This is a genomic window from Actinomadura sp. NBRC 104425 (assembly GCF_030269545.1).
In the GTDB taxonomy this organism is placed as follows: domain Bacteria; phylum Actinomycetota; class Actinomycetes; order Streptosporangiales; family Streptosporangiaceae; genus Spirillospora; species Spirillospora keratinilytica.
This window is the reverse complement of sequence record NZ_BSTN01000038.1, coordinates 1-41,834: the sequence shown is the minus strand read 5'-3', so window position 1 is coordinate 41,834 and position 41,834 is coordinate 1. Positions and strand designations below refer to the sequence as shown.

38 protein-coding genes, 2 pseudogenes and 3 CRISPR repeat arrays are annotated in these 41,834 nt (G+C 71.8%); of the genes and pseudogenes, 20 read left to right on the top strand and 20 right to left on the bottom strand.

Features of this window, described 5'->3' with window-relative positions; translation table 11 throughout:
• Positions 1–1,321: 1,321 nt before the first annotated feature.
• Positions 1,322–1,639 carry a hypothetical protein gene (locus QSK22_RS31415; RefSeq protein ID WP_285498108.1) on the bottom strand — a complete coding sequence of 106 codons (318 nt, stop codon included), beginning with the start codon at positions 1,637–1,639 and terminating at the stop codon, positions 1,322–1,324.
• Positions 1,640–2,018: 379 nt separating this feature from the next.
• On the opposite strand from QSK22_RS31415, the gene QSK22_RS31410 reads away from it, so the two are divergent.
• The 8 genes from QSK22_RS31410 (at position 2,019) to QSK22_RS31375 (ending at position 10,169) form a co-directional block, all read left to right on the top strand.
• Positions 2,019–2,345, top strand: a complete 327-nt coding sequence (locus tag QSK22_RS31410) for a hypothetical protein (protein ID WP_285498107.1) — start codon at positions 2,019–2,021, stop codon at positions 2,343–2,345.
• Positions 2,342–4,585: a relaxase/mobilization nuclease domain-containing protein gene (locus QSK22_RS31405; protein ID WP_285498106.1), complete on the top strand. Its 2,244-nt coding sequence runs from the start codon at positions 2,342–2,344 to the stop codon at positions 4,583–4,585. Before QSK22_RS31410 ends, QSK22_RS31405 begins: the two co-directional genes overlap by 4 nt.
• A 65-nt stretch (positions 4,586–4,650) precedes the next feature.
• Positions 4,651–5,715: a CRISPR direct-repeat array (repeat unit 28 nt; unit sequence GGAACATCCCCGCGTGCGCGGGGCCGAC).
• Between the two features lie 826 nt (positions 5,716–6,541).
• Positions 6,542–7,876, top strand: a complete 1,335-nt coding sequence (locus tag QSK22_RS31400) for a helix-turn-helix domain-containing protein (protein WP_352231506.1) — start codon at positions 6,542–6,544, stop codon at positions 7,874–7,876.
• A gap of 61 nt (positions 7,877–7,937) precedes the next feature.
• Positions 7,938–8,189, top strand: coding sequence for a hypothetical protein (locus QSK22_RS31395; protein ID WP_285498104.1), 252 nt, complete (start codon positions 7,938–7,940; stop codon positions 8,187–8,189).
• A 392-nt stretch (positions 8,190–8,581) separates the two neighbouring features.
• The gene (locus tag QSK22_RS31390) at positions 8,582–8,860 is read left to right on the top strand and encodes a hypothetical protein (protein WP_285498103.1); all 279 of its coding nucleotides are present in this window, start codon (positions 8,582–8,584) and stop codon (positions 8,858–8,860) included.
• Complete coding sequence (locus QSK22_RS31385) at positions 8,857–9,228, top strand: hypothetical protein (protein WP_285498102.1); 372 nt, start codon at positions 8,857–8,859, stop codon at positions 9,226–9,228. Before QSK22_RS31390 ends, QSK22_RS31385 begins: the two co-directional genes overlap by 4 nt.
• Positions 9,222–9,377, top strand: coding sequence for a hypothetical protein (locus QSK22_RS31380; RefSeq protein WP_285498100.1), 156 nt, complete (start codon positions 9,222–9,224; stop codon positions 9,375–9,377). The genes QSK22_RS31385 and QSK22_RS31380 overlap by 7 nt, the downstream gene beginning before the upstream one ends.
• Before the next feature lie 297 nt (positions 9,378–9,674).
• Positions 9,675–10,169: a hypothetical protein gene (locus tag QSK22_RS31375; protein ID WP_285498099.1), complete on the top strand. Its 495-nt coding sequence runs from the start codon at positions 9,675–9,677 to the stop codon at positions 10,167–10,169.
• Positions 10,170–10,452: 283 nt separating this feature from the next.
• A CRISPR array of direct repeats spans positions 10,453–10,847; the repeat unit is 28 nt; unit sequence GGAACATCCCCGCGTGCGCGGGGCCGAC.
• 3 nt (positions 10,848–10,850) lie between these two features.
• Here QSK22_RS31375 and QSK22_RS31370 read toward each other — a convergent pair.
• From QSK22_RS31370 to QSK22_RS31330, 9 genes and pseudogenes are all read right to left on the bottom strand, one after another.
• A pseudogene (locus QSK22_RS31370) lies at positions 10,851–11,768 on the bottom strand (IS256 family transposase); the annotation flags it as partial.
• A 136-nt stretch (positions 11,769–11,904) separates the two neighbouring features.
• A CRISPR array of direct repeats spans positions 11,905–12,177; the repeat unit is 28 nt; unit sequence GGAACATCCCCGCGTGCGCGGGGCCGAC.
• Between the two features lie 525 nt (positions 12,178–12,702).
• Entirely contained in the window at positions 12,703–13,287 is a 585-nt protein-coding gene (locus QSK22_RS31365) for a DUF4913 domain-containing protein (RefSeq protein ID WP_285498098.1), read from the bottom strand.
• Entirely contained in the window at positions 13,284–15,086 is a 1,803-nt protein-coding gene (locus QSK22_RS31360) for a type IV secretory system conjugative DNA transfer family protein (RefSeq protein ID WP_285498097.1), read from the bottom strand. The genes QSK22_RS31365 and QSK22_RS31360 overlap by 4 nt, the downstream gene beginning before the upstream one ends.
• Complete coding sequence (locus QSK22_RS31355; protein WP_285498096.1) at positions 15,083–16,525, bottom strand: putative type IV secretion/conjugal transfer ATPase; 1,443 nt, start codon at positions 16,523–16,525, stop codon at positions 15,083–15,085. The genes QSK22_RS31360 and QSK22_RS31355 overlap by 4 nt, the downstream gene beginning before the upstream one ends.
• 190 nt (positions 16,526–16,715) lie before the next feature.
• Positions 16,716–18,155 carry an SCO6880 family protein gene (locus QSK22_RS31350; protein ID WP_285498095.1) on the bottom strand — a complete coding sequence of 480 codons (1,440 nt, stop codon included), beginning with the start codon at positions 18,153–18,155 and terminating at the stop codon, positions 16,716–16,718.
• The gene (locus QSK22_RS31345) at positions 18,152–20,047 is read right to left on the bottom strand and encodes a TrbL/VirB6 family protein (protein WP_285498094.1); all 1,896 of its coding nucleotides are present in this window, start codon (positions 20,045–20,047) and stop codon (positions 18,152–18,154) included. Before QSK22_RS31345 ends, QSK22_RS31350 begins: the two co-directional genes overlap by 4 nt.
• A gap of 104 nt (positions 20,048–20,151) precedes the next feature.
• The gene (locus QSK22_RS31340) at positions 20,152–20,889 is read right to left on the bottom strand and encodes a hypothetical protein (protein WP_285498093.1); all 738 of its coding nucleotides are present in this window, start codon (positions 20,887–20,889) and stop codon (positions 20,152–20,154) included.
• 13 nt (positions 20,890–20,902) lie between these two features.
• On the bottom strand, positions 20,903–21,232 hold the full coding sequence (locus QSK22_RS31335; RefSeq protein WP_285498092.1) for a hypothetical protein: 330 nt from the start codon (positions 21,230–21,232) through the stop codon (positions 20,903–20,905).
• Positions 21,233–21,243: 11 nt separating this feature from the next.
• Complete coding sequence (locus tag QSK22_RS31330) at positions 21,244–21,678, bottom strand: hypothetical protein (RefSeq protein ID WP_285498091.1); 435 nt, start codon at positions 21,676–21,678, stop codon at positions 21,244–21,246.
• A 340-nt stretch (positions 21,679–22,018) separates the two neighbouring features.
• Here QSK22_RS31330 and QSK22_RS31325 point away from each other — a divergent pair, with 340 nt between their 5' ends.
• Positions 22,019–23,050, top strand: coding sequence for a lytic transglycosylase domain-containing protein (locus QSK22_RS31325; protein ID WP_285498090.1), 1,032 nt, complete (start codon positions 22,019–22,021; stop codon positions 23,048–23,050).
• Between the two features lie 722 nt (positions 23,051–23,772).
• On the opposite strand, the gene cas6e is transcribed toward QSK22_RS31325, so the two are convergent.
• Genes cas6e through cas3 form a run of 6 tightly spaced genes read right to left on the bottom strand, consistent with a single transcriptional unit; the run spans position 23,773 to position 31,454 of the window.
• Complete coding sequence (cas6e, locus tag QSK22_RS31320; RefSeq protein ID WP_285498088.1) at positions 23,773–24,453, bottom strand: type I-E CRISPR-associated protein Cas6/Cse3/CasE; 681 nt, start codon at positions 24,451–24,453, stop codon at positions 23,773–23,775.
• Positions 24,454–24,460: 7 nt separating this feature from the next.
• Positions 24,461–25,198: a type I-E CRISPR-associated protein Cas5/CasD gene (cas5e, locus tag QSK22_RS31315; protein WP_285498087.1), complete on the bottom strand. Its 738-nt coding sequence runs from the start codon at positions 25,196–25,198 to the stop codon at positions 24,461–24,463.
• Positions 25,195–26,349 (bottom strand): type I-E CRISPR-associated protein Cas7/Cse4/CasC, encoded by a 1,155-nt coding sequence (gene cas7e / locus QSK22_RS31310; RefSeq protein WP_285498086.1) that lies wholly within the window; start codon positions 26,347–26,349, stop codon positions 25,195–25,197. The genes cas5e and cas7e overlap by 4 nt, the downstream gene beginning before the upstream one ends.
• Positions 26,346–26,987 carry a type I-E CRISPR-associated protein Cse2/CasB gene (gene casB, locus QSK22_RS31305; RefSeq protein ID WP_285498085.1) on the bottom strand — a complete coding sequence of 214 codons (642 nt, stop codon included), beginning with the start codon at positions 26,985–26,987 and terminating at the stop codon, positions 26,346–26,348. The genes cas7e and casB overlap by 4 nt, the downstream gene beginning before the upstream one ends.
• Positions 26,984–28,645 carry a type I-E CRISPR-associated protein Cse1/CasA gene (casA, locus tag QSK22_RS31300; protein WP_285498084.1) on the bottom strand — a complete coding sequence of 554 codons (1,662 nt, stop codon included), beginning with the start codon at positions 28,643–28,645 and terminating at the stop codon, positions 26,984–26,986. The genes casB and casA overlap by 4 nt, the downstream gene beginning before the upstream one ends.
• Positions 28,638–31,454: a CRISPR-associated helicase Cas3' gene (gene cas3 / locus QSK22_RS31295; protein WP_285498083.1), complete on the bottom strand. Its 2,817-nt coding sequence runs from the start codon at positions 31,452–31,454 to the stop codon at positions 28,638–28,640. The genes casA and cas3 overlap by 8 nt, the downstream gene beginning before the upstream one ends.
• 348 nt (positions 31,455–31,802) lie before the next feature.
• Between cas3 and QSK22_RS31290 the strand changes: the two genes are divergently transcribed.
• Positions 31,803–31,931, top strand: a complete 129-nt coding sequence (locus QSK22_RS31290) for a hypothetical protein (RefSeq protein WP_285498082.1) — start codon at positions 31,803–31,805, stop codon at positions 31,929–31,931.
• Between the two features lie 307 nt (positions 31,932–32,238).
• On the opposite strand, the gene QSK22_RS31285 is transcribed toward QSK22_RS31290, so the two are convergent.
• Complete coding sequence (locus QSK22_RS31285) at positions 32,239–32,538, bottom strand: hypothetical protein (protein WP_285498081.1); 300 nt, start codon at positions 32,536–32,538, stop codon at positions 32,239–32,241.
• Positions 32,539–33,350: 812 nt separating this feature from the next.
• Between QSK22_RS31285 and QSK22_RS31280 the strand changes: the two genes are divergently transcribed.
• The gene (locus QSK22_RS31280) at positions 33,351–34,343 is read left to right on the top strand and encodes a nucleoside hydrolase (RefSeq protein ID WP_285498080.1); all 993 of its coding nucleotides are present in this window, start codon (positions 33,351–33,353) and stop codon (positions 34,341–34,343) included.
• Positions 34,344–34,974: 631 nt separating this feature from the next.
• The gene (locus QSK22_RS31275) at positions 34,975–35,409 is read left to right on the top strand and encodes a DUF3592 domain-containing protein (protein ID WP_285498078.1); all 435 of its coding nucleotides are present in this window, start codon (positions 34,975–34,977) and stop codon (positions 35,407–35,409) included.
• A 346-nt stretch (positions 35,410–35,755) separates the two neighbouring features.
• On the opposite strand, the gene QSK22_RS31270 is transcribed toward QSK22_RS31275, so the two are convergent.
• Genes QSK22_RS31270 through QSK22_RS31260 form a run of 3 tightly spaced genes read right to left on the bottom strand, consistent with a single transcriptional unit; the run spans position 35,756 to position 38,201 of the window.
• Complete coding sequence (locus tag QSK22_RS31270) at positions 35,756–36,916, bottom strand: methyltransferase domain-containing protein (protein ID WP_285498076.1); 1,161 nt, start codon at positions 36,914–36,916, stop codon at positions 35,756–35,758.
• A complete protein-coding gene (tgmB, locus tag QSK22_RS31265) occupies positions 36,913–37,914 on the bottom strand; it encodes an ATP-grasp ribosomal peptide maturase (RefSeq protein WP_285498075.1) in 1,002 nt (333 codons plus the stop codon). Before tgmB ends, QSK22_RS31270 begins: the two co-directional genes overlap by 4 nt.
• On the bottom strand, positions 37,911–38,201 hold the full coding sequence (locus QSK22_RS31260; RefSeq protein ID WP_285498074.1) for a hypothetical protein: 291 nt from the start codon (positions 38,199–38,201) through the stop codon (positions 37,911–37,913). Before QSK22_RS31260 ends, tgmB begins: the two co-directional genes overlap by 4 nt.
• 110 nt (positions 38,202–38,311) lie before the next feature.
• On the opposite strand from QSK22_RS31260, the gene QSK22_RS31255 reads away from it, so the two are divergent.
• The 8 genes and pseudogenes from QSK22_RS31255 to QSK22_RS31220 form a co-directional block, all read left to right on the top strand.
• On the top strand, positions 38,312–38,632 hold the full coding sequence (locus tag QSK22_RS31255) for a hypothetical protein (RefSeq protein ID WP_285498073.1): 321 nt from the start codon (positions 38,312–38,314) through the stop codon (positions 38,630–38,632).
• Between the two features lie 88 nt (positions 38,633–38,720).
• Positions 38,721–38,945, top strand: a complete 225-nt coding sequence (locus QSK22_RS31250; RefSeq protein WP_285498072.1) for a hypothetical protein — start codon at positions 38,721–38,723, stop codon at positions 38,943–38,945.
• Positions 38,926–39,444, top strand: a complete 519-nt coding sequence (locus tag QSK22_RS31245; RefSeq protein ID WP_285498071.1) for a DUF6879 family protein — start codon at positions 38,926–38,928, stop codon at positions 39,442–39,444. Before QSK22_RS31250 ends, QSK22_RS31245 begins: the two co-directional genes overlap by 20 nt.
• 7 nt (positions 39,445–39,451) lie before the next feature.
• Positions 39,452–40,303 carry a DUF5753 domain-containing protein gene (locus QSK22_RS31240; RefSeq protein ID WP_285498070.1) on the top strand — a complete coding sequence of 284 codons (852 nt, stop codon included), beginning with the start codon at positions 39,452–39,454 and terminating at the stop codon, positions 40,301–40,303.
• A gap of 147 nt (positions 40,304–40,450) precedes the next feature.
• The gene (locus tag QSK22_RS31235; protein ID WP_285498069.1) at positions 40,451–40,726 is read left to right on the top strand and encodes a hypothetical protein; all 276 of its coding nucleotides are present in this window, start codon (positions 40,451–40,453) and stop codon (positions 40,724–40,726) included.
• Complete coding sequence (locus QSK22_RS31230; protein WP_285498068.1) at positions 40,723–41,076, top strand: hypothetical protein; 354 nt, start codon at positions 40,723–40,725, stop codon at positions 41,074–41,076. Before QSK22_RS31235 ends, QSK22_RS31230 begins: the two co-directional genes overlap by 4 nt.
• A 434-nt stretch (positions 41,077–41,510) precedes the next feature.
• On the top strand, positions 41,511–41,654 hold the full coding sequence (locus QSK22_RS31225) for a hypothetical protein (protein ID WP_285498067.1): 144 nt from the start codon (positions 41,511–41,513) through the stop codon (positions 41,652–41,654).
• A pseudogene (locus QSK22_RS31220) lies at positions 41,651–41,834 on the top strand (methyltransferase domain-containing protein); the annotation flags it as partial. The gene QSK22_RS31225 and the pseudogene QSK22_RS31220, both read left to right, overlap by 4 nt.

Here is a 41,834-nt window from a genome sequence, read left to right as displayed (position 1 = left end):
CCAGACTGCGCGTCATCGACGGCACCGCACAAGACCCCGAGGACGACAACCGAGAACTCACCGCTTAACCTGCAGCAACAGGATCACGCGGAGGCCGACTCATACACCACTCCGCTGGACGTGACCCCTGCATGCCGTGTCAGACGGCTCGGACAGAGGGACCGGGAGCCGGTGCAGCCCCCATCCCCGCTCACTCGAAATACCGGCTTCCGGAAGCGCGCCGCCTCCCAACGGATGCACGCGGCGCATATCTGTCCGCGCGCGACCTCATGCCGACCACGAGGTCGGGTCTTCAAGGCCCCGCAGCGAAACACGCGCTGGGGCGTGCGGGGTTCGCTGACGCGAGGCGCATCGCTGGGTCCTTCCACCGGCGGCTCGAGGGCGTCGCGTGGTGTTCCGCCGCTTTTGGTCAGCAGCTCCGGCCAGGGACCGCAACCGCAGCCGCGCACGCCGCGACCGGTGACGGCCGACCGTGGGAGCGGACCGCGAAGATCTTTTCTCCCTCCTGGTCGGCGTTCGCCGACCGGATCCAGCGGACCAGGGGAGAAAACATCTTCGCGGTCCTCGCCTGGAAGGTTGCGGTGCCTGGCCTCCGCCGCTTGACCCGTCGCGTCGGAACACCCCGCGGGCCCCGGGCCCGCTTGGCGGAAGGAGCCGGCGATGCGCCTCGACGTCAAGCTCGCCCCTCACGACCTCACCGCGTGCTTCCGCTGTGGGGCCTTGAAGACCCTCGCCGAGCTGGAAAAAGGTACAGCTCCCTCACGGCGCGGGTTCGCGGACGGGGCTGGTGTGCACCGCGTGCATCCGCCGGGAGGTGGCGCGCATCCGGGCGGCCGTCCGGTGATCCGGGCAGGGGCGGGGCAGCACCCGGCCCCCGCCCCGGGAGTCCGAGCCGTTCGGCTCGCATGAGGGAACTGATGCATCCCGCCGCCACTACACCGCACGACGACGACCACGCGACCCGCCTCGTCTTCGCCAGCCGTCCCCACGTACGGGTTCTGCGGCAGTTCCATCGCGCAGATGGGCGGGGCGGAATGCTGCCCCTGACGGTGCAGCCCCAGGGCTGATGCCCGCCGATGCGGCCATGGCTCGACGATTCGTCGGCGAGGTGACGGCAGGCTGGGCCTGCTCCCAAGACCATCGGGAGCAGGCCCAGCCTGGTCGTCTGTGATCGGCATGCCCTTTTCCTCGGCCCTGCGCCTACCGGAGTCGTCGCGCCGCCCGGCGATGGCGGGCAGCACCAGGGGACCTCCCCGGGAAGGCGGGATCGAAGGGCGGAGGAAGGGATGGTGAGGAGGGAGGAAGGAGGGGGCGCCGACGACTACGCCGTCGCAGATGCGTCCTCAGTCGGCGGCCCGCCGGTCTTGACGGACGCCTGGCGCGTCTTGCCGCGAGGACGGCCTCGTGGACGCCGGGTCGGTTCGGGGAATCCGAGCTTGCCCAGCTGCTCGGACGTCCATCCCACGCGCAACGCAGCGGCGTGCTCGGCGCCGTACTGGCGTTCGACCTCCTGTAGTTCGCTCAGCAACTCCTGCCGGCGCTGATGGAGTGCGGTGAGGGCGCGAACGGCCTTGATCTTGCCCTCGACGTCGAGCACGGCCAACGCGGCTGCCTCGATTGCTTCCAAATCACCGGTCATAGACGGTGACCCTAGAATGATCTTGCTTGTGAAGGAAGTCGGCTTGTTCTCGCCTCGGAACTGCGACATGCCGTGCTTGGTGGATGGGCCGCAAGAGAGACCCGCCTACTGCGGCACATCTGCATGCTCCATGGCTCGCCGACGGCGGGGTCCATCAGCCAACCACGATCTATTTCACGATCGCACATAGGTTGATCTTGATGGAGCAAGAGATATGAGAAGTCAGACTTGTCTTCCCGTCGAGGTCGCTTTCGGTGCGAGGCCATGATCTGCGCCGCGCATGCCGCCGGTGCCGGGAGGTGATTTTCCGGACGTGACGTCGGCAGTTTCAAGGCGTCGACGGCACGACGCCGTGAAGCGGCCGCACCGTGTCGGACCGGTGCGTTTCAGCGACCAGGAGATGGCCGCGGTCACCGCGGCGGCGAGCCGCGCGGGTGTGGCGCCGGCCGCCTACGTCGCCGAAAAAGCGGTGGCGGTGGCCCGCGGCGAACTCGCGCCGCTGCCCGCCGACGAGCGAGAGCGGCTGCGAGTCCTCCTCGTCACCCGCGAGCAGCTGCAGCAGATCGGCGCCACCCTGGATCGGATCGCAGCGACCTCGTCCTCCCCCTCCAGCGCGACGGAGAACTTGGCGGCAACGCTCGAGCAGACGGTGCGGCGCCTGGACGAGACCGTCGCCGAGCTTTTGCGGCGGCAGGAGGGCCGGTGATCGGGAAGGTGATCCGAGGCGACAAGGCCGACGGACTACTGCGGTACCTGTACGGGCCTGGCGCCCACGAAGAGCACCGCGATCCGCACCTGGTCGCCTCTTGGAGCGGCCGTGAGGACGACCCCGCCCGTGTCGGTGAGACGGGCCTGCGGCGGCTGGCCGTCCTCCTGGAACAGCCCGTGCGCGTGCTGGAGCACGAACTGGGCCGCCGGGTGAACGATCCGGTGTGGCATTACCCGGTGCGGGCGGCACCGACCGACCGGCTGCTGTCCGATGGGCAATGGGCCGACATCGCCCGCCGGATCGTCGCCGCCGCAGGAATCGCCCCACCCGGCGACATCGGAGCGTGCCGGTGGATCGCCGTACGGCACGCCGAAGACCACATCCACATCGTGGCGACCCTGGCCCGCGTGGACGGAGCGCCGCTCGACCACCACAACGACGCGCTGCGCGCGCGGGCGGAGATATTGCGGATCGAACGCGAGTACGGACTGCGTCCCACCGCACCGGCCGACCGCACCGCGCGGCGTACCCCATCCCGCAAGGAACTCGGCAAGGCCAGACGACTCGGTATGGACATCCCAGTACGTGAGGCACTGCAACGCCATGTGCGGGACGCGGCGATCGCGGCCCGCAGCGAACGCGAGTTTTTCGCCCTCCTGGAGGCCAAGGGCCTGCGCGTCCGGCAGAACCTCAACTCGACCGGGGACGTCTTCGGGTACGCCGTGGCGATGCCCGGCGACCGCAACGCCAAAGGCGAGCCGATCTGGTACTCGGGGGCCAAACTGGCTCCCGATCTGTCACTGCCGCGCGTCCGGGCCCGGATACGTGAGCACGCCGAGGCCGTCGCCGCACGAGAACCGTCCGGACACGCTGGGACGGCGGCCTCACCGGAACAAGGTGCGCAGGCGTGGGAACGGGCCGCCGCCGCGGTCCACCAGGCGGCGCGCGTGCTGCCCGGTGCCGACGACGCCGACGGGGCCGCAATATTGGCCGCGATGACCGACGTGCTGTCGGCTGCCGCCGAACGCGCTCCGGTCACCGTCCGCCCGCAACTGCAGGCGGCGGCGCGCGCCTTCGAACGCGCCGGCCAGGCACCGAAAATCGAACGGCACGCCCGCCAGGCCGCAGCCGACCTCCGCATCGCGGCCCAAGGACTCACCGCCGCGGGACGGGCTCTGGCCAGTGGCCGCGACGCCGCTGCGGTGTTCTTGTTCATCGCCTCCGCCATCGCCGCGACCGTGGCCGCCTATCACTGGTACCGGGCGCGGGGATGGAACCTCCAGGCCGAGGCTGCCCAACTCGCCAACGCCCATCTGCGAGCCGCGCTCGGGCTGAAAACCGTCAACGACTCCCCCTCGGCGCCCTATGACTCCGAGGCCGCGCAACGACCGCAATTGCGCGACGCGGTACGCGCGGCGCTCGGCGACCGCGCCGAAGAAGTGCTGAACGATCCGGCCTGGCCCGCGCTGGCAGCGGTCCTCCGGCAGGCCGAACAAGCCGGACACTCAGCCGCCACCGTCCTCGCCGAAGTCACAGCGGAACGCTCGCTGAGCGACGCCGACTCGGTAGCGGCAGTGTTGACATGGCGGGTGCAACGCTGGCTGACGCGCACCGCCTCTTCAGCTTCGACCACCGAAACGGCGGCAAATCAGCAGATCGTCCGGCCGCGCGCGGAGGAGGGGCAGCCAACTGCCGGCGACCAACACAGCGCTGCTGCCCAGCCGCCAGAAAACGCACCTGAGCGACATGGCAAACCCAACGAGTCGGCTGTGCAGCGAGACGAGCGGAGCGACGACCCGGCTGCCAGACCTGAGCGTCTAATTCACGCCGCGGTCCGCTACGCCCAGGCCGTCCGCGCTGTGGCGGGCCGAGACGCGGATGCGGTACTCAACGACCCTGCGTGGACGGTGCTGATCGGTGTGCTCCAGGACGCTGAGGCGGCCGGGTACACAGCGGAGCATGTCCTGTCCCAGGTCACTCGAGCAGCGCGGGGACATCAAGAAGGCCAGCAGAGCAAACAGCCATCAGGACAAGGAGAAGAGGGCCAAAAGCAGGCGCAAGTAGGTGGTATTCCGCAGTCAGCGGCCACCGTGCTGGCCTGGCGCGTGCGGCAGTACCTGACAAGTGCGCAACAGCAGCGTCCGACACCACCACCCCCGACACCGCCATCGGCTCAAGGACACCGGCGCAGCGCAGCGCGTTCCCTGAGCCGAGGCCCCAGCCGACGCGGCCGCTGACTGCACTGCCTGCAGGTCGGTCGTCCGGCCCCTTAGCAGTAGCGCTGACGCGAACAGCAGGACCCGAACCACCCCCGCGTGCGCGGGGCCGACGCCGTGTACGGCTACGCCAGCGTGGACGCGCATGGAACATCCCCGCGTGCGCGAGGCCGACACATCGTCCAGCGACAGTCTTGGGTGTGCATGCGGAACATCCCCGCGTGCGCGGGGCCGACGATCCCCGGATCAGTGGTCTGGCCAAAGCCGTGGGAACATCCCTGCGTGCGCGGGGCCGACGCCCATACCGGAGTATGGACAAGGGCCAGCGCTGGAACATCCCCGCGTGCGCGGGGCCGACTCCGACATGCGCCGCGGCCGCGGCCAGGACGAGGGAACATCCCCGCGTGCGCGGGGCCGACCGCGCGTGCGGGCGCACCAAACCCATCGGCCGGGGAACATCCCCGCGTGCGCGGGGCCGACGTCACGGTCGAGGTAGCGGATCTCTTCGCCGGCGGAACATCCCCGCGTGCGCGGGGCCGACCACGATGGCACCGTCAGTACCTATGACTGGGTGGGAACATCCCCGCGTGCGCGGGGCCGACACCTCCAGCGTCCAGGTCCCGACCGTGTTCCACGGAACATCCCCGCGTGCGCGGGGCCGGCGCGGGCGGGGCCTGCTGGGCGCGGATCTTGGGGGGAACATCCCCGCGTGCGCGGGGCCGACCTCGATAACCTCGATGGTCACGGCCCTTGCTCCGGAACATCCCCGCGTGCGCGGGGCCGACCGAGTCGGACGGCGCCGAGGATCAGCCCGTGCTGGAACATCCCCGCGTGCGCGGGGCCGACAAGCGGTGGGTGTCGATCCACTCGTCGTCGCGGGGAACATCCCCGCGTGCGCGGGGCCGACGCCTCCAGCGCGTCGTGCGTCGGGTGGTACAGCGGAACATCCCCGCGTGCGCGGGGCCGACAGGCTGACCTGCACGAGGTCTACGGCATCGACGGGAACATCCCCGCGTGCGCGGGGCCGACTGGACGGCCGTGTCGGGGTCGTCGCACAGCCGGGGAACATCCCCGCGTGCGCGGGGCCGACGTGCCTCGATGGAAAGTCCCTGGTCGTTGCGGGGGAACATCCCCGCGTGCGCGGGGCCGACACTTGCTGACCTGCGATTCTATAGCGGAGAAACCCAGTTTTCATTTAGTTGGATTCGCAAACGGACCAGGGGTGGCCCAACAGGCAGGCGGGGGGTTGGCTGTTGCGCTGCGTTGGCCCACATTGGCGACCGTTGTGGCACCTTCCTTCCGCATGCTGACGACTGGTAGCCGCTGCGCCCACGCGTGGTTGACGCGGCCGCTGAGCGCACCGTCTGCAGGTCGGCCGTCCGGTCCCTTGGCCGTAGCGCTGACGTGAACAGCAAGACCCGAACCACCCCCGCGTGCGCGGGGCCGACGGCGGCGATCCGCACGAGCGGCATATCCACCGGCGGAACATCCCCGCGTGCGCGGGGCCGACCTGCTAGGGAAGTCGTAGTACTCCTCGCTGCGCTTCTCCGACCTGTCAAGATACCGCCACATCGCTCCTCACCTGCCAAAACAGCGTTTGACAATGATGAGCAATGTTTGGCGATGGGAGGGCGGTGTGCCCTCGATGTGTCCTGGCCCCGACCCGGCATGGGCCGCCCAGCGCGACCGCGTAGCGGCAGCGGTGCAGCGCGCCCACGACCGCCACCTGACCCGCCGGGCCGTCTGGCGTGAGGCCGGCGGCGACCGCGCCCGGTTCACCGAGATCATGCGCGCGCGCCTCGCCCAGCGGCCCGAGCGCACGGACCGGGAGATCTGGCGCGACTTCCTACACCGCGCCATCCTGCTCGTCATCGTCCACTGCATGGCGGCCGCGATGATCTGCCGTGGGACGCGTGACCAGCGCTCGCCACGCTGCCGTACGTCCTGGGCATCGCCGAGTAGCTCGAAGCCGCCGATATGGCCGGACATCGCACGCTGCTGGGGCGGCCGCTCGGCCGACGGCCGACCGCGTTACGCGATTCGGCCCCGCGCCGTACCCTGAGGTTGTCGAGACATCAGGAAGGTGCGAGGCCGATGCATGACGAGACTACCATCGGGGCCCGACTCCGAGCGCTTCGCCGCTGGCGGGGCATGAGCCTGGACGAGCTGGCTGGCCTGGCCGGACTGTCGAAGGGTTTCCTGTCCATGGCCGAGCGTGGCCAGCGTGCACTGGACCGCCGCTCCCACATCGCCGCCCTCGCCAATGCACTGCGCGTCTCGGAGACCGATCTGACCGGCGGCCCGCACCTCGGCCCCGACCCTGTCCAGTCCGAGCCGCACGCCTACGTCTCGCCGCTGCGTGTCGCCCTGGAGTCGAACTCCTTCCACGCCGACCCGGTCGTCGAGCGCGCTCGGCCGCTGCCCGAGCTGGTCGCCCTGATGACGGGGCATGTCGAGAAGCACCGCCGCGCCTACGACTACATCACGGTGGGTCAAGACCTGCCCGACCTCATCGACGAGCTGCACTGGCATGTCGCCCAGCCTGCCGACGAAGCTGCGCAGCGCCTCGCCCTGGAGACCCTTGTCGAGGCGTACATGTGCGCCGCCGGCATGGCCAGGTCGCTCCGCCACCCCGATCTCGGCCAGTTCGCCGCGACGCGCGCCGACGAGGCCGCCGTCCTGCTCGACGACCCCATCGCACGCGGCAAGGCGGCGTTCTCCGTGATTCGCCCCAACGCGGCGAACTGGCACCGCGTCCAGACCCTCGCAGAACGCGCCGCCGACCGTCTCCAGCCGCACATACGCGACGACCGTGACGTGCCCGTGCTGGGCATGCTCACCCTGAACGCCGCGCTGGCAGCGGCCGCCAGCCGCAACCGAGATGCCGCCGAGCACTGGCTCAACGAGGCCGCCGACCTGGCCCGCCGCGTCCCCGACGACCTCAAAAACAACTGGCAGGCATTCAGCAAAACCAACGTGGCAATCTGGCGCGTCACCGTCGGCGTCGAACTCGGGAAAGGCGGTGGCGAGGTGGCCGAGCTGGCGAAGGGCGTCACCGAGGCCAAGCTCGATATACACCCCGGCCGCAAGACGTGTTTCCTGGCAGATGTGGGCCGCGGCCTAGCGCGCGACCCCAAGTGGCGCAACGACGCTATCCGGTGGTTGCGGCGCAGCGAGGAGACGGCGCCGCAGCGGTTCCGCAACGACCCGAAGGTGGCCGAGACGATCGCGGTGATGCTGGAGCAAGCGCGCGTCGCCGCGCAGGGGCGGGAGCTGCGCGGGATGGCGGCGCGGATGGGCATCCCCCACTAATCAACAACACGGTTCACACTCGTGAACCCCGTGGGTCATCGCGTCCCTACCGTACGTGGGCATGGACGCCACGGCCTCCCTTGAGGTGCTGCGGGACGAGCTGACCAGCCGCGGCTGGACGGCCGACCTCCGCCGCACCCGCAGCGGCCCCGTGCTGCACGTACAGCACCCCGCGCACCCGCGCATGAACGACGACGTCGTCAGCGACGGTGCCGCGTTCCGCTGGGCGTGGGGGCAGGGCATCGGTCCGGTCGCCGAGGTGTCCGCCGCCGCCGACCGCATCCAGTACGTGCTGCGCGAGGTCGGCGCATGAACGCCGCGGCCTGGGCCTGCTCTCGCGGCATGCGGGTGCGGGCCGCGGTCCCGGAGGGGGGACACCTCGCGGCTGGCACACCACCGCCCCATGTGCCGGCCGTGGGCTCCGATGACGTCGCACGGCCGCCCGTCCTCTGGATGGTCCTAGGCAGCACCACGGCGGGGGTCGTGCGACCTGAGTGTCCGGGTGGTGGCCCGGACCTGCCGCGCCCCCCGCACCAGCGCGGCCTGGAGCGGGGTGTCTCGCCATGTGATGCGCTGCCCGCTCCCGCACGGCCCGGCCCGATGGGCCCGGGCCGGGCCGTGCCCCCACACACAAGAAGACGACCCCGGGCCGCTGGTGGGCAGCGGGGACTCCCGGGGCCTCGCCGGACGAAAGGGGTCCGACTGATGTACGAGTATGACCCATTGGCCGCGCTCGGCCGGAAGCTGGCCTTGCACGGTCTGACGGTCGCCGCCCACACGCTGCGCGTCGCGGACGCGGCCGGTGTCTGGTTGACGATCACCTGTCGGCCGCGCGAGGAGGACGGCGGCCGCCTGTGGTTCTTCACCGGGGACGGTGAGCCGATCTCCGAGACCGGTGGCGGGCACGAGCGGGACGCGGTCTTGTACATCCTCGGCCGCCTCGCCCGACGCGCCGAGCGCCGCGCCGAAGAGGCGGCGCGGTGACCGCGCCATCGGTGCACGCGGGGCCGGTGCGCTGGGACACCGCCGCCATTACCGCCCGCTTGCAGCGGCGGTACCGGGTGCCGGTGTGGTGGGACGACCGCAACGCGGCGTGGATGGCGATGGTGCTGCGGCCGACCGGTCACCCGGCCGGGGACCAGGTGGTCGCCGCGGTCACGCCCGCCGGGCTGGAGCGGTGCTTGGCCGCCGCGGGGGTGCGGCCCGTCTCCCAGCCCCGGCAGGCCCCCGGGCCCAGGCCCGTGCCGGTGCGTGTGCGGCGTGCGGTGCACGGGCGACACGAAGCACCCCGCTCGCCCTTGTGGCGGCGCCTTGTCGGCGTGTTCGTCCAGCTCGACGACGACGAATGGTGACCGGCGACCTGTCCGAGGACGTCGGTCGGCGCATCTGCGTGCGGATCGGCGGCCGGTCGGTCCTCATCCGCCGGTGCTACCCCGACGTCTGGAACGCCTTCGACGACGACACCGGCGGACGGCCGGCGATCGCCGTAGACCGTCGGTGACGGCTGGTGGCTGGCCGTGCGGATCGGCGATGAGTGCCGGCACATGCACGTCCCCCGACGGGGTCGCCGAGGTCACCCGGCGGCTGCTGACGTCGTAGACCCCGCGGTCCCGGGCGGCCGGCGGCACATCCACGCCCCGGGCCGCGGTTCCAGACCGCCGCGCCCCCGTGTGCGTAGGGGTACCTCCCGGGGCGCGGCACCAGACGGGCGGGGCGGGTCTCCATGGCGCGGTGGCCCGCCCCGCCCCCGCCGCCGGTAGCGTGGCCCCGCTGACATGGCATGACGGAGGGAGACGATATGAGGCTGGCCCGATGGGAGCCGTGGGTGCGTGACGTGCTGGCGGCGTCCCCCGCGGTCGCCGAGGTCGCGCCGTTCGCCGAGGCAGGCATCGATCACAAGCCGTGCGGCACGACGATCCGGTTCGCTACCGGTGCGCAGGTGTACGTGCAGTGGGTCCGCGCCAGCGGCGCCGGCGACGACCACAGTGTGCCCGAGGAGCCCGTCACCGGGACGCCGCCCGAGCCGGTCACGGTGCCGGACCTGCCGACCTCGGGTCGGCTCCCGATGCGGCAGGTCGAGCAGCACCTGGCCGCGTTGATCAATAACGCTGGCAGCCCGGAGATCAAGAGCGTCACCGGCAAAGCAGCGGCGGGAGAGGACGGGCCGCGTCCGTACGGGCTGGAGGTCCAATTCCACTCGGGCCACACGAACTACGGCCTGTTCCTGCACACGCTGCCCGCCGGTGCGAAGCCCACCCAGGAAGGAGAGTTCCAGCAGCGGAAGGAGATCTGATGGCGAAATGCCCGGTGTGCGGGTCGCGCACCTCGGCCAAGAAGGGCGACCCGACCCCCGACCACCAGCCGCCCGGCGACCGCAAGAAGTGCGACGGATCCGGCCAGCCCGCAGTGTAGTTGAGCGGGCATGACGAAGCCGCCCCCGCCCTCCGTGTGGAGGGTGGGGGCGGCCGCATGCGGGGCGACTGGTAATGCGGCGAGGTCGCGGGCGAGCAGGGCGAGCGGAGAAAGAGCATGCGCGGGGCCGGCCGCGAACCTGGCCCCCGGATACCGCAAGGCCAGGGACATCCCCGCGTGCGCGGGGCCGACTGGGCGCGCATCACGGATGCCGACCCGTGCCCAGGAACATCCCCGCGTGCGCGGGGCCGACTATCGCGTGACCAATTCCCGCGCGGCGGTGTCCGGAACATCCCCGCGTGCGCGGGGCCGACCAAGCTAACGTTCCCGGACGGTTCTACATGGAGTGGAACATCCCCGCGTGCGCGGGGCCGACGGCGGAGGCTGAATCGACAGCGGGCCATCGTATGGAACATCCCCGCGTGCGCGGGGCCGACAAGAACCTCGAACGACTCCCAGCGCCGGGTCGCGGAACATCCCCGCGTGCGCGGGGCCGACCTGGACAAGGCTCTGACCGGCAGCTCGACGGAGGGAACATCCCCGCGTGCGCGGGGCCGACCGATGGCGTCGACGGTGCCAGCGAGGCGACGACCCGGGCGTGCTGGGCGTGGACCTCTTCGGCGGCGGGCTGGTCGAAGATGGTGCGCACCAGCGTCGCCACCCACGGCTGGGCCGACTTGGGGACTCTGGTGAGCAGGTTGCGCAGGTAGTGGGTGCGGCACCGCTGCCAGGACGCCCCCGGCAGCGTCGATGCGACCGCCTCGACCAGCCCGGCGTGGGCGTCGGAGACGACCAGCTGGACGCCGGACAGGCCGCGGGCGACCAGCCCGCGCAGAAAGGCGAGCCATCCGGCGCCGTCCTCGGCCGAGGCCACCTCGACCCCGAGGATCTCGCGGTGCCCGTCGGCGTTGACGCCGGTGGTCACCAGCACGTGCACGTTCACGGTGCGGCCGCCCTCACGCACCTTCTGGGTGAGGGCGTCCAGCCACACGAACGCATACGGCCCGGCCTCCAACGGCCGGTTGCGGAACGCGGCCACCTGTTCGTCCAGCACCTTCGACATCTCCGACACCTGGCTTTTCGAAATGCCCTGGATGCCCATCTGCTCGACCAGTCTGTCCACCCGCCGCGTGGACACCCCCAGCAGATACGAGGTGGCCATCACGCTCACCAGGGCCTGCTCGGCCCGGCGGCGGCGCTCCAACAACCACCCGGGGAAGTACGACCCGCTGCGCAGCTTCGGGATCGCCAGCTCCACGGTGCCGGCGCGGGTGTCCCAGTCCCGCTGCCGGTAGCCGTTGCGGCGGTTGACCCGCTCGCTGCTGCGCTCGCCGTAGCCGGCGCCGCACATCGCGTCGGCCTCCGCGCTCATCAGCGCCTCGGCCATCGTCTTGACCATCGATCGCAGCAGATCCGGCTCACACGCCCCGATCTGCTCGGCAAACCAGCCCGCAGGGTCCACACTGGTGTCATCGGCCATCGCGTCCTCTCCTTCGATCTTGGTTTTCGGCTTCTCGAAGGATCACGCGATGGCCGTCTCATTTCACGACGCCACGCCCTCTGACCTGCATCAACTCGTACACCACCTCCGTGGACGCAACCCGGGGTCGACCGCCAGGAACATCCCCGCGTGCGCGGGGCCGACTGGGTCGACCACCCGCGGATGACGTTCACCGAGGGAACATCCCCGCGTGCGCGGGGCCGACACCTCCAGCGGGCCGGGCGTGGTCCGCAGAATCGGAACATCCCCGCGTGCGCGGGGCCGACGCTGATGCTGGCCGGGCGGACCCGTGAGGCCACGGAACATCCCCGCGTGCGCGGGGCCGACGGCTGTCCCTGCCGTGGCGGTCCGCCCGGACGCGGAACATCCCCGCGTGCGCGGGGCCGACACTTGCTGACCTGCGATTCTATAGCGGAGAAACCCAGTTTTCATTTAGTTGGATTCGCAAACGGACCAGGGGTGGCCCAACAAGCAGGCGGGGGGTTGGCTGTTGCGCTGCGTTGGCCCACATTGGCGAGGCCGTTGTGGAACCTTCCTTGCGCATGCTGACGACTGGTAGCCGCTGCGCCCACGCGTGGCTGACGCGGCCGCTGAGCGCTCCGTCTGTAGGTCGGCCGTCCGGTCCCTTGGCCGTAGCGCTGACGTGAACAGCAAGACCCGAACCACCCCCGCGTGCGCAGGGCCGACGACAGCGTCGGGAGCGCTCCCGATGGACGGCTCCGGGACCATCCCCGCGTGTGCGGGGCTGATGCCACGCCGTGTCGACGGGCACGGTCGGCACGAGGACCATCCCCGCGTGTGCGGGGCTGATACTTGTTGACCTGCGAGTCTATGACGGCGGGGGTGGGTTCTCATTTGGTTGGATTCGCGGGTGCCTGCCCTCAGCGCGAGCCATGGCGAGGGAGCCGGAGGCTCAGTCGGTGTTGGTGGGGAGCTGATCGACGCGGGCGAGAGGGAAGGCCTGCGGGGCGTTGTGCTTCGGGTAGTCGGGGTCGGTGGTGCAGCGGATGAAGGGGCCGGTGGGTGAGCGCAGCTGCTCCAGCGTGGGGTCGACGTAGTCGGTGATCCACCTGGCGTGCCCGCTCTGCGTGGCCTTGGGTGAGGTGACCAGTTCCTCGAAGGCGCGATGCAGCGCCTCCAGACGGGTGAGTGCCTCGGGGTGGCGCCACCACTCGGGGCACCATGGGCTGGTCGGTTTGATCGGACGGCCCGCCACGAAGGCCGGGATGAAGTAGTCGTCCACCCAGGTCGCCAGCTTCTCCAGCGCCCGCGTGAAGGCCTCGCCGTCCAGCGACAGGATGTGCGGTTCTGCGGAGCCGGCTTCGGCAGGAGGCGGGGCCGCCGTCGCCTCTGGGGGCCTGAGAGGCACGGCCGGGCCGCTGGCGATCAGCTGCTCCAGTTGCTCCTGCAGCTCCCGCACCTTCGTGGCGAGCCCTTTGACCTGGGCCTTGAGGTCCGCGATGTCCTCGGCGTACCGGCGGTCGTTGCTGTTCGTCATGTCTGTCGGTGTGAGTCGGCGGTGGACGTGGCGCGTTCGGCGCGGGCCTTGAGCAGGTCGCGCTGGCGGGTGAGGTCGGCTCGCAGCCGGTCGGCGCCTGGTTCGCCGAACCAGGGCCGGAGTTTGAGCAGGGTCACGGGGTGGCCGGTGGCGAACAGGAACGCGTGGCCGCGGCGCAGGGAGCGGACCTTGTCGGGCGGGACGATGCGGCGCAGCTGCGGGGTGGTGCTGGTGGAGCGGCCCTGCTGGCCGCCGTAGGAGACGCTGCGGACGGGGACGTCGTGTTCGCCGATGAGCTTGGAGACGTCCTCGGCCAGGCGGGGGTCGTCGACGCCGGCGCCGATGAGTTTGACGGTGGAGGCGTTCCACAGCGCCGCCATGCCCGTCCTGCCCCAGGCGGCCTGCCCCTGCGGGTAGTTCTGGATGATGGTGATCAGGATGACGCCCTTGCCGCCCATGTAGGAGTACATGTCGGGCAGGTCGGCAATGCGGCAGACGTTGGCGGCCTCGTCGAGGATGACCGTCAGGGGCGGGTCGAGCCGTCCGGCCGAGCGGTCGGCGCGGCGTTCGGCGGCGCGCAGGACGGCGTCGGTGAGGGCGGCGACGATCCCGGCGGCCGAGGCGGTGCCCTTCTTCGACAGCAGGTACAGGGTGTCGCGGCCGGCGACGAACGCGTCGGGGTCGAACCGGCGCACCTTGGCGGTGTCGGTGGGGGCCGGCGGGGTGACCCAGGCGAGGATGTCGGGGTCGAGCAGGCAGGAGACCGCTTCGCGGGCGGTCTGGTAGATGCCGTCGCGGGTCTCGACGGCGGCGTCCATGCGGCTGCGCAGGTCGGCGCCGACCGGGTGGCCCCGCAGGGCGTCCAGGGGTTCGGTGTCGGCGGGATTGCCCAGCCAGCGCAGCACCTGGGAGATGGGGCGGCCTGCGCGGGACGCGGACAGGAACATGCCGGTCAGCAGGGCGCGGGCGGCCGACAGCCAGAAGTCGGAGTTGAGGCGGTCGCTGTCGCCGAGCAGGGAGATGAAGTGCCCGCCCAGCCGCCAGGCGCCCTCGAAGGTGCGGGCCTCGGCCAGGATGTCGAACCACCAGTCGCGGGGCAGGAACGCGATGTGCTGCGGGTCCAGTGCCCACAGCTGCGCGGGCCGGCCGTCCTCGGGGTCGGTGCGCCGGGCCTGCGCGGTGGCGGTGAGGGTGTAGACGTCCTCGCGGACCGAGGTGACCACGACCGGTCCGGGGGCGCGCAGGATGGTGGGGACGGCGACGGCGCTGGTCTTGCCCGAACGCGGGCCCATCAGCGCCAGCAGGGTGTCCTCCCAGGACGCGTACAGGGCAGGGCCGCGCGGCTCCATGTCGCCCAGGCGGATCCCCACCTCGCGGGCGTCGATCTCGTCGGCCCCGGCGAGGGAGGGCCGCAGCAGCCGGGCGCGGTCGGCCATGCCGGGCCGGGTCAGGTCGGCCAGCTGCGCGACGGCGGCCAGCCCGCCGCGGGACCGGCGGCGCCCCAGCCACCGCGCGGCCGGGACGAGCGGGGCGGCCAGGGCGGCGGTGGCGGCGAGCATGCCGGCGATCGGCCCGGCGGTGGGAGCGTTCGGCCACAGCGCGGCGGGGCCGCCGCGCAGGAAGGCCGCCAGGGTGGCCAGGGAGAAGGACGGCGGGTGCCAGCCGCCGCCGGTCACAGCGGCTCCCAGGGTGCCGCCCGTCCACACGACGGCCAGCAGCGTCAGCCCGGCCGCCATCACCCCCAGGATGAGCCACGGGGCGAGGTCGCCGCCGCGCGGTGACGGCCGGTCCCCGGTCATCGGGCCCCTCCCCCGGCCTCCTCGGCGAGCCGGCGGCGGATGGCCTGGTCGGTGTCGTACAGCCGGGCCTCGGCTGCGGTGAGCTGCAGCCGGACGGGGATGCCGACCCGGTGGCCGAGCTTGATGAGGAACTTGCCGCGGCCGGGATGGATCTGGCCGGTGCCGTCCACGCCGGTGGCGGTCGGCGCCGCCCAGGACGCCACGAGCGTGCGCTCGCGGTCGGTGAGCGGTTTCTGCTCGGCGAAGCGCGCCAGTTCGGAGGCGGGCATGGCGGCCAGGACGGCGGTGTCGCACCGCTCCATCAACCCCAGCGCCTTGGCCCGGTCCTCCTCGGACGGCAGCGCCTGCAGGTCGCCCAGCGAATGGGTGACCATCATGGAGACCTCGCCCTTGGACCTGTTGAGCCGGGTGATGCCGTCCATCGCCTCCACCATCCCCGGCCCTGCCCGCAGCGCCCGCCACAGCTCGTCCAGGACCAGCACGATGGGACGGCCGGCGAACCCGAACGCGCGGGAGGTGTCGACGGCCGAGTAGGAGTAGGCCCAGCACGCCAGCAGCCCGGCGGCGACCACGTTGTCGCCCGCGGTCAGGATCGCCGACAGGTCCACGCTGACGGCCGGGGCGTCCAGGTCCAGCGGCGTGGTGGTGGGCGCGTCGAACAGGCCCGCCAGCGGCCCGTCGCACAGGTTCTCCAGCGCCGCCACCAGTTCCCGGGTGAGGGCGATGTACTCGTCCCGGCCGCGCACCATCAGCTTGTCCATCAGCTCCTGCGGCGGGTTCCGCAGCGTGCCGATCACGTCCGGCAGGGTCGGGTCGGCGCCGGGCGCGGCCAGCACGGTGGCGCGGATCGCGGTGTTGAGCGCGGTGGACTCGGCGGCCCGGGGGCGGCGGCCCAGGCCGTGCGCGGTGGCCAGCAGCGCGTGCACCAGTTCGCTGCGGCGGCCGTTGACCTCGGCCAGCAGCCGTTCCCGCTCGTCGGCGGGCAGCGCCGCGAGCCTGCGGCCCAGCGGGCCGGAGTCCAGCGGGTTGATGCGGTCCAGGCCGCGGCCGATCCGCACCACCTGCCCGCCGAGCGCGGTCACCAGGTCGCGGTACTCCCCCTTGACGTCGCCCGGTATCAGCAGCTGGTAGCCGTATCCGACCAGGCCCAGTCCCATGCGCTTGGCGATCGCCGACTTGCCGACTCCCGGCTGGCCCTGGACCCACACCCCCGGGTTGGAGGTGAGGCGGCCGACCCATCCGGCCGGGTCCAGGCAGACCATCTCGCCGCTGAACAGGTCCGGGCCGATCGGCACGCCCTCGGCGGGCAGGCCGGAGGCCTGCAGGAACGGGAACAGCCCGGCGACTTCGGTGGTGGTGCCCAGGTACACCGCCCCGGCCTCGACGTGCGCGGCGCGTCCGTTGGCCGGGCCGGGCCACCCGCGGCGAGGGGCGATCACGCGCCGGTTCAGCGCGGCCGGGCGGCCCTGCCCCCGGCCGTCGGGCCCGTCTGCGCCGGGGCCCGGCGCGTCGCCGGCATGCCGCTGCCCGCTCCGGCCGCCGAGCCTGTCGGGGGCCGGGCGTCTGAGGTTCCTGCGCAACCTGCGTCCCTGTCTCATCGCTGTCGGTTCCAGCGGGGGTGACGGCCGGTCAGGCGTCCGGTGGGAAGACGCCGACCGGCAGTCCGGCGGCGAAGGCGGCGGCCTGCCCGCCGCGCGCCACCCGCAGCTTCAGCCGCGAGTCGCCGGCGGCTCGTTCGACCTCGCTCTTGGCCTCCTCAAGGTCGGCCGGGTCGGTCACGGTGGTGGTGACGTGCAGGGTGAACTGCACCAGTCCGGCGCCGCGGGCCTCCTGGCGGGCGGCGCGGATCGCGCGGGCCCGGTCGGCGGCCTCCCGCGCGGTGGGGTCGCGGCGCGACTTGCGGCGGGCGATCTCGCGGGCGGCCGCGACGTTGGCCTCGCGTTCCAGGACGGCGCCGGCCTCCTCGCGCGACAGCGTCCGGTACATGATCGTCACGCGGCGGGGGAACCGGCCCGGCCGGAGCAGGGGGAACAGCACGTCGTGCGCCACCCGCTGGCGGGGCGCGGCCAGCAGCACCCACGAGATCGAGTGCGCGCCGTCGTGTTCGTAGTGGTCCAGGTGCTCCTCGGCGGTGAGGGGGCCGGAGTCCGACCAGTCCAGCTTCCAGGCGCTCTCGGGCGCGGCCTCGGCGGCGGGGTCGAACGCGGTCCGCACGATGCGGACCAGGTCGGCGGGGGTGGCGCGGCGCAGCACGTCGGCGCCGGCCGCGCTGATCGACAGCCCGCCCAGGGCGCGGACCGCCTCGGCGGCCGCGTCGGCGGCCGAGCGGGGCCTGCGGCCGCCGCGCGCCGGATCCACCGTCAGGGTCAGCCGGGCGCGCACCTGGGACGCGCCGCGGGGCGCGGCGGCCACCAGCTGGTCGAGGACGTCCTTGGCCAGCCGGGGCGCGTCGGGCGCGACCCGGGCGGCCACGTGGTCGGCCAGGCGGGTGCCGGCCTCGGGCACCAGCTCGATGGTGACGGCGGCGTGGCAGACGGACTCGTCGTCGGCCAGGGAGGCCAGCAGGTTCCCCCAGGAGGCGACCTGGGTGTTGATGGTGGACAGGTCGTTGAGCAGCGCCCCGGCCGGGGACAGCAGCACCGTGGCGGACATGCGGCCGGTGGCCTGGTTCCAGACCACGCCGACCGGGCCGCGGCCGGGGTCGTCGACCTGCAGCAGCCGCAGCGGCGCCAGGAGGCCGGGCAGGTCCCAGGCTCTGGGCAGCTCGGTGAGCACGTGTCCGCGGTAGGCGGTCTCGGCCCGCCAGTGCGCCCGCTGCCAGCGCAGCCGGGCGATGGCCAGGTCCAGGACGAGCACGCCGCCGCGGCGGGTGACCGCCAGCAGCAGCACCGCCGCGGCGGGAACGGCGGCGGTCAGGCCGGGCGCCGGGCCGGCGAACGCGAAGGCGAACAGCGGGACGAGGACGGAGGAGACCACCATCACGGTCTGGCGGGTGTCCATGCCGCCCAGGCCGATCGACCGGCTCTGCCGCCAGTCCCCGTAGCTCCGGGTGGGGCCGGTTCCGGTCACCGCGGCTCGTCCTCCGGTTCCCCGTCTCGCATCCGCCGGTCGGCCTGCTGCACGTCGATCTCGCGCGGCCGGGTCACGGGCGGGTCCTCGGCGGCCGGCTCCGGATCGGGACGAGCGAAGTCGTCGGTTCCGGCCGGCGGATCGGCGACGTCGGCCGGGTGCGGCGCCGGGCGGCCGACGCGCGGTTCCTGCACCGGCGGAGCGACGGCCGGCTCGCCGTCGGCCGGGGCCGGGCCGGGCGGCGCGGTCCGCGCGGCGCCGTCGCCTCCGATGAAGGCGTCCGCGCCCTGGGCGACCTTCTCGTCGACCCGGCGGGCGGCCGCGGTCGCGACCGCCGCGGCGAGCCCGGCTCCCCCGGCCGCCGCGCCCGTGACGCCGCCCGCGCCGGCGAGGGCGCCCACGCGCTCGTAGGACTGCGGATCGGAGGGAAGGACCTTGGCGTCGGCGTCCCCGCCGGAGGCGCCGCCGTGGCTTTTGATCAGCGAGCCCAGCAGGGAGCCTCCCTCGGAGGCGCCGCCGACGATCGAGGCCAGCGTCACGTTGTGCGCGCCGATGCTGACCGCCTGCCCCACGATCGGGGTGAAGATCTTCATCAGCGTCGGCAGCGCCAGGATCGCCAGGACCAGGGTGGTCAGACCGCGGACGATGTCCCAGAACCCGCGGCCTTCACCGGTCTCCAGGAACCCCACCGCGAAGATCAGCGCGGCCAGGGGCTTGTAGGCCACGATCGCCAGCAGCGACGTCCACAGCCGGACCAGCCACTGGCGGGAGATGTGCCCGCCGACCTGCCCGGCCGCGGCCACCGGCATCAGCATCGCCAGCACCGGGATCGCGGCCTGCCGGATGAACAGCATGACCAGCTGCACCACCGCGATGGCGAACACCACGACCCCGAACAGGATCACCGGCACCGGACCGAAGGCCGCCACGGACAGCCCGAGCATCGCCGACACCCGCTCGCCGAGGTCCCGGCTGAGCGAGCTGTCGAGGATCTGCTCGGTCAGCGCGTCCGATGCGATCAGCAGGCCGTCGAGCAGCGTCAGACCGATGGCGGTCATCACCGCCATGACCAGCAGGCCCTGCAGCGCCTCCATCACGTGGTGGCCTTTGCGGGTGAACGCCGTGCGCATCGCGGCGAAGATCAGCAACAGGGTCGCGACGATCGTGCCGACGCCGACCATGACGCCCTGGAGTTTGGCGCTGGAGAACTGGCTGACCGCCCTGCTCGGCCCGCACCCGGTCCCCTGCGCGGAGTCCGAGCCCGTGTCGGCCGCCGACCCGGTGCCGCTGGGCCGGCTGACGCCGGTCGCGTCCGGCGCCGGGCCGAGCGTGGCGTTGGGGATCGGTTGCAGGCAGCCGCCCTGGGGCAGCTTGGTGCCGGTGCGGTACCTGTCGGGCTGGACGAAGACGCCCGAGTCGGTGATGCGGATCGACGGCAGCTGCAACCAGCCCGTCACCGTGATCAGGACCAGCTCGTTGGTGGTCTTGGCGATGCCCTCCGCGAAGGGTTTGAGCAGCGCCTCCCCCGCCGAGCTCGCCACGTCGCCGGGTGAGGGCGGTGCGGGCACCTGCTGGGCGCCCTTCTGCAGGCACTCGACGAGCTTGTCGACCTTCTGCTCCGGCTTGGTCCACGGAGCCAGGTTCTTCAGGCACTCCTTCAGCCCGACGTCCGACCGGTCCGACTGCCGCGGATCCGGTGAGGACGTGGCCGAAGGCGTCGAAACGGGAGCCGTCGCAGTCGGCGTGGCGGTGGCCTGGCCGTCCGGGGCCGGCGGTGCGGCGGCGGCGGGCGGGGCCGTCGCCGGCACCGCGGCGAGGACGGCCACGGTGAGCAGCAGCGCGCGCCAGGTACGCGCCGGCCGTGTCCGCAGCGGCCTGCTCCTGCGCGTCATGGTCGGTCTCACAACAGAGTCAGGGACGAAGGTGGAACTCGCGTTCGTCGGCGCCGGGGGACGATCCGGCATGCCGGCCGCGGGGTGACGCAGATCAGGCGGCGTCAGGAGGCGACCGGCAGCCAGCCCAGGCTGGTGAACCTCTGGGTGCCCGGGTCGGCGATCTGCGGGACGAACTCGCTGACGTCGTCCAGGGTCCACACCCAGTCGCCGCCGCGCACGGAGGGGTCCCACACCCAGTCCGATCCCAGCGCCACCACCTGCGACTGCGGCGTGGCCTGCGCGCTGGCGGCGGCGGTGACGTTGACCATCATCGCGACACGGATCTGGTCGGGCGTGATCACCTTCCAGCGGACGCCGATCGGGGTGACCCGCACGTACGCCTCGTTGGGCAGCGGCCCGTCGGGAGGCAGGCCGATGTGTTCGCGCATGCCCCTGGCCGACGGGACGGCCGCCTCCCGCGCCCGTTCGCGGATCTGCGGCTGGGCGTAGATGTCGGCGGCCCGCAGGTTGTGGTCGGCGTCCAGCGTCCAGCTGGCGTTGAGCATCGCCGCCATCGCCGCCGCGGCCCCCTGCGGGGTGTGCGGGAACCGCACCGGGAAGCGCTCGTCGAGGAGCTCGGCCGCACCCGGCAGCGTCACCGCGCCCTGCGGCGAGATGGAGCCGCTCCGCCCGTCCGAGGAGGGAGCCGGCCCGCCGTGCGCATCGCCGTCACCGCCCGAACCGCTCATCAACGACGACACCACGAGCACAGCCGCCAGCGCCGCGACGACGCCCACCAGCAGCCGGGCGCGCCGCCGGCGTCGCCGGGCGGCCTCGCGGATCTGCTGAGTCGAGGTCATCGCACCACCCGGCTCAGCTGGTGGCGTTCATGATCTGGGCGGCGATCGGCACGGCCAGGGCCGCCAGCGACAGCCCCGCCACCGTCCATGGGATCCCGGCCGCACCCTCGGCGGCCAGGTACGAGCGGTTGCGGCGGCCCACCGCCATCATGCCCGCGCAGATCAGCAGGCCGAGCGCGCCGGCGACCAGGCACCCCCACTTGGCCCAGGAGATCCACTGCTCCGCCACTTCCTCCAGCCCGGCGGGAGCCTCGGGCGCGGGGTTGTTCAGCTGGGTCCCGCCCCCGCCGGAACCGGGCGGGGCGGCCAGCGCGACCAGGGCGTTGTCGACACGAACAGCCAAGGACAACATCGTTAGCCTCCAGACACCGATGCCGAAAGCTGATCGAGTTGACGACGCACCCGCTCGACGGCGGCGGCGACCTTGCGCTGCCGCAGCGCCTGGGCGGGATCGTCCAGATGACGCAGCGGATACAGGTACGGCACATCGATCACGGCGGTCACCCGGGAGGCCAGGGCACGCTGCCGGTAACGCACCAAGGGCGGGACGCGGAACGGCACGTCGGCCACCACCATCAGCGCAGGGCGGCGCAGATCCGGCCGCCAGCGCGTGACCCAGACGGCGGCGGCCGCCAGCCCGGCGGCGGTGGAACGTGCCACCAGGACCGGAACGCGGGCGGCGTCGACCGGCATGCCGTACCGCCACTCGACGACCCTCCCCGAGTACCCGGGGTCCAGCAGCCGCACCAGCGTGGACGTGCCCGCTCCCCCGTGCACGCCGAACAGCACCAGCCCCGGCTTCGCGGGCAGGACCTGGGCGTTTCTTCCGGTCGGGGCAATCGCCGGCGCGTGCGGCCGGGGCGCGCACACCGGAGTCGTCGCAGGTCGAGGCCCCGGAACGGCCGCAATGGCCGTGCCCTTCATACCTCCCCCACATGATCGTCGATCACGATGCGGAAGATCAGACAGTGATGTAATTACTCAGAAGTGACCAATATTGACAACCCGAGTTTGCCGTCGAAGGGTGCTCCGCCCGCCGTCGGTGCCGCGGGGGCGTCAGCACCTGCTCGTGGTCCATACGGGGAGGACGATGCCGCCGCAGACGGCCGCATGGAGAACCGGGCTCGTGATGTCGGCCGGATTCGTGCTGGTCATGCTGGTCGTCGGGGTGGGAGCGGTGGTGCTGGCCGGTTTCGGCCTCGGCAGCTGCCGGGTGCAGGCGTCATCGGCGGCGCAACCCGACACCTCCGATGACGCCCGCGAGATCCCCGCCGACTACCTGGCGCTCTACCAGAAGACCGGCCGCGAGTACCGGATCCCCTGGAACGTCCTGGCGGCCATCGGCAAGGTCGAGTCCGACCACGGCCGCTACCCCGGGCCGGGCATCCGCTCCGGCGCCAACTACGCCGGAGCGGCCGGGCCGATGCAGATCGGCATCGGCGGCGCCGCCGGCGACTCCTGGAGCCGCTACGCCGTCGACGGCGACGGCGACGGGCGAAGGAGCGTCTACGACCCGGCCGACGCCATCGCCACCGCCGCCCGCATCCTCATCGAGGACAAGGGCTACCGCCGCGACCCGCGCACCGCGGTGCGCCGCTACAACGGCTCCGGACCGGCGGCCGAGGCCTACGCCGACCGCGTCATGAACCTGGCCCGACGCTACGCCCAGGGCGACTTCGACATCGGCGCCTCCAACGCCACCGCCCCCGACCTCGCCGGAGTCGCCTGCGCCGACAGCGGCGGATTCATCAACCCCGCGCCGCAGAGCGTCAACGCCCGGCAGTGCCGCTCACAGCCCATGGGTGCGGAGAACATCACCGCATGCATGCGGCAGGTCCGCGACCTGATCCGCGCTCGGTTCGGCCCCCTGAAGACCATCGGCTGCTACCGCACCACCGGCGACCCGCAGGACCACGCCCGCGGCCGCGCCTGCGACTTCATGGTCAGCATCGGCACCATGCCCAGCGCCGAGCAGACGCAGGTCGGCTACGACATCGCCAACTGGGCCGCGGCCAACGCCGGGAAGCTGGGCATCCGCTACGTCATCTGGCGCCAGCGCATCTGGAACATCGAACGCGCCCGCGAGGGCTGGCGAACGATGGAGAACCGCGGCGGCATCACCGCCAACCACTACGACCACGTCCACATCTCGGTGTACTGACCTGCGGCAGCATCACCCCACATGCCGGAGCCGACCCGTCCCGCCGTGCTTCGCGAAACCCCTGAGGGGCCCATCCCCGCCTGCGCGGGGCCGACACTTGCTGACCTGCAAGTCTATGACGGTGAAGCCAAGTTTTCGTTCGGTTGGATTCGCGAACGGACTATGCGTGGCCTAACCGGCAGGCGGGGCTCTGACTGTTGCGGTTGCGTCGGCGCTCGCGTCGACGAGGTCACCGTGGAGCCGTCCTTGTGTACGCTGCCCCGACCGGTAGCCGCCTCGCCCGCGTGCCGACGTGGCCGCTGACCACACCGCCTGCAGGGTTGACTGTCCTTCGAGCCATAGCGCCGACGTGAACAGGCATGACCCGAACCACCCCCGCATGCGCAGCCGACGCGGCGATCACGTCCGCCTACCTCCACAAACCGTCCCCGCGTGCGCGGGGCCGACTCGGCCAGCCACGCGATGCGCTCCGGGATGATCGGATCATCCCCGCGTGCGCGGGGCCGACTCCAGCGTCGAGGTGACGACATGGCCGCGCCGCGGACCATCCCCGCGTGCGCGGGGCCGACCGGCCCGCCGTCCGTGGACGTGTTCGGACGTGGGGACCATCCCCGCGTGTGCGGGGCTGACTGTGCGCCTCGGCCTTCGGCTGGAGCTGGGCGCCCTTGGTGGTGCGGGGCGTGGTCGGTGTGGGTGCTTCGCCGGCGGGTGGGGTGTGGCCGTCATGGGCGGGCGAGGGTGAGCAGGCCGCAGCCGTAGGCGCGGGCTCGTCCGATGCCTTGGGTGAGCGCGGCGCGGAGGGCGTGTTCGTCGGTGACCTCTAGGAGTCCTTGGTAGGTGACCTGGTACAGGGTGACCTGCCGGCCTTCGCCTTTGGTGAACTTGATGCGTTGCCGGTCGACGAGGCGGAGGTTCAGCGCGGCTTCCTCGGAGCCTGGAAGTGGGCTGGAGCCGGGCAGTACTCGGAAGCCGGCCTTGGCGGATTGCTTGAGGAGCCAGTTGGTCTGGTGCTCGACGGTGGTGTGGGGGCGGCGTCTTCCTCGCTGGTTCCCGCTGACGAATTCGACGTAGGTGGGGTTGGCGGTCAGGCGGAAGGCGTACCGCTGGCCTGGCTTGAGCCGGTCGAGCAGGGACGTGTAGGGCTTGGTGGCCCAGGAGGGCACGTCGGATCTGGGCCAGCCGACCTGCTCGACCAGGTGGGTGAGGTCCGGTCGGTGGGCCGAGACGATGTAGAGGGAGACCTTGTGCGTGCTGTCGGCGTCCAGGCGCCACAGCACGCGGTCGTCTTCGGACAGGACGGGCGGGAATCCGGCCAGGACCGCGGCGTGCATGCGTTGGGGGCTGCCCAGCAGGCGGACGGCGCCGTGGCGCCGGGGGTTGATGAAGGCGCGTGTCAGGAACAACAGGACCTCACTCCAGCAAATCCATGGGGTCGTGCGGCTCTGCTGCCGTGGGGGGCAGGTCGATGGAGTACTGCCTGACGAGGCGTTCGCCGAACCGGCGGGCGTAGGCCGCGGCGGGGAGCGGGACGTCGGTGACGGGGTCGCCTCCGCTGTCGGAGTCGAGGACGACGGGGCAGGTGACGCGGGTCTCGTCCTTGCGGCGGCGCCGCTCGGCGGGGCCGGCCTGCCACTCGGCCTCGGCCAGGGCCGTCTCGAGTGTGCTGGACCGCACAAGGTCCATGAACACCGGCCGGGACGGCGGGCAGGAGCGTCGGCCGAGGTAGAGCGGGTGACGCGGGCTGCGCAGGGCGTCGGCGAGTGCGGCCAGGTCGTCGCCGCCTTCGAGGGCGGCGACGAAGACCGCGTCGGCCAGGTAGTGGCGCCGGGTCACCTTCGTCGAGTCGCGGGGCCGGAGGCTCGCACCGGCGGCCGTGGGCAGCCTCTGCTCGGAGGGGACGGCGCTGCGGGAGGCCGCCGAGACGGTGTGGTAGTCGATGAGCAGCCGCCCGGGCTGGTCGACGCGGACGCCGAACCGCAGCGCCGCCAGGTCGGACAGGTCGGCGCCGCGGGGGCGTCCCTGCGCGGCGGCGAGCAGGCCGATCACGCCGGACTTGGTCGGCGTGGTCAGGGTGCTGCGGGTCATGTGGCGGCTGGCCGTGCCCCAGGACTGCAGCGGCCCGGCGAGCCGTAGGAGCAGAACGTTCATGCGCCGAGCTGCTGGGCCAGGCAGGCGCGGACCGACGCCAGCGCCGCGTCGAGGGTGACGGCGTCGGGCAGGTCGGTGCGCTTGTCGTTGCGGACGCGTTCGGCCAGCCAGGCCGGGTAGACCATGGCGCTCATCACAGGGGCCGTGCCGTACATGTCGTCCTGCTGCTTGTGGTAGGTGGCCAGGGCCGCGACCGAGGCGGGGACGATGCCGCCCTCGGGGGCCTTGACGGGCTCCTCGAAGGCGCCGATCAGGCTGACGGGCTGGTCCTTGCGGACGCTGAGCATGATGAAGTCGGGCCTGGTGTGGGCGGCGAAGCTGTTCTGCTTGCCGGTCGGCATGCTGGTGGCGAACGTGCGCGCGAACGCGGTGGCCAGGTGCAGGGCGCGGTCGGTCTCGCCGTCCAGGTTGCGCTTCAGGTCGCGCAGGGAGACCGTGGCGAACCTGTAGAGCGTGGCGGAGTTGAACTCGACGCTGCCGATCATGCCGGCGCCGGACTCGTCCGCGCGGGACTCGTCGTCGACGGCGGTGAAGTAGTCGAACTGGTCGGCGGTGATCTGGTGGGTGGACAGGGCGTGGGCGACCTGGCAGGCGGCGTCCACGTTCAGCTCCGGCGCGTCGGCGATCATCCGGCCGAACAGCGCCACGGCCCCCGCGTGCCCCTTGACCCCGAGCTCGTCGAGCTTGAGAGCGGCGATGCGCTCCTGCAGCGCCTTCTCGTCGCCGGCGACCGTTTCCAGATCTTCGCCCTCCAGCTTGTCGACGACCCGTTCGATCTGCTCCTGTCCCAGGAACAGCAGGTATTCGGTGACCTTGCGGTCGTCGCGCTTGCCGCTGGTGAGCTTCACCTTCTTGAACAGCGCGGAGGTCGCGGCCGCGCCGATGGCGTGGGCGTGCTCGCCGAGGTCGGGGCGGCGGGCGGTGAGTGCGTCCGCGATGACCTGCGGGAGCTGCTTGGTGCGGATGCCGCCGTCCTTGGCCAGCTCGGGGTCGTCCAGGAACGCGGTCCGCACGGCGCGCTTCCACGCCTGGGAGGACACCCGGGCCCGCAGGACACCGCCGTAGGTGGCGGTTTTCGGGCTGCCCGATTCGTCCCTATTGAGGTTGGCCGGCGGGACCGACTGGATGACATGGACGTCCAGGAAGGTCATGAATTCTCCTTGTCGGCGGTGGGGGCGGCGTCGGTGGAGGGGGACCAGTGGTAGTCCAGCCCCCACCGGCGGCGGATCTTTGTGCGCAGCTCGGGGTTCGGCCAGGCCGCCAGGTCGGCGGCCAGCCGGACGTAGTCCAGCGGGACGTCGTGTTCGCGCAGCTGCGGGACGAACGCGCGCAGGTGACCGACGACCTCTTCCACAGAGTCGGCGGTGGCGGCGGCGTAGAAGCGCCGGTCCACGCCGTCGGTCGCGATGTCCTTCTTCACCAGGACGTTGCGCAGCCTGGCTCCCGCCAGGCCGAGCGTGTTGGCCCGGTGCTCCTCGCCTCGCTGGTGCATGGGCCGTTGGCGGGACTGCTGGTGGAAGGCGTGCAAGGCGAGGGCGTAGTGGGTGGCGGCCTCCACCCGTTGGACGGCCCGGGCGCCCCATTCGGGGGGGACGGCCAGGCAGACCGGTGCGATGTACTTCCACATGGCCGGTTCGTCCATCGGCCTCTTGCGCAGTCCTCGGCGGCATGCGGCGAGTCCGCCGAGGTCGCAGGTGATGGCGCCGTCGGCGGCGGTGACGAGTCTGCCGAGCACCGCGGCCAGCTCGGTCTGCCACCGCGGCGGGGATTTTCCGTTCTGCTCTGTCACCCGTGCATCTCCTCGGGGGCGTCGGACGGTAGTTCCTTTTTGAGGGCGGCCCTGAACCAGATCTCGGCCAGCGCCGAGGTCAGCCGTACGGTCTTCTTGGGCGAGATCTCGACGTTCCGGCCGCGCACGGCTTGCGGGGAAGCCCGGCCGATCAGCTCGTCGGCGATCTGCCAGGCGCTCTCGCGGACGGTGCCGCGCCATTCGCCGCGGGCGGCGCGGGGCGTCAGGTCGTCGATCCGGGCGAGCCAGTGCCGGAACGGGTGGTCCAGGTCGGCGTACAGCCGGGTGCGGGCCTGGTCGCGACGGGCGTTGAGAAGGTCGTCATCGTCGCAGCCCGCGGCTTTGGCGAGGTTGGCCGCCAGCGCCGCCAGGTGCCTGGCCGCCGCCTCGGCGGCGCGGACCGCGTCCAGCACCACCGGCTCCCACACCGACTCCTGCGCGCCGAGCAGGGCGACGGGCAGGGGCAGGACGTCGGCGTACGTTTCGTCGATGACGGCGCTCTGGCTGCCGTAGGTCATGCCGATCCCGCGCAGCCGCAGCGGCACCCCGGCCAGCTCCTCGATGGTGTCGGCGTGGTCGGCCAGCTGCTCCAGCATGGCGGGGACCTTGGAGTCGGGGCCGATGATGCCGGTCAGGGTCTCCCGCGCCAGGATCGGCCCCAGGCCGCGCCACAGCTGCCGGCCCGGCCGGTGGGTGACGGGCATGTACACCACGGCCCGGCCGAGCTTCTTCTCCTGGGGGCGGCTGCGCCGCCACGCGCAGTGCGGCTCGATGCCGTACAGCTCGTGCAGGCGGAGCCGGTCGCCCGCGCACAGCACGACCTGGCGGACCCGCACCCCGTCGTCTGCGGGTTCGGGGATGAGCCGGATCCGGCGGGACGGCCAGGTGTACAGGTCGAGCAGCCCGGCGGGGGTCCGCTCCCGCCACTGCGGGCCGAGCGGCGCGCGCTCCCACAGCGGGGCGTCTCCCGAGCCGCTGATCTGCGAGGTGAGGATCCGCAGGTTGCACAGCAGCGTGTGCCGCAGCGTCGGACCGGTGGGGATGAGGACCCCCAGCTGCCCCAGGGGCCCGGTGGGGTTGCCGGTGGTCTTGCCGTACTTGACCTGCGGGTCGCCTTCGGCGCCGGTCTTGATGGCCGCCGTGTCCCAGGCGTGCGCGTGGACCAGCCAGCGCGCCGCCTCGGCCGGCGACAGCGGCGGCGGGTCGGCGTCCCTGGCCGCCGAGAACAGCGGCACGTTGTTGCCCGCCGCCACGTAGGGGATCAGCAGCCCGATCGTCTTGGTCTCGCCGCTGCGGGCGCGCAGCCCCGCGGCCTGGGCGAAGGGCGCCTCGTCGTGGAACAGGTCGAACCGGTCGCGGACCCGGTCGAGATAGCGGGTGATCCTGTCGGCGGGCAGCCGATCCATATCCCAGAGCGCCCGCCATTCCTCCTCGGTCCGCGGCCCGGGATGGTCGTCGGTGCCCACGGCCCGGTGCACGACCGCCAGGATCAGCCGCAGCAGCGGCGGGTACTGCGTGGGGCTGTCGGGCACCAGGTCCTGGATCTGGTGCGCCTGCAGCAGCAGGTCCCGCAGCGACAGCGTGACCAGCGCGCCGTCCGCGCGAAGGCAGGGCAGCCACGGCTCGTCGGCGAGGTTGAAGGTGTAGGACTCAGGCACGGGTGTCCTCCAGACCCAGAGCCGGACCGTAGGTGACCAGACGGCCGCCCAACCGGAGGGGGCCGTCCGCCGGCAGCAGCAGCACCCGGGCGTCCGACAACCAGGGCGTCCGCCGCCACGCGGGGGGTGTGTAAGCCGTCTGCGACGCCGCTTCGGTGAGCTGCTGCGGCAGCCGGATCGCCTGGTCGAGGATCACGTCGATCAGCTTCCGCGGCGGAGCCTCGTCCAGCGGAATCTCCTGCCGTTCGTCGCCGGAGACGGGGCGGGCGCGGCCCGGCCGCCCGCTGTCGCGCAGCAGGACCACCTCGATGGTGCGGGCGCCGAGTCGGACCGTGGCCTGGACCTGCGCGTCCGACTCCTCGTGGCCCTCGCCGATGTCCCCGATCCGCGCGAGGCTCGGGCAGTCGGGCTCGGGCAGGAGGATCTGCCGCGCCGCCAGCTCCATCGACTCCCGCCGCGCACGCTCGTCGTCCGCGGCGCGCAGCAGGTCGCGCTGCCAGCTGTCGGGCCCGATCCGCTCCGTCCCGTAGACGGCCTCGATGAGCTTTGGGATGGCGCGCGGCAGTTCGATCTCGGCCTTCCCGTCCAGGGCGGCCGCCGTGCGCCACAGCAGGTGCTCCCCGTAGACCAGGACGCTGCCGGCCGGCAGCCGCGGCGGCCCGTCGGGCAGTCGGCGGCAGCCCGCGACCACCAGCTGCGGACGCCGCAGACGCTCCGGTCGGGCGCGGTCTTCGTGGCGGTGCACCCGGCCCAGCCGCTGCAGCAGCAGGTCCACCGGCGCCAGGTCGCTGACCAGCACGTCGAAGTCCACATCCAGCGACTGCTCGGCCACCTGGGTCGCCACGACCACGTGCGGGCTCGGACGCGCCTTCTGCTCGGGGCCGAACTGATCGACGAGCGACTGCTCGCGTGCCCTCCGGTCCGCCATGGTGAACCGGGCGTGGGCCAAGGTGACCGCGTCGGATCCGAACGCCGCGGCCAGGGCGTCGTAGGTGCGCTGGGCGCGGCCGACGGTGTTGCGGATGACCAGTGCGCAGCCGCCTTCCGACAGCAGCTCCCGGACGAGCGGAACGATTCCGGCGGGGTCCTCCGACTCGTCGTGGAACCGCACCGACGCGACGTCGGCCTTGCTCGCCTTGGCCTCGGCGGCCTGTGCGGACCGCTGCCCCGCGCCGATCCACGTCACCTGCGGGTATTCGGCGTCGTCCGGAACCGGCACCTCCCGCCGGGCGTAGGCGGACACCAGCTCCGCCCGCGACCGGGACGGCAGCGTGGCCGACAGCAGGATCACCGGCACGCCCAGCGCGCCCAGCCATGCCAGCACCCGCCGCAGGATCGTTGACATGTACGCGTCGTAGGCGTGCACCTCGTCGATCACCAGCACCTTGCCGGTCAGGCCCAGATGCCGCAGCGCCACATGGCGGACGGCGACCCCGGCCAGCAGCACCTGGTCGATGGTGCCCACGACCACCGGCGCCAGCAGCCGCTTCTTGCCGCCCGACAGCCAGCGCGACGCCGTGATCCCGCCGTCGCACTCGTCCACCCCGACGCTCCGCAACAGCAACGTGCGGTAGTCGTCCTGGCGATCGGCCTTCCCATGGGCCAGCACGACCGTGGTCCTGCCGCCCTGCGCCTTCAGCCAGTCCGAGACCCGACCGAACATCTGGTTGGCGGTCGCCTGCGTCGGCAGGGCGACGAGGATGCCGTCCGCGCCCGTCTTGGCCGCCAGGACCTCCGCCGCCGCCAGCGCCGCCTCGGTCTTGCCGTCGCCCATCGGCGCCTCGACGATCATCAACCCGGGGCCGTCGGCGCCCTGCGCCGTCTCCAGCACCCGCCGCTGCACGTCCCGCGGGTCGTTGATCCTCCTGGGCCAGCGGGTCGGGTAGAACTCGGACGGCGCCTTGGAGGCCAGCTCGGCGTCCGGACGCCACACGTCGCGCAACCCCATCACCTCGCGGACGCCGTGCACCCGCGCCGCCGACCGCTGCGGATAGTCGTCGGGGAAGGCGCCTTCATAGGCGTACAGGGACTCCGTGCTGGCCAGCCAGTCCGCCAGGATGACCGCGCCGGCCACGGCGCACGCCACCGGCACCGGCAGGTTCACCTGCCGCCACTCCCGCACGTCGACGCCGAGATGCCCGGTGACGGCCTGGAAGATCTCGCGCCGCACCTTCGCCCACCCCGGATGCTCGTACACCAGGGCCCGCTTGGCGGTCGCCCGCCAGCGCGGACCGGGGAAGACGCCGTGATGGCCGCCGATCACCAGGCTCGGCCACTCCGCCGACCAGCCCGCCTCGCTCAGCAGCCCGTGCAACGCGTACGCCGAGACCAGGGAGTGCGGGGTCTTTGTCCGCTCGGCGAACGGCAATCCGGCCTCGCGCCCCCGCCTGGCATGAAACGGACTTTTCGACTGAAAGTCAGACGCCTTTCCAAGATCATGAAGTGCGGCGAGCCAAGACATCAGCCGCCTGCCGTCCTCGGCCCCACCCGGCAGATGGGCCGCCACCTGATCCTTCAACGGCTTCGGCAACCAGTGGTCCCACAACCATGCCGCGACATTCGCTGCATCGACCAGGTGCGCGACCAGCGGATGCCACTCGTCCGCGGCCACTGCGGCATCCCGGCTCGCCTCGCCGGTCTTCCCCCACACGGCGAGCGCCGCAGCGGTCAACTCCACAACACACCTCCTTAATGGGGCCGCCACGGTTCTACAGGCACCCACCGACAAAAGTGCGATGGATGCCAACCGCGGACCGGGAAAGCGTCCGGCGCCCTCTGGGGGGCACCGGACGCTCCCAAATCCCCGCATACGCGGGGCCGATATCCCAGCAAATGGACCGCCTGGGACCATCTCCGCGATCGCGGAGCAAACGGTTGCCCCAATAGGCCATCCATGTGGCTATAGTAGCCAAAGGACGTCGGCTCCTGTGGCGTCTCCGACTGCGAGGGAGTGGCGCGCAGGCAATTTCGCCAGGAAGAGATGCCAACAGGTGAAATGTCCGATTGGTGTAGTTGAGGGCCCGTAGCCAGGGCTGTCCACAGACCAGCCGTCTGGCGGGCTGTCTCAGCCTCTCCACTCGGACGAGCCGTGCGATCGCCGGATGGTCCGGCAGGGGCGCCGGTCGACCCCTAACCATCGGCCGGGATAGGAGGGGCTGTGAGGGAGCGGCCTGAGGCGGTCCACGGGTCGGGCCGGTACTGGAGGATCCGCGTGTGGCTCGAGGTGATCAAGGCCTCGGTCTGGATCGTCGTCCAGTGGGTCTACCGCGGACCGTTCGGTCACTAAGAGACCGAAGGGCCTCCTACCGGCTTCCTTGGCCAGGAGTTGTGCGGGTAGGAGGCCCTTTGGTGCGGTTGTGCCCAACCTGCGGCACGCCCAACAGGTCAGGCCTAACGTGGCAGGCCTGACCTGTTGGCAGCCTAGGACACGTCGGCCAGCTGTGCCTACCTTGGGAACAGCATCGAGGCACATCCCCGCGGTCCCGTGACGCCACCTGGCATCTCCGCTACCGCAGCCTCTCATTGGCCGTTCCTAGTGCGGAAGGGGCACCGGGCCTCCTCAGAAGAATGTGGACACCCCCGGCCGTGGGCCCTCAACTGCGTCTTGTTCGGTTGTCGCGGGCCTTGTGGAGGGCGTGCAGCTCCGCTTCGTACACGTGGCGTTCGGCACACAGGTGGTCTTCGTCGGCGGCGATGACGGCCAGGTCGTCGCGGATCGCTGCGGCCACGTCGAGGGGCAAACTCGGCCGCTGCGAAAGCGCACCGGCCGCAGCGTACTGCTGGTGCAGCGCGGCGAGTCCGACGTCGGCCTCTCGACGGCGCGGCAGGTCGGCTCCGGTGATGGGGGCGGGTTCGCGGTGGGGGATCAGCCAGTGCGGAGCGAGCCTGCGCACGCCGCCGCGCCCGCGAGGCCGACCGTGCTGCGGTGGGCAGCAAGGCACACATGGACCACCCCGCGTGCGCGGGGCCGAGACTTGCTGAGCTGCGAGTTCATGGCGGCGACGCCGAGATTTCATTTAGTTGGATTCGCTAACGACCCAGCGTGGCCTCGGCGTCGGATCTGGCCGACCCCGCCCGTAGATCCCACCGCCAGGTCTTCGGCGACCTGGATGACCGTGCACGGCCGTGGCGCCTGCTGGCACTCGACGAGGTATCACGGCCGCGCCCGTCCTCTGGGGGCCGCACTGTGCGTATCGACGAGTACCGCTGGCGCGCACTGGGATGTGCGGCGGGTCGTAGCGCACCGCGGTCATCCACTCGGGTCGAGCAGGCCTCGTACCGCGTGCGCGGGGCCGACTGTGTGAGGAGCAGTACCTCACGACGGAGGAAGAGAGCATCCCCGCGTGCGCGGGGCCGACGACTTGGTGAGCTGGGGCCGGGTCTCGCGCCGGGGACCATCCCCGCGTGCGCGGGGCCGACAGCGGCTCGACCAGGCCGCGCGCCAGCCCTCGCGGACCATCCCCGCGTGCGCGGGGCCGACACTTGCTGACCTGCGATTCTATAGCGGGGAGACCGAGTTTTCATTTGGTTGGATTTGCAAACTGACCGTGTGTGGCCTGACTGGCTGGTGCGGGATCTGACTGTTGCGTCGGAGCCCACGTCGACGAGGCCACCGTGGAAGCTCGATGCTTACGCTGTGCCGACCGGTAGCCGCCTCGCACACGGTGACCGACGCGGCCGGCTGACCAGGGAAGAAAAGCTGCGGATGACGATGAAGAGTGACGAATCGCCTGGGGTCAGGCACCTGCGTGAGCAGCGGCGGGCTGCCGCCGACCTTGGAGCCGCGCCCGTCATTATCGACACCGACATCGGTGGTGACCCGGACGACGCTTTGGCGGTGGCCGCCGCCGCCCGGACTCTGCCCCGGTTGGCCCTGGTCATCACCAGTGATGAGACGGGCTCCTCCTTCGGTCCTGGCCAACGGGCGCGGTTCGCCCGCGTCCTGCTCGACGCGCTTCAACGCGCCGAGGTTTCTGTCGTTGAGGGATGTTCGGTGGGCGATACCCGCTACTACTGCGTTGACGGGCTCGTCCCCGACGGAGTCGGGCGTCAGCCCACCGGGGTGGTCGATGCCGTACGCGCGGTGTGCGAACGGGCTTCCGGGCCGGTGTGCTGGGTGGGGATGGGGCCGCTCAGCAACCTGGCCCACATCGTCGAACATGCCCCTGACCTGCTCCCCCGCCTGAGTGTGACGCAGATGGGAGGGGCGCTCGCCTACCGGCATCCCGACCGTGCCGAGCACAACATCCGCCTCGACATGCCCGCGGCCCGCACCGTGCTCGACGCCGTCGCCGACCGGCGTCTCGCGGTCCCGGAGTTCGTCATCTCCGACGTCACATGGAACCAGCAGATCGCGGTTGATTCCCAGAGTCGGATCTATCGCGCTCTGACCGCTTCCGGAGCGCCCTCTTGGGCGACGCTCGTGGCACGCCATCTCGACCGCTGGTTCGAGCGCTTCCACCCGGAGTCGCTGCAGCACGACGCGCTCACGCTGTCGGTAGCGCTGGACCTGCCGTATGTCACCTCAGGTCCGGTTCGTGTGGTCATGGACGAGATCGGGCGGATGCGCCGCGGCCGCGAACAGGAAGGCGTCCTGCTGCGCCTCAGCGTTTCGGCCCGCTACCGGCCGTTCATGCGCTGGCTCACCCGAACGCTTGATCCGGCCACGCAGCTGGACGCCACCCCGAAAGCCGGGTGAGGGAAATGGAACCCATCGAACAGGTCCATCTCGCTGGCGGCACTCCAAAGGGCCTATGGACTGGCCGACGACCAGCTCCAGGCTGTCGCCGAGGCGTACGGGGCGATCCGCGCCGGCAGTGCGCCCTTCATCGTCACGATCATCGCCCGGATGCTGCCGGACTGGAGCGCGATGTGCTCGCCGCGCCCGGCCATCGGATCGTCTTCCTCGGCCGGGACACATGCCGTGGGTGCCGCCGTCCGGGGGCCGGCACCGCCCCAGCCGGGCGGCCAGTTCCGCCTCCTGGTCGATGGCGTTGATCTCCTCGTCCAGGCGTCGGCACCGGCGCGCCGCCAGGGGTGGTCCAGGTGGGCAAACGCCTGGCGCTAACTGGGATGACATGGCTCCGACAAGGCAGCCAGGGCCGGACGCCACTCCGTTGCAGCGACTGCTGTACGAGAGGGGAAAGACCTCCAAGGTCGATTATCAGTACGATCAGACCGACTCCAACTACGGTGCGATTGTGAAGTGGGGCTGAAACTAGGGATCAACGCCGCGCTCTCAAATTCCACGCGTTCGGCTACGAACGCGCGGTATCACGGCGCACCCTTGCCAGACGGTACCCGCCCGTTCAAGAATCTGCCGAAATGCCGTGGCTGACGCCGCGTCGACGCGGCTGGGAGGGCCGGTGGTCGGGAATATCCTCAGCATTGCATTGGGGCTGACGTTCGTCGGTGTCGCACTCGCCGAGATCGTGGGTCGCCTGCGGCTGACCCGGCGTATGCGGCGGGCTCGCGGCGTGTTCGTGGGCCGGGAGGAGGTCGGGCACGTGAGTGGTCCCGGCGTCTACAGCCGTGCCGCACGTTTCCGATTCACCACCGAGGACGGCCGGACCGTCGAGAGGACCAGTGCGCTGTCGACGTTCCCGGGGCCGAGGCCGGGGCGAGCAGTGACCGTCGTCTACGACCCGGAGCGTCCGCACAGCACCGCCGAGCGCGCGGGAGTGCATCTGGCCATGTTGGTGCTCGGTCCGCTGGTCGTAGTGCTCGGCGTCATCATGGTGTACCGGGGCTGGTCCGGCCTGTAAGGGGGCGCCGTGTCGCATGCGGAAAGGGTGATGGACCTGATCAGGTCATGAAGCGTCGCCTTGGCCGTCTGCGCTGGGGCGCGCTTGTCAACGCGGTCGTCGCCGTCAGGGTCGGAGCCGGTGACGGCCTGACCGCGTTGACCTGGAGCCTGCTGTGGGTCGCGCTGCCTTCGTTGATCATCTTTGCGCTCATGGCCGGGCTCGCGGCATTGCTGCATCCTGCGCCATACCGCTATCGGGCAGGGCGGCACGCGGTGGCCGCGCTTGCGATCCCTGTCGTCGCCGTCCTGCTCGGACTCGTTCTCGGGTTCGCGCAGGGCTCGAACCCGCTCGGCTCGTCTCGGCGCTACGGGGGTGCTGGCGAGATGGTGGTGGCCGGGTGGTCGAGCCATAGGTGTTCGCCGTGTTCGGTGACGGTGAGGCCATATCTGTCGGGGCCGGGTGCGCCTTGGTCGACCCACCAGGCGAACGCGGCCGCGGTCTCGTCCCACAGCCGCCGCGCGCCGTACTGGGTGACCTGGTAGTCGGTGTGGCCGGGCTCCCAGTCGCAGGTGGCCCAGGAGCCGTCTGCGTCGCCGGGTTCGAACAGCAGTAGGGAGAACGACCCGTCGTCGTTGTGCATCGGCATCATGCCGAGCCGGGGACAGCGCGCGGCGATCGCGAGCATGAACCCGGCACCGGCCTGGTGGATGGTGCGGGGGTCCAGGCGGGTGCGGGCGGTGCCGGCGTCGTCGGCGTGGTGGGGGTTCCAGCGTGCGACGGTGCGGTGCGCGCGCAGCAGCATGTACCCGGCTGCCCCGTGGAAGCGTCCCACTGCGCGCGGTCCCGAGACGGTCAGTCGCAGCTTCCAGCCGTGGCCGGGCATCGGCTGCCAGGGGGCGACGATCACGCCGCCGGGGCGGGTCTGCTCGACCCACGGGTACGGCACGGCCGTCACGGCGCAGGTGGCGTGGACGCGGTCGTACGGGCCGCCGTCCGGCCGGCCGCGCGCGCCGTCACCGATCACCAGGTGCACGGCGACGTCGGCGGCCTTGAGGTTGGCGGTGGCCTGATCGGCGACGTTCGGGTCGACCTCGATGGTGGTGACGTCGGCGCCGAGGCGGGTGAGCAGTGCGGCGGTCCAGCCGGTGCCGGTGCCGATCTCCAGCACACGGTCCCGCGCCCGCACGTCCAGCAGCTGCAGGAACCCGGCGACCGCGCCGGGCCCGGACAGGGAGCTGGTGGGGGTGCCGGTGGGGGCGTCGGCGGGGGCCGCGCCGTCCTCGCGTTGGGTGATGATCGACCCGTCGCTGTAGACCGCGTCCCACCAGCCGTCGGGGTCGGTGTGGCGGTTGATGGCCCGGCCCGGCCCCGCGCCGTTGTCGGGGGCGAGCCATCCGGTATCGGGAGCGAAGAGGTGTCGTGGGACGGCGTGCATGGCCGCCTCCACCCGGGCGTCGGTCAGCACGCCGGCGGCGCGCAGCGCGGCGGTCATGGCGCGGTTGCGGACGTCGGGGTTTGCGGTCACGTGGGAATCCGGGTCAGCTCGTCGGCGACGGCTGCGGCGATCGGCGCGCCTGTCTCGGCGGTGATCCAGCCCCATTCCCCGGCCTGGTTGGTCTCCAGCAGCACGTACCGGCCGTCGGGGCGGCAGACCAGGTCGGCGGCGCCGCAGACCAGGCCGAGCCTGCGGTGCAGCTCCACCAGCTTCGCGGCAGTGTCGGCGGGCAGGTGCAGGTCGTCGTAGGTCAGCGCGTCGTAATCGCTTCTCCAGTCCATCGCGGCGCGTTCGCTGCCCGCCTGGATGCGCATGGCGAACACGCGGTGCCCGACCACGACCGCGCGGGCCTCGAACGCCTTGGGCACCTGTTCCTGGAACAGGTGCGCCGTGCGGCAGATCGCCGGGTCCCGCAGCGTCTCCAGGTCGCGGACTGCGGTCGTGTAGAGCACGCGGACGCGGCCTTCGTCGCCGTGCCAGATCCCGCCGAGCGGCTTGTAGACGACCGGCCGGCCCAAGGCTTTCGCCCAGTCGTAGGCGGCCTGCGGATCGGAGGTGATGAGCGTGTCGGGGATCTCCAGGCCGACGCGGGCGGCCTCGGCGAGCTGGACCGGCTTGTACTCGCACCGCGCGGCCGCGACCGGGTCGTTCACCCACCGCGCGCCGGCCAGGGCCTGGACGACGCCGCCGAACCCGCGCCGCGCCTCGCGGAACGCGAAGACGCGCTCGGGCGCCGACATCCGCTCATCGAGGACGAACTGCTCGGGGTGGCGGTAGTACACCGCGCCGACGCCCGCCAGGTCGACGAGATCGTGGCCGTCGTCGGTCGCGGTGAGCCGTCCGCGCCAGCGGTCGCCGGAGGAGATGGTGGCGGTCATGGCGATGCGGGTGGGGAACTGCGCGGCGTCCATGCGGATCACCGGCACGCCGCGCAGCGCCAACTCGGCCGCGACGCGGTCGGCGGTGGGGTCGTCGAAGGTGGGGGCGGCCAGGATCAGCACCGACCGGCCGTGCGTGCTGCGGGTCAATCGCCGCCCGTTTCCTCGCCGGGGCTGGTGCCGTCGGGGTCGCCTGTGGTCTCTTTGGTGCCGCCCTCGTGCTTGCCGGCGCGGGGCTGCGGGACGGTCAGGTGCCGCAGCCCCCACGGGCGGGCCTCGGTGGCCGGAGTGTCGGTCCTGCTCAGCACGTTGCCGATGGGATTGAGCGGGAACAGGTCACCGACACGGGCCAGCAGGCCGCGGGACTCGCCGTCCGGTGAACAGGTGACCTGGTCGACCTCCGTGAAAGGACGACGGGCGACGGGAGGGTGGAGCATGATCGCATCGCCTCCGGTTCGGGCATCATCCCGAAGGTAACTGGCGAACCGCACAGCGAGAAGGTAAAACGCCACTCACCATCTCCGCCGACCGTCTTCGCACCGCCCTGGTGGACCAGCCAGTCGCGCAGGGACGTGCCACTGACGGAGGCCAGCGCGACACCGAGCCACTCGCCCGCCGATACCACGTCGTCGTCCAGCGCCGCGCCGTCTGGCGTGAGGCCGGCGGCGACCGCGCCCGCTACACCGAGATCATCCGGCGGCGCCTCGCCCAGCGGCCCGAGCGCACGGACCGGGAGATGTGGCGGGACTTTCTACACCGGGCTGTCCTGCTCGTCATCGTCCACCTGGTCGCGGCCGCGGTGATCTGCCTGTGGGACGCGTGGCCGGCGCTCGCCACACTGCCGTACGTCCTGGGCATCGGTGGGTAGCGCGGCCCCAGCCAGCTTGACCCGTCCCCGCCGCCAGAGCGAGAGTCATCGTGCACGCCTTTGCACACCAGCGGAGAGGGAGGGCGGCGTGACCCTAGAGTTCCTGGGAAAGGACCCCCAGTCCGACGACGGGCAATCTCCTACTGTGTGGCGCGATCCCGACACCGGGGACTACGTCCTGCGAGGGTGGAAGATCGACGCGCAGACACGCGCGGCCGTCGGCGATGACCCGCCGGGCGAGCTGACCATGCGGTTCCCCGCCCGGATGATGCGATTCTTCCCGGAGGTGACCGGTGGCACCGACGTATCGTGACCTGCTCACCTCGGCCACCGTGTCGGCCGTGCACCTGGAGATGCGCGACGTCTACACCGTCGAGGCCGAGCAGCAGCGCATTCAGGCGTGGCGGGACGGGCATCGCTGGGACCCCGCCGACCGCGCGTCCTGGTGGCGCCCCTGGCTGGACCTGATCGCCGAGACCGTCGGCCGCGGGGTCGACGTGCGCCGGGCCCGCGTGGTGTCCGAACCGGTCAGCGAGTACATCCGCTACAGCCACAGCTACGCGTTCACCAACGTCGCTGCCGGCGAGCGGCTGCGCTGGCTGCCGCGCCGACGCGCGTCCGACCTAGCCCTGCCGGGTAACGACTTCTGGCTCGTCGACGGCCGTCTGGTGCTGTGGAACCACTTCGACGGCGACGGCCGACCCACCGGAACCGAGATCACCGAGGACCCGGCGGCCGTCAAGCTGTGCGCGGCCGCGTTCGAGGCGGTGTGGGAACGCGGCGTCGACCACGAGGACTACCGACCCGCCTAGGCGTACCGTGTCCGCCACCTCGCCGTCGTCCAGCGTCCAGCAGGCGCGTAAGGCGCTCGCCGACCGCCTCAGAGACATCCGCGTCGAAGCAGGACTGACCGCGACCGCGCTCGCAGAGGCGGCAGGGTGGCACCGCACGAAGGTGTCAAAGCTGGAACACACGGCGACCTCGCCCTCCGCCACCGACATCCGCACCTGGTGCCGGGTGTGTGGTGTGCCCGAGCAGGCCGACGAGTTGATCGCGGCCCTGCGCGTGGTCGGCAGCATGTACATGGAGTGGCGGCGATTGCTCCGCACTGGCCTACGGCGCCAGCAGGAGGCGCGGCTGCCGGTATACGAGCGCACCCGGCACTTCCGGGCCTACTCGTCCTGGCTCGTGCCCGGCCTGTTGCAGACCCGTGCATACACGACAGCCGTGCTGCGGTCGATCCAGGAGCGCAGCGGCCTGCGCGACGACGTGGACGCTGCGGTGGCCTCGCGCATGGAGAGACAGCACGTCCTGCACACCGGGGATCGCCGGTTCGCAATGCTGGTGGAGGAGTCGGTGCTGCGGTCGGCGCCGTGCGACGCCTCCACGATGGCAGGGCAGATCGACCACCTGATCACGTGCACGTCGCTGCCGCAGGTCAGCCTGGGTGTGATCCCCATGGGGGTCGGCCGCACACGGTGGCCGGCCGAAGGGTTTTGGATCTTCGATGATGCTCAGGTGACCGTCGAGCTGGTGTCGGGATATCTGACGATCACACAGCCGGGCGAGATCGCGGAGTATGTCCAGGCGTTCACCGAGTTCGCGGCGATGGCCGTGTACGGCGACCAGGCACGCGCGCTGATGCGCCGTGCGCTGGGCGTGTTGAGCTGAGCTGCTGCACACTCCTGCACACTTCTGGCTCTGGATCTCACGGCGGGTGGATCGTCTGTGACGGATGGCACAAACGCCGTCGACCCCGGGCCGCTGCGGTCACAGCGGGGAACCCCGGGACCTCGCCGGACGACGGAGGTCCGACTGATGTACGGGTATGACCCATTGGCCGCGCTCGGCCGGAAGCTGGCCGTGCAGGGTCTGACGGTCACCACCATGCTGCGCGTCGCGGACGCGGCCGGTGTCTGGTTGACGATCACCTGTCGGCCGAGGCCGGAGGACGGTGGCCGCCTGTGGTTCTTCACCGGGGCGGGTGAGCCGATTTCCGAGACCGGTGGCGGGCACGAGCGGGACGCGGTCTTGTACATCCTCGGCCGCCTCGCCCGACGCGCCGAGCGCCTCGCCGATGAGGCTGCGAAGTGACCGCGCCCGCGGGGCCGGTGCTGTGGGACACCGCCGCCGTCACCGCCCGCTTGCGGCGGCGGTACCGGGTGCCGGTGTGGTGGGACGACCGGAACGCGGTGTGGATGGCGCTGGTGGTGCGGCCGACCGGTCACCCGGTCGGTGACGAGGTGGTCGCCGCGGCCACGCCCGCCGGGCTGGAGCGGTGCTTGGCCGCCGCCGGGGTACAGCCGGTCGCCCCGCAGCAGGCCCCCCGGCCCGTGCCGGGGCGTGTGCGGCGTCCGGTGCACGGGCGGCACGAAGCACCCCGGCCGCCGTGGTGGCGGCGCCTTGTCGGCGTGTTCGTCCAGCTCGACGACGACGAACGGTGACCGGCGGCCAGGCCGAGGACGTCGGCCAGTGCATCCGCGTGCGGATCGGCGGCCGGTCGGTCCTCATCCGCCGGTGCTACCCCGACGTCTGGAACGCCTTCGACGACGACACCGGCGAACAGCTGACGGTCGCCGTGGACCTCGGTGACGGCTGGTGGCTGGCCGTGCGGATCGGCGATGAGTGCCGGCACATGCACGTCCCGCGACGGGGTCGCCGAGGTCACCCGGCAGCTGTTGACGACCTAGACCCCGCGGTCCCGGGAGGCTGGCGGCACATCCACGCCCCGGGCCGCGGTTCCAGACCGCCGCGCCCCCGTGTGCGTAGGGGTGCCTCCCGGGGCGCGGCGCCAAGACGGCGGGGCGGGTCTGCATGGCGCGGTGGCCCGCCCGCCCACCGATCCCGCGACAACACAACGACCACATGGAGGAAGCAGATGGGCAAACGCGGCACCGATGGCCACAGCGGCGACGGCTACAGGCCCAAGGAGGAGCACGGCACGTTCGTCGACCCGACCAAGCAGCCGAGCAAGGGCACAAGGGCCAAGGACGACGAGGGCAAGGGCGGCAAGGGCAAGTGAGCGAGGCCGAAGCCCTGAACCAGCAGCTCATCGGCGAACTCGAAAACCGCGGTGTGCTGTCCGACCGGTGGCGTCCGGCGTTCCTGGCCATGCCGCGGCACCGGTTCGTCCCGGACCTCATCTGGGGGGAGGGCGACGGCGGCGGGTTCAGCGCACGACGCCGCGACGAGTATCCGGATG

Bases quoted from the DNA above. Each gene is read 5' to 3' on its own strand.
- QSK22_RS31415 (WP_285498108.1), bottom strand. From the start codon at position 1,639: ATGACCGGTGATTTGGAAGCAATCGAGGCAGCCGCGTTGGCCGTGCTC.
- QSK22_RS31400 (WP_352231506.1), top strand. From the start codon at position 6,542: ATGGCCGGACATCGCACGCTGCTGGGGCGGCCGCTCGGCCGACGGCCG.
- QSK22_RS31395 (WP_285498104.1), top strand. From the start codon at position 7,938: ATGGACGCCACGGCCTCCCTTGAGGTGCTGCGGGACGAGCTGACCAGC.
- QSK22_RS31390 (WP_285498103.1), top strand. From the start codon at position 8,582: ATGTACGAGTATGACCCATTGGCCGCGCTCGGCCGGAAGCTGGCCTTG.
- QSK22_RS31380 (WP_285498100.1), top strand. From the start codon at position 9,222: ATGGTGACCGGCGACCTGTCCGAGGACGTCGGTCGGCGCATCTGCGTG.
- QSK22_RS31375 (WP_285498099.1), top strand. From the start codon at position 9,675: ATGAGGCTGGCCCGATGGGAGCCGTGGGTGCGTGACGTGCTGGCGGCG.
- QSK22_RS31365 (WP_285498098.1), bottom strand. From the start codon at position 13,287: ATGACGAACAGCAACGACCGCCGGTACGCCGAGGACATCGCGGACCTC.
- QSK22_RS31360 (WP_285498097.1), bottom strand. From the start codon at position 15,086: ATGACCGGGGACCGGCCGTCACCGCGCGGCGGCGACCTCGCCCCGTGG.
- QSK22_RS31345 (WP_285498094.1), bottom strand. From the start codon at position 20,047: ATGACGCGCAGGAGCAGGCCGCTGCGGACACGGCCGGCGCGTACCTGG.
- QSK22_RS31340 (WP_285498093.1), bottom strand. From the start codon at position 20,889: ATGACCTCGACTCAGCAGATCCGCGAGGCCGCCCGGCGACGCCGGCGG.
- QSK22_RS31325 (WP_285498090.1), top strand. From the start codon at position 22,019: ATGTCGGCCGGATTCGTGCTGGTCATGCTGGTCGTCGGGGTGGGAGCG.
- cas5e (WP_285498087.1), bottom strand. From the start codon at position 25,198: ATGAACGTTCTGCTCCTACGGCTCGCCGGGCCGCTGCAGTCCTGGGGC.
- cas7e (WP_285498086.1), bottom strand. From the start codon at position 26,349: ATGACCTTCCTGGACGTCCATGTCATCCAGTCGGTCCCGCCGGCCAAC.
- cas3 (WP_285498083.1), bottom strand. From the start codon at position 31,454: ATGCGGGGATTTGGGAGCGTCCGGTGCCCCCCAGAGGGCGCCGGACGC.
- QSK22_RS31280 (WP_285498080.1), top strand. From the start codon at position 33,351: ATGACGATGAAGAGTGACGAATCGCCTGGGGTCAGGCACCTGCGTGAG.
- QSK22_RS31260 (WP_285498074.1), bottom strand. From the start codon at position 38,201: ATGCTCCACCCTCCCGTCGCCCGTCGTCCTTTCACGGAGGTCGACCAG.
- QSK22_RS31235 (WP_285498069.1), top strand. From the start codon at position 40,451: ATGTACGGGTATGACCCATTGGCCGCGCTCGGCCGGAAGCTGGCCGTG.
- QSK22_RS31225 (WP_285498067.1), top strand. From the start codon at position 41,511: ATGGGCAAACGCGGCACCGATGGCCACAGCGGCGACGGCTACAGGCCC.